This window comes from Pseudomonas sp. GM24 (assembly GCF_000282235.1).
Classification (GTDB): Bacteria; Pseudomonadota; Gammaproteobacteria; order Pseudomonadales; family Pseudomonadaceae; genus Aquipseudomonas.
Genome location: NZ_AKJR01000069.1, coordinates 1 through 41410, shown reverse-complemented (window position 1 = coordinate 41410; position 41410 = coordinate 1). Strand labels below are relative to the sequence as shown.

Below are 41410 nucleotides of genomic sequence, written 5' to 3'. Positions count from 1 at the left end.
ATCCCGTGACGCTCTGCGTCACACCGCAATGGACGCGGAGCGTCCGGGGCGGCATTCCCACGCAGAGCGTGGGAACGATCCCCGAGCGCGGGGCCGGAATCAGCCTTCGAGCTTGCTTTTAAGCAGTTCGTTCACTTGCTGCGGGTTGGCTTTGCCTTTCGACGCTTTCATCGCCTGGCCGACGAAGAAGCCGAACATCTTGCCGCGTTTGGCTTCATCCGCCGCACGATACTGTTCAACCTGCTCGGCGTTAGCCGCGAGCATTTCGTCCAGTACCGCCGAGATCGCGCCGCTGTCGGTCACTTGCTTCAGGCCGCGTTTTTCGATGATCTCGTCCGCGCTGCCTTCGCCGTTGGCCATCGCTTCGAACACCACTTTGGCAATCTTGCCGGAGATGGTGTTGTCCTTGATGCGTTGCAGCATGCCGCCCAACAGTTCAGCGGAAACCGGCGACTCGTCGATGTCCAGGCCTTGCTTGTTGAGCAGGCTGCCCAACTCGACCATCACCCAGTTCGCCGCCAGTTTGGCGTCGCCGCCGATGGCTGCGACTTTCTCGAAGTAGTCCGCTTGCTCACGGCTGGTGGCCAGCACGTTGGCGTCGTACGCCGACAGACCGAACTGGCTCTGGAAGCGCTCGCGTTTCTGCGGAGGCAGTTCCGGCAGGGTGGCGCGCACCTCGCCGAGGAACGACTCTTCGATGACCACCGGCAGCAGGTCCGGATCGGGGAAGTAACGGTAGTCGTTGGCTTCCTCTTTCGAACGCATCGGACGGGTCTCGTCCTTGTTCGGATCGTACAGACGGGTCTGCTGGATCACTTTGCCGCCGTCTTCGATCAGCTCGATCTGACGCTGGATCTCGGAGTTGATCGCCTTCTCGATGAAGCGGAACGAGTTGACGTTCTTGATCTCGCAGCGCGTGCCGAATTCAACCTGGCCTTTCGGACGGATCGACACGTTGCAGTCGCAACGCAGCGAGCCTTCGGCCATGTTGCCGTCGCAAATACCCAGATAACGTACCAGCGCGTGGATCGCCTTGACGTAAGCCACGGCTTCCTTGGCACTGCGCATGTCCGGCTCGGAAACGATTTCCAGCAGCGGCGTGCCAGCACGGTTCAGGTCGATGCCGGTGGCACCGTTGAACTCTTCGTGCAGGCTCTTGCCGGCGTCTTCTTCCAGGTGCGCGCGGGTGATGCCGACACGTTTGACCGTGCCGTCTTCGAGGGCGATGTCCAAGTGACCCTTGCCGACAATCGGCAATTCCATCTGGCTGATCTGGTAGCCCTTCGGCAGATCCGGGTAGAAATAGTTTTTACGGGCGAACACGTTGTGCTGACCGATCTCGGCGTCAATCGCCAGACCGAACATCACCGCCATACGCACCGCTTCCTGGTTCAGCACCGGCAGAACGCCGGGCATGCCCAGGTCGATCAGGCTGGCCTGGGTATTCGGCTCGGAACCGAATGTGGTGGAACTACCGGAAAAGATTTTCGACCGGGTAGTGAGCTGAGTGTGAATCTCCAGCCCGATCACGACTTCCCATTGCATGTGTGTCTCCTCAGAAGCCGGTTGGGGTGCGGGTGTGCCAGTCAGTGTTCAACTGATACTGGTGCGCAACATTGAGCAAACGGCCTTCCTGGAAATACGGCGCGAGCAATTGCACGCCAACCGGCAGACCGTCGACAAAACCGGCCGGCATCGACAGGCCCGGCAGGCCGGCGAGGTTGGCGGTGATGGTGTAGACGTCTTCCAGATAAGCAGCGACCGGGTCGCTGTTCTTAGCGCCAAGCTTCCAGGCCGGGTTCGGCGTGGTCGGGCCGAGGATGATGTCGACTTCATTAAAGGCAGCCATGAAATCGTTCTTCACCAGGCGACGGATCTTCTGCGCTTTCAGGTAGTAGGCGTCGTAGTAACCGGCGGACAGCGCGTAGGCACCGACCATGATCCGGCGCTGGACTTCCGCGCCGAAGCCTTCGCCACGGGAGCGCTTGTACAGGTCGATCAGGTCTTTCGGGTGCTCGCAGCGATGACCGAAACGCACGCCGTCAAAACGCGACAGGTTCGAGGAGGCTTCTGCCGGCGCGATCACGTAGTAGGCAGGAATCGCGTGCTGCATGTTCGGCAGGCTGATTTCCTTGATCACCGCACCGAGCTTCTGCAGCTCTTTGATGCTGTTCTGAATTAGCTCGGCGATGCGCGGGTCGAGACCGGCGCTGAAGTATTCCTTCGGTACGCCGATGCGCAGGCCTTGCAGCGATTCGTTGAGGCTTGCGGAGTAATCCGGCACCGGCTCATCGATGCTGGTGGAGTCGTTCTGATCGAAGCCGGCCATACCTTGCAACAAAATTGCGCAGTCTTCGGCCGTGCGCGCCAACGGGCCACCCTGATCGAGGCTGGAGGCGTAAGCGATCATGCCCCAGCGCGAAACGCGACCGTAGGTCGGTTTCAGGCCGGTGAGGTTGGTGAATGCCGCCGGCTGACGAATCGAACCGCCAGTGTCGGTGGCCGTCGCCGCTGGCAACAGACGAGCAGCAACCGCCGCCGCCGAACCGCCGGACGAACCGCCCGGTACGTGTTCCAGGTTCCACGGGTTTTTCACCGCGCCGTACCAGCTCGACTCGTTGGCCGAACCCATGGCGAATTCGTCCATGTTGGTCTTGCCCAGGGTCACGGCACCGGCAGCGGCCAGCTTCGCGACGACAGTAGCGTCGTACGGGGCTTTGAAATTGTCGAGCATCTTCGAGCCGCAGCTGGTGCGAATGCCCTGGGTGCAGAACAAGTCTTTGTGAGCGATCGGCGCACCGAGCAGGGCGCCGCTCTCACCGTTGGCGCGGCGGGCATCGGCGGCTTTCGCCTGCTCGATGGCCAGCTCTTCGGTGAGGCTGATGAAACTGTTGAGCTGCGGATCAAGCTGGGTAATGCGCGCCAGCAGGACTTTGGTCAGCTCTTCGGAGGAAAACTTTTTATCGGCGAGACCGCGGGCGATCTCGGCCAGAGTCATTTGATGCATTGCAGGCTCTTTCCCTTTAGTCGATGACTTTCGGAACCAGATACAGGCCGTTTTCGACCGCTGGTGCGATGGACTGGTAGGCCTCGCGGTGATTGCTCTCGGTCACGACGTCGGCGCGCAGGCGCTGACTGGCTTCCAGCGGGTGGGCCAGAGGCTCGATTCCGTCGGTATTAACAGCCTGCATTTCGTCGACCAGACCGAGAATGCTGTTGAGAGCGGAAGTAATGTGTGGAAGATCGGCATCATTGAGGCCAAGGCAGGCCAGATGAGCGATTTTTTCCACGTCGGAGCGTTCTAGCGCCATCGGGATTCTCCTGTGGAAAACAGAACGGACGGCGTCCGTGTGTTAGATTGTCGGAACACTACCGCACTTCTACGGTCATAAGGCCGCGATTGTGGGGCTTGGTGCACAGAAAAGCGGCCAATTTAACATATTGGCGCCTTGCCCAAAATCCCTGTCGTTGTTAGAGTTTGCCGCACTTTTTTACCCACGCGTTGCCTAGGGTCCCTTTCCCATGTTCAAGAAACTGCGTGGCATGTTTTCCAGCGATCTTTCCATTGACCTGGGCACTGCCAACACCCTTATTTACGTGCGCGAGCGCGGTATCGTCCTGAATGAGCCATCGGTTGTGGCCATTCGGACACACGGTAACCAGAAAAGTGTCGTTGCTGTCGGCACCGAGGCCAAGCGCATGCTCGGCCGTACGCCGGGCAACATTGCTGCCATTCGTCCGATGAAGGACGGCGTGATCGCCGACTTCAGCGTCTGCGAAAAGATGCTGCAATACTTTATTAACAAGGTTCACGAAAACAGCTTTCTGCAGCCTAGCCCTCGTGTGCTGATCTGCGTTCCATGCAAATCCACTCAAGTTGAGCGTCGTGCCATCCGTGAATCGGCCCTCGGTGCCGGTGCCCGTGAAGTGTTCCTGATCGAAGAGCCGATGGCTGCTGCGATCGGTGCCGGCCTGCCGGTCGAAGAAGCACGCGGTTCGATGGTCGTGGATATCGGTGGTGGTACCACTGAAATCGCGCTGATCTCCCTGAACGGTGTGGTCTATGCCGAATCCGTGCGCGTTGGCGGCGACCGCTTCGACGAAGCGATCATCACCTACGTGCGTCGTAACTACGGCAGCCTGATCGGTGAATCCACCGCTGAGCGCATCAAGCAGGAAATCGGCACGGCCTACCCGGGCGGCGAAGTTCGCGAAGTCGACGTTCGCGGTCGCAACCTGGCCGAAGGCGTTCCACGCGCATTCACCCTGAACTCCAACGAAGTGCTGGAAGCTCTGCAAGAGTCTCTGGCTACCATCGTTCAGGCCGTGAAAAGCGCGCTGGAGCAATCGCCGCCGGAACTGGCTTCCGACATCGCCGAGCGTGGCCTGGTGCTGACCGGTGGTGGCGCGCTGCTGCGTGATCTCGACAAGTTGCTGGCCCAGGAAACCGGTCTGCCAGTCATCGTTGCCGAAGATCCGCTGACCTGTGTTGCTCGCGGCGGTGGCCGTGCATTGGAAATGATGGATAAGCACACCATGGATCTGCTCTCGAGCGAATAAGTCGCCGAGTGCAATACGTGGGTGAGCGCGCAGGCAGCACTTTGCAGTGCTGCCTGTTGGCGTTTATCTTCTGTCAGTCTTCATCCAGGCCGGTTTGATGCCGTATGAATAAACAGAACATTTGCCTGGGAGGAGCGGCTTATTAAACCGCTTTTCGCCAAAGGCCCTTCGTTGGGTGTGCGCCTGTTGGTGCTGGCCGTGCTGTCGGTCGCGCTGATGGTGGTCGATGCCCGCTTCGACTTGCTCAAGCCCGCGCGCAAACAAGCGTCGCTGGTGTTGATGGACGCCTACTGGATTACCGACCTGCCCGGACGGCTCTGGGAAGGGATTGCCAGTCAATTCGGCAGTCGCACCGAACTGGTCGCCGAAAACGAAAAACTCAAGACCGAAAACCTGCTGTATCAGGGTCGCATGCAGAAGCTTGCCGCCCTTACCGAGCAGAACGTTCGGCTGCGCGAGTTGCTCAATTCCTCTGCGCTGGTCAATGAAAAGGTCGAAGTGGCCGAGTTGATCGGCATGGACCCCAACCCTTTCACTCATCGCATCATCATCAATAAAGGTGAGCGTGATGGCGTGGTGCTGGGGCAGCCGGTGCTCGATGCACGCGGTCTGATGGGGCAAGTGGTCGAGTTGATGCCTTACACCTCCCGTGTATTGTTGTTGACCGACACCACTCACAGCATTCCTGTGCAGGTGAACCGCAACGGTCTGCGGGCGATTGCCAGTGGCACCGGCAACCCGGAGCGTCTGGAGTTGCGTCACGTCGCTGACACGGCCGATATCAAAGAGGGCGATCTGCTGGTCAGCTCCGGCCTTGGCCAGCGCTTCCCGGCCGGTTACCCGGTCGCCACGGTGAAGGAAGTGATCCACGATTCCGGCCAGCCGTTCGCGATTGTCCGCGCCGTGCCGACTGCCGCACTCAACCGCAGCCGTTACCTGTTGTTGGTATTCAGCGACAACCGCACCGCCGAAGAGCGCGCCAACGATGCCGCGCAAGCGCAGGAAAATCTTGATGCCTTTGGCGGTGGTCCGATTATTCCGGCCACTGTGCCGAAGTCCGTGACTGTGCCTGCGGCGGCTGCTCCGACGCCCGCAACACCTGCCGCACCGACCGCTGCAGCCAGCGCCACACCGGCCAAACCCGCTGCCAGTAAACCGCCTGCGCCTGCTAAACCACCGGCAGCTACGCCGGCGGCAACCAAACCTCCAGCTGCCCAGCCTGCTGCGCGACCCGCGGTCAAACCGCCTGTCAGTGCACCGGCGACAACCGGGAGACAAGAATAATGGTCGGGGCTACCGCATCGCGAAACGGCTGGATTGTCTGGCTGACGTTTCTCATCGGCATGTTGCTCAGTGTCTCGCCGTTGCCGCAATTCATGGAAATTCTGCGTCCGCTGTGGCTGGCGCTGCTCCTGACATTCTGGGCACTGTACATGCCGCAAACGGTCGGCATGGTCACAGCGTTTTGCCTCGGACTGGCTGAAGATGTGCTCTACGGCACGCTGCTTGGGCAGAACGCATTGATCCTGACACTGATCACCTTCCTCGTGCTCTCATTGCAACAACGCCTGCGAATGTTCCCGATGTGGCAGCAATGCCTGGTAGTTCTGGTGATTTTCGGCCTCGCGCAGCTGGTCCAATTGTGGCTCAGCGCGTTGACCGGTAATCGTCAGCCGACCCTGGCGCTGGTACTTCCGGCGCTGGTCAGTGCCTTGCTCTGGCCTTGGGTCAGCTTTGCCCTACGCGGATTGCGCCGACGCTACAAAATCAATTGAGCCGGTGAAGCAGGGCACTGAACAGGGAGATGTTTTGATGAAGCCGCTTTACCTCGCCTCCGGATCGCCGCGTCGCCGTGAATTGCTCACGCAGATCGGCGTTCCGTTTTCCGCCATCAGTGCGGATATCGACGAAACCCCATTACCCGAAGAATCGCCGTCGGCCTATGTCGAGCGCTTGGCGCGCGGCAAGGCCGAGGCCGGGCGCCGTAGCGTCGTGTCTGCTCAGCCATTCTGCGTGCTGGGGGCCGACACCGCCGTGGTGCTGAACGGCAAAATTCTTGGCAAACCGGTGGACGAAGCCGACGCATGCGCCATGTTGATGATGTTGTCCGGCAAGGAGCATGAAGTGCTGACCGCCATCGCTGTGCTCGAAGACGAGCGCTGCGAGTCGCGGGTGGTGCGCAGTCTGGTGCGGTTTCGCCCGATCAGCAGTGAAGAAGCCGCCGCCTATTGGGCCAGTGGCGAGCCACGGGACAAGGCCGGCGGTTATGGCATTCAGGGGCTCGGCGCGGTGTTTGTCGCCGGCCTCAATGGCAGTTACTCGGCTGTGGTCGGGTTGCCTGTTTGCGAAACCGCAGAACTGTTAGGCCATTTCGGCATACCCTGTTGGCAAAACCTGAACGCGCAATGAGCGTCGTACGAATCCAGATGCGGCCATTATCGTGAACATGCCTGAACGAGATCCTGCCATGAGTGAAGAGATTCTGATCAACATCACGCCGATGGAATCGCGCGTGGCGGTGGTCGAAAACGGTGTGCTGCAAGAAGTCCACGTTGAGCGCACGCAAAAACGCGGGATCGTCGGCAACATCTATAAAGGCAAGATTGTTCGGGTATTGCCGGGCATGCAGGCCGCATTCGTCGACATCGGTCTGGATCGCGCGGCGTTCATTCACGCTGCCGAAATCTCCCTGCGCGAAGGCCCTGCGGTGGAAAGCATCAGCGCGTTGGTGCACGAGGGCCAAAGTCTTGTGGTGCAGGTCACCAAGGACCCGATTGGCTCCAAAGGCGCGCGCTTGACCACACAACTGTCGATCCCGTCGCGCTATCTGGTGTACATGCCGCGTACTGCCCACGTCGGCATTTCCCTGAAAATCGAAGACGAAGCCGAGCGTGAGCGCCTCAAACAGGTGGTCAGCGATTGCGTGGCCAAAGAAGGCATCAAAGAGGCGGGCGGTTTCATTCTGCGCACCGCCGCAGAAGGTGCTGGCGCCGATGAAATACTCATGGACATCCGATATCTGCGTCGCCTGTGGGATCAGATCAACGAGCAGATCAAAACCATCGCCGCACCGAGCGTAATTTACGAAGACCTCGGTCTGGCGTTGCGTACCCTGCGTGATCTGGTCAACCCGAAAATCGAGAAGATTCGCATCGATTCCCGGGAAACGTTCCAGAAAACCACGCAGTTCGTTGCCGAATTGATGCCGGAAATCGCCGATCGTCTGGAACATTACCCGGGTGAACGGCCGATTTTCGACCTGTACGGCGTCGAAGACGAAATCCAGAAAGCCCTCGAACGCAAGGTGCCGCTGAAATCCGGCGGCTATCTGGTGGTGGATCCGGCAGAAGCCATGACCACCATCGATGTAAACACTGGCGCTTTCGTCGGTCATCGCAACCTCGAAGAAACCATCTTCAAGACCAATCTCGAAGCGGCCACCGCCATTGCCCGGCAAATGCGCCTGCGCAATCTGGGCGGGATCATCATCATCGACTTCATCGACATGGAAGATGAAGAACACCAGCGCCAGGTGCTGCGCACGTTGGAAAAACAGCTGGAGCGTGACCACGCCAAGACCAACATCATCGGCATCACCGAGTTGGGTCTGGTGCAGATGACCCGCAAGCGCACCCGCGAAAGTCTCGAGCAAGTGCTATGCGAGCCGTGCAGCAGTTGTCAGGGGCGCGGCAAACTGAAAACCGCGGAAACCATCTGTTACGAGATTTTCCGCGAGATCCTCCGTGAAGCGCGGGCCTATCAGGCCGAGGGTTATCGGGTGCTGGCGAACCAGAAAGTGGTCGATCGCCTGCTTGACGAAGAATCCGGTAACGTCGCCGAACTTGAAGGGTTTATCGGGCGCACCATACGCTTCCAGGTGGAAACCATGTATTCCCAGGAACAATATGACGTGGTGTTGCTCTGATCCCCTGCGTCACGTTTATTCCACCGCGGCTGGCCTCAGCTTTTCGCAGTATTTTTGCCATGGGAGCCATCTGACATGGAGCGTCTGACACGCATTCTGGCCGCACTCACCCGCTGGGGGCTGGGCCTGTGCGCGTTGGTTCTGGTGTTGATGGCGTTGTACGTCAGTCTTGGCCGTGAGCTGACCCCGCTGGTGGCCGAATATCGCGCCGACATCGAGGACAAGGCCAGCGCCGCCCTTGGCATGCCGTTGCAGATTGGTGAACTGGAAGGGAACTGGAGCGGTTTTGCGCCGATCCTGCTGGCTCATGACGTGATGGTCGGGGCCGGTACCAATGCATTGCGTCTTGATCACGTGCGGGTAGTGCCGGATTTGTGGGCCAGTCTGTTGGCTCGCGAGGTGCGCATTGCCCACCTGGAACTCAATGGTCTGAAGATCAGCCTGAAAGAGGCCGAAGACGGCAGTTGGGCACTGGAAGGCTTGCCGGTGCAGAACGATCAGCCGCTCGATCCGCAGCAGTTGTTCAATCGCTCGCAGATGATTCAACAACTGTCGGTGCTCGACAGTCAGGTGACTTTGCAGCCGCAGGATCACGCGCCGCTGACGCTCACCTATGTCGGCCTCAATCTGAAAACCGGCGCCAGCCGCCAACGACTCGATGCCCGTCTGACCCTGCCGGACGGCCAGCCCGTTGCGCTGAGCCTGCGCACGCGAATTCGTCCTGATCAATGGCAGGACAGTGTGGTGGAGGGTTACGCCAGCCTGCCGCAGAGCGATTGGTCGAAGTGGCTGCCGGAGCGTCTGACCCAACAATGGAATTTTTCCGAGATCAAGGCCGGCGGTGAGCTCTGGGTCAATTGGGCCAAGGGCACGCTGCAAAGTGCAGCGCTCCGTTTGAACGCGCCGCAACTGACCGGCGCCTATGCCGATCGCAAGCCGATCCAGATCAATAATCTGGCGCTGAATGCCTACTACGAGAACAGTGCCGAGGGCGCGACTCTCACCCTCGATTCGCTGGCGATGAATTTCGCTGAAAAACGTTGGGAGTCGCATGTACAGCTCAAGCAGACGCGCGCGACCGACAAGGTGGACGAGCTCTGGCACTTGCAGGCGGATCGTCTCGATCTGACCCCGATCACGCCACTGCTGAATGCGTTGGGGCCGTTACCGCAAGGTTTCGCTACGGCCGTTGATCATTTGAAAGTCACCGGTGGTCTGCGCAATGTGTTGCTGGATTTTCGCCCCAACGCTACCGACGGCAACAAATTCAGTTTCGCCACCAACCTGGATAACGTCGGTTTCGACGCCTATCACGGCGCTCCGGCAGCACGAAACGTCAGCGGCAGCCTCAGCGGCAACCTCGACGGTGGCGAACTGCGCATGGACAGCAAGGATTTTGTCCTGCACCTCGACCCGATTTTCGCCAAGCCATGGCAGTACCTTCAGGCCAACGCCCGTCTGACCTGGAAACTCGATAAAGACGGTTTCACCCTGATCGCTCCGTACCTGAAGGTGCTCGGCGAAGAGGGCAAGATTGCCGGCGACTTCCTGATTCGCCTGCATTTCGACCATAGCCAGGAAGACTACATGGACCTGCGGGTCGGTCTGGTCGAGGGCGATGGTCGCTACACGGCCAAATACCTGCCCGAAGTCTTGAGCCCGGCGCTCGACGAGTGGCTGCGTACAGCAATCCTCAAAGGTGCAGTCGACCAGGGTTTCTTCCAGTATCAGGGCTCGCTGAGCAAGAATGCCGGTGAGGCCGACCGCAGCATCAGTCTGTTCTTCAAAGTGCATGACGCTGAACTGGCCTTCCAGCCGGGCTGGCCGCACGTGAGCAAGGTCAGTGGTGACGTGTTCATCGAAGACAGTGGCGTGCGGATCTGGGCTGACAAGGGGCAGTTGCTCGACACTCAGGTCAGCGATGTGTTCGTCAATATCCCGCATGTGCCGGCTGGACAACACACGCACATGTATCTCGATGGCGGCTTTGCCGGCGGCCTCGGTGATGGACTGAAAATTCTTCAGGACGCACCGATCGGCACAGGTGAAACCTTTGCCGGTTGGGAAGGGGCCGGGGATCTGCAAGGCAAGCTCAAGCTCGATATCCCGCTGGACAAGGGTGGCGACCAGCCGAAAATCCTCGTCGACTTCAAAACCGCCAATGGGCGCCTGAAGCTGGCTGAGCCGAAGCTGGAGCTGACTCAGCTCAAGGGCGATTTCCGCTTTGACAGCGCCAAAGGGCTGAGCGGGCAGAACATCGCCGCGCGCGCATTCGACAAACCGGTGACTGCGCAGATCTTCGCCGATGGCAGTCCCGGCAAGCTCAAGACTCGGGTGGCGGCATCCGGGCAGGTCGAAGTGAAGAAACTCACCGACTGGTTGGGTGTCACGCAGCCATTGCCAGTGTCGGGGGTGATTCCGTATCAACTGCAGTTGAATCTGGATGGCGCCGACAGTCAGTTGATGGTCAGCTCCAATCTCAAAGGCGTTGCCGTGGATCTGCCGGCACCGTTCGGCATGACGGCGGATGTCGGGCGCGATACCGTGTTCCGCATGACATTGCAGGGGCAGGAACGGCGTTATTGGGTCAATTACGACCAATTGGCCAACTTCACCTTTGCGGCACCACCGACCAATTTCGCCGAGGGCCGTGGTGAGCTGTTCCTCGGTGCCGGCGAAGCAGTGCTGCCGGGCGCCAAGGGTTTGCGGATTCGCGGTGTGCTCTCGGAACTGGACGTCGCACCGTGGCAGGACCTGGTCAACAAATATGCCGGGCAGGATCCGGGCGGCAGCGCCAAGCAATTACTCAACAGTGCTGATTTCAAGGTCGGCAAGTTCACCGCATTCGGGACCACGCTGGATCAGGCGTCGGTACAGCTCAACCGCAAGCCGGGCGCGTGGAATCTGGCGCTCGACAGCCAGCAGGCGAAAGGCTCGGCCAGTCTGCCGGACGCCAAGGGCGTGCCGATCGCGGTCAATCTGCAATACGTGAAACTGCCGGCGCCGGACCCGACGGTGCAGGCTGACGAGAATTCGCCGGACCCTTTGGTCTCTGTCGATCCGACGAAGATTCCGGCACTGGATATCACCATCAATCAACTGTTCCTCGGCCCGGATCTGGTCGGCGGCTGGTCGCTCAAGGTGCGTCCGACCGCCAAAGGCATCGCCCTGAACAACCTCGACATGGGTCTAAAAGGCATCCTGTTGCAGGGCAATGGTGGCTGGGAAGGTGCGCCGGGTGCGACCAACAGTTGGTTCAAAGGTCGCATTGGTGGCAAGAACCTCGCCGACGTCCTCAAGGGCTGGGGTTTTGCCCCGAGCGTAACCAGCGAAGAATTCCACATGGACGTCGATGGCCGTTGGCCGGGCTCGCCGGCGTGGCTGGCGACCAAGCGTTTCTCCGGCACACTCGATGCGTCGCTGAACAAAGGCCAGTTCGTTGAAGTGGAGGGCGGCGCGCAGGCGTTGCGGGTGTTCGGCCTGCTCAACTTCAACTCTATCGGCCGGCGTTTGCGTCTGGACTTCTCTGATCTGTTCGGCAAAGGCTTGAGCTACGACCGGGTCAAAGGTTTGCTGGTGGCAAACAACGGTGTGTATATCACCCGCGAGCCGATTCGCCTGACCGGTCCTTCCAGCAACCTTGAGCTGGACGGTACGCTGGATCTGGTCGGCGACAAGGTCGATGCCAAGTTGCTGGTAACGTTGCCGGTGACCAACAACCTGCCGATTGCTGCGCTGATCGTTGGCGCACCAGCGGTTGGCGGTGCGTTGTTCCTTATCGACAAGTTGATCGGTGACCGCGTGGCGCGCTTCGCCAGTGTGAAGTACACCGTCAAAGGCCCTTGGAAAGAGCCGAAAATCACCTTCGACAAGCCTTTTTAACTAGCAGACACTACGCCTTGGTAGGAGCTGCCGAAGGCTGCGATCTTTTGTTTTAAGAGTCAGATCAAAAGATCGCGGCTTCAATTCCGAGGAGCGGCCATGTCTTTAGCGGTAATTCAAATGGTCAGCCAAAGCGACGTGCTGGCCAATCTGGCTCAGGCCCGACGCCTGCTCGAACAGGCTGCTGCTGGCGGCGCGAAGCTGGCGGTGCTGCCGGAAAACTTCGCCGCCATGGGCCGTCGCGACATCGCTGACATCGGCCGCGCCGAAGCATTGGGCGAAGGACCGATCCTGCCATGGTTGAAACAGACCGCCCGCGACCTCAAGTTATGGATAGTGGCCGGCACCTTGCCGTTGCCGCCGATGGATCAACCGACGGCCAAGTCCAATGCCTGCTCGCTGCTGGTCGATGATCAGGGTGAAATCGTTGCACGCTATGACAAGTTGCATCTGTTCGACGTCGATGTGGCGGACAATCGCGGCCGTTACCGCGAATCCGATGACTATGCTTATGGCAGTGGCGTGGTGGTTGCCGACACGCCGGTAGGCCGACTTGGTCTGACCGTGTGTTACGACTTGCGCTTTCCCGAGCTTTACAGCGAGTTGCGCGCCGCCGGTGCCGAGTTGATTACCGCACCGTCGGCCTTTACTGCGGTAACCGGAGCAGCGCATTGGGATGTGCTGATTCGCGCCCGGGCCATCGAGACCCAGTGTTATGTGCTGGCCGCAGCGCAGGGCGGGAGCCATCCAGGACCGCGAGAAACCTTCGGTCATGCGGCGATTATCGATCCGTGGGGGCGCGTGCTGGCGAGTCAGGATCAAGGCGAAGCGGTGTTGTTGGCCGAACGCGACAGTATTGAACAAGCGTCCATCAGGGCGCGAATGCCGGTGGTGAGCCATCGGCGGTTTTTCTCGCAGGGCGCACAGCGGCCTGCTTCAGAACACGAATTTAAGGCGTAAACCTATGAGCGAGTTGTTGTCCTCAGTCAGTGATCACCTGTTGGCGCCCGGTGGCGTGACGATCGAGAGCCTGCAAGGCGTGCTCGGTGATCTGGCCGGTCCTGGTATCGATGCGGCCGACCTGTATTTCCAGGGCCAGATCTCCGAGTCGTGGGCGCTGGAAGACGGCATCGTCAAGGAAGGCAGCTTCAACCTAGACCAGGGTGTGGGCGTGCGTGCGCAGTCCGGTGAGAAAACCGGTTTTGCCTACAGCAACGCGATCACCCTCGAAGCGCTCGGCGCAGCGGCCCGTGCCGCGCGTTCGATCTCCCGGGCCGGGCAGAACGGCACGGTGCAGGCGTTCACCACGCAGGATGTCGCACAGTTATACGCGCCGGATAACCCGTTGGAAGTGCTGACTCGTGCCGAGAAAGTCGAGCTGCTCAAGCGCATCGATGTGGCTACCCGTGCCCTCGACCCGCGTATCCAGCAAGTCAGCGTCAGCATGGCCGGTGTCTGGGAACGCATTCTGGTGGCATCCACCGACGGCGGCCTGGCGGCGGATGTGCGGCCACTGGTGCGTTTCAACGTCAGCGTCATCGTTGAGCAGAATGGTCGTCGCGAGCGCGGCGGGCATGGCGGCGGCGGGCGTACCGACTATCGTTATTTCCTCGCCGAAGACCGCGCCATGGGCTATGCCCGTGAAGCGCTGCGCCAGGCGCTGGTAAATCTGGAAGCGATTCCGGCGCCGGCCGGCACCTTGCCGGTTGTGTTGGGTTCGGGCTGGTCTGGCGTGCTGCTGCACGAAGCGGTCGGCCACGGTCTGGAGGGTGACTTCAACCGCAAGGGCAGCTCGGCGTACAGCGGTCGCATGGGTGAAATGGTTGCCTCGAAGCTTTGCACCATCGTCGATGACGGCACCTTGAGCGGCCGTCGCGGTTCGCTGAGCGTCGACGACGAAGGCACGCCGACCGAGTGCACCACGCTGATCGAAAATGGCGTACTGAAAGGCTACATGCAGGACAAACTCAATGCGCGCCTGATGGGCGTTGCTCGCACCGGTAACGGTCGTCGGGAGTCCTATGCGCATCTGCCGATGCCGCGCATGACCAACACGTACATGCTCGGCGGCGAAAGCGATCCGGCAGAAATCATCGCCTCTGTGAAGAAGGGCATCTACTGCGCCAACCTTGGCGGTGGTCAGGTCGACATCACCAGCGGCAAGTTCGTGTTCTCCACCAGCGAGGCGTACCTGATCGAAGACGGCAAGATCACCGCGCCAGTCAAAGGCGCGACGTTGATCGGCAACGGCCCCGAGGCGATGAGCCGGGTGTCGATGGTCGGTAACGATCTGGCGCTGGACAGCGGTGTGGGCACGTGCGGCAAGGATGGGCAATCGGTGCCGGTAGGTGTGGGTCAGCCGACGCTGAAAATCGATGCGATCACCGTGGGTGGCACGGGCGCATAAAAAGAGGTGGAGCTTCGGGTGGCGCGCAGGGCGGCCACCCGGTGGCGAATATCAACGCAGGCCGCGTTGAGTCTCGTCCAGCTCACGGATGTACTTGAAGATCTTGCGGCTGGAAGCAGGAGGTTTGTTTTGCGCAACCTCATGCTGAGCCTGACGGATCAGGGAACGCAGTTGCTGGCGATCGGCGTCCGGGTACTCGACGACGAATTTCTCCAGCACGGCATCGTCGCCTGCAATCAGGCGATCACGCCAGCGTTCCAGGTTATGGAAACGCTCGTTGTACTGACGAGTCGAGGCATCGAGTTGATCGAGCAAGGTCAGAATCGCGTCAGTGTCCTGATCGCGCATCAGTTTGCCGATGAACTGCAAGTGCCGTTTACGCGCGATGTTCGCGGTGTGCTTGGGCGCATCGGCCAGAGCCCGGCGCATAGCGTCGGTCAGCGGCAGTTTTGCGATCAAGTCTGGCTTGAGTGTTGTCAGGCGCTCGCCGAGGTCAACCAGAGCATGCAGCTCGCGTTTGACCTGAGATTTGCTTTTTTCTCCCGTATCGAGGGAGTCGTCGTAAGAATCAACCATGGTGGCAGTCCGCAAAGAAACGCCGCCATGATAACCAGTCGGGGGCCGCTTGTCCGGCCCGGTCGCTCGATGACCCCAGCCGAAAGCAGAATTTGAGTGGAGATGAGCATGAGTGCAGTTGAAAGCGTCGGCCCGCAGGCATTGCCGGCACTGCAAGAACAAGTCGAGCAGATCATCGCCGAAGCCAAGCGTCAGGGCGCCAGTGCCTGTGAAGTAGCGGTGTCGCTGGAGCAGGGCCTGTCGACGTCGGTGCGCCAGCGCGAAGTCGAAACCGTTGAATTCAACCGCGATCAGGGCTTTGGCATCACGCTGTACGTGGGCCAGCGCAAAGGCTCGGCCAGCACCTCGGCAACCGGCCCGGATGCGATTCGCGAGACCGTCGCAGCGGCACTGGCCATCGCTAAACACACCTCCGAAGACGAAGCCTCGGGTCTCGCCGATGCGGCGTTGATGGCCAAGGAGCAGCACGATTTCGATTTGTTCCACGAATGGGACATCACCCCGGAGCAGGCCATCGAGAAGGCCCTGCTCTGTGAAGCAGCGGCCTTCGACGCCGATGCGCGGATCAAGAACGCAGACGGCACTACCCTGAGCACCCATCAGGGCTGCCGCGTTTACGGCAACAGCCACGGCTTTATCGGCGGTTATGCGTCGACCCGACACAGCCTGAGCTGCGTGATGATCGCTGAGGCCGACGGCCAGATGCAGCGTGATTACTGGTACGACGTGAACCGTCAGGGCAGTCTTCTGGCCGATCCGGTGAGCATCGGCCAGCGTGCCGCGCAACGGGCGGCGAGCCGCTTGGGCGCGCGCCCGGTACCGACGTGCGAGGTGCCGGTGCTGTTTTCCGCAGAGCTGGCGGGCGGTTTGTTCGGCAGTTTCCTCTCGGCGGTGTCGGGCGGCAGTCTGTATCGCAAGTCGTCGTTCCTTGAAGGCACCCTAGGGCAGAAGTTGTTTCCGGAGTGGCTGACCATCGACGAGCGTCCGCACCTGATGCGCGCAATGGGCAGTGCTTCGTACGACGGTGATGGTCTGGCGACGTATGCCAAACCGTTCGTCGAAAAGGGCGAGTTGGTGTCGTACATCCTCGGCACGTACTCCGGGCGCAAACTCGGCATGCCAAGCACGGCGAACGCTGGTGGGGTGCATAACCTGTTCGTTACCCATGGTGATGAAGACCAGGCGGCGCTGCTGAAGCGTATGGGGCGTGGCTTGTTGGTTACTGAATTGATGGGCCATGGCCTGAACATGGTCACCGGCGACTATTCGCGCGGGGCGGCAGGCTTCTGGGTCGAGAACGGTGAAATCCAGTTCGCCGTGCAGGAAGTGACGATCGCCGGCAACATGCGTGACATGTTCAAGCAGATCGTTGCGGTGGGTAATGACCTGGAACTGCGTAGCAACATCCGCACCGGCTGTGTGTTGATCGAGCGGATGACGGTGGCGGGCAGCTAAACCTCATTCGTCAAAACTAAAAGGGCGCGCCACCCCATCGGGTGGCGCGCCTTTTTTATTGTCTCCACACAAAACCCTGTGGGAGCGAGCCTGCTCGCGAAAGCGATTTAACAGCCGACCGCAGCGGTGACTGACGGGACGCCTTCGCGAGCAGGCTCGCTCCCACAATAAACTCTGCGTAAATCGGAGCTCTTGTTTTGGTTCTCATTATCATCTAATAATAAATCTCATTATCGGATGAGCCCGGATCATGAGTTCTGCCTTGCACGAGCAGCCGTATCTCGAAAGCTGGCGCTGGATGAGTCGCCAGATCCGTTGCGCGATGGATCCTGACGAGCCGCGCGTGATCGAACATTACTTGGCCGAAGGCCGGTATCTGGCCTGTTGTACGGCCACTTCTCCCTGGACCATCGCTGAAACCTCCTTCCGCCTTCTGCTCGACACGGCCACCGACATCGCCTTGCCGTGGCACTGGCGTAGCCTCTGTCTCGATCAAGCCTGGCGCCCATTGCGTGAAATGGAACGCCTGTCCCTGTGCAAATGCCGGCTCAAACGTTGGCAACGCTATACCTGGCAGCTCGCCACTTGCGAACTGCTTCCCTCGATTCCTCTTATTGAACTGGTGCAAGGATTTTCAGATGACCAAGACACGTATTGAGCGCGACAGCATGGGCGAACTGCAGGTGCCGGTGGACGCTCTCTACGGTGCGCAAACCCAGCGCGCAGTGGATAACTTCCCGATCAGCGGCAAACCTATGCCGACGCAATTCATTCGCGCACTGATCCTCGCCAAAGCCGCCGCCGCGCGCGCCAACGTTGAACTCAACCAGATCACAGCCGCGCAGGGCAAAGCCATCAGCGACGCCGCGCAAGGCCTGCTCGAAGGCGATTTCATGCGGCATTTCCCGGTGGATATCTTCCAGACCGGTTCCGGCACCAGTTCCAACATGAACGCCAATGAAGTGATTGCCACTCTCGCCAGTCGCCTGCTCGATGAGCCAGTGAATGCCAATGATCACGTCAACTGCGGCCAGAGCAGCAACGACATCATCCCGACCACCATCCACGTCAGCGCCGCGCTGGCCCTGCACGAACAATTGCTGCCGGCGCTGCTGCACCTGGTGCAAGTGATCGAGCGCAAAGCCGGGCAAGTGCATCATCACGTCAAAACCGGCCGCACGCATTTGATGGACGCCATGCCGGTGCGCATGAGCCAGGTGCTCAACGGCTGGGCGCAGCAAATCAAAGCCAACATCGCTCACCTGCAGGATTTGCTGCCAAGCCTGCAATCCCTGGCGCAGGGTGGCACGGCGGTCGGCACTGGGATCAACGCACATCCTGAATTCGCCGCGCGTTTCAGTCGTCAGCTCAGCCAACTGACCGACGTGCAATTCACCTCGGGCAAGGATCTGTTCGCGCTGATTGGCTCGCAGGACACCGCCGTCGCCGTCTCCGGTCAGCTAAAAGCCACCGCTGTGTCGTTGATGAAAATCGCCAACGACCTGCGCTGGATGAATTCCGGCCCGCTCGCCGGTCTCGGCGAAATCGAACTGGAAGCCCTGCAACCGGGCTCGTCGATCATGCCGGGCAAGGTCAATCCGGTGATCCCGGAAGCCACCGCCATGGTCGCCGCGCAAGTCATCGGTAACGATTCGGTGATCACTGTCGCCGGCCAGTCGGGCAATTTCGAACTCAACGTGATGCTGCCGATCATCGCGCAAAACCTGTTGAGCAGCATCGAACTGCTGGCCAACTCCAGCCGTCTGCTCGGCGACAAGGCCATCGCCACCTTCAAGGTCAACGAGTCGCGCCTGAAAGAGGCGCTATCACGCAACCCGATTCTGGTCACCGCGCTCAACCCGATTATCGGTTACCAGAAAGCCGCCGAGATCGCCAAGCAGGCCTACAAGGAAGGCCGCGCGGTGATCGACGTCGCACTGGAACACACCGACCTGTCGCGCAGCCAACTGGAAGAGTTGCTCAACCCCGAGAAACTCACCGCCGGCGGCGTGTAAACCCTGCAACCGCTTTGGAGGCTCACCATGGAGCACTGGAAACGCACGATCGAACGGGCCAATCGCTGCTTCATGCTGGGCGAATTGATCGACGCCCGTGAGGCTTATCTGCAAGCCCTGGCCCTGGCGCAAGTGTTATTCGAACGCTGGGCCGATGCCGACGAAGCGGTGGCGGCCTGCGTCATCTCCCATCACAACCTGGCGGATCTGCACTTGCGCCTGAACCAGCCGGAGGAGAGTGCCGAATACCTCTGCGCCATCCACCAACGGCTGTTGCAGACCATGCAGGACGAACGTCAGCGCCTTGCATTACGTGAAGCGGCGCTGCGCCAGAGCAGCAAGACCTACGTCGAGCTGCTGAATTTCATCAGTGAACACGGCGAATACCCGCGCACCCAGCGCCTGCTGCACCCGGATACCGGCAATGCGCGCCGCGCGCCTGTCCCACATCACCATGGAGTCCATTGAAATGGCTTTTACCTTGCCTGCCTTGCCTTACGCCTACGACGCCCTCGAGCCGCATATCGATGCGCAGACCATGGAGATTCACTACACCAAACATCACCAGACCTACATCAACAACCTCAACGCCGCCGTAGAAGGCACTGAATATGCGGAGTGGCCGGTAGAAAAACTGGTCGCCAGCGTTAAGGATCTGCCGGAAAAACTCCGTGCGGCCGTGATCAATCAGGGCGGCGGTCACGCCAACCACTCGCTGTTCTGGGAAGTGATGGTGCCGAGCGGCGGCGGTAAACCGGATGGCGCGCTGGCCAAGGCGATTGATGAGCAACTGGGTGGTCTCGACAGCTTCAAGGAAGCCTTCACCAAAGCCGCACTGACCCGATTCGGCAGCGGCTGGGCCTGGCTCAGTGTGACGCCCGAGAAAAAGCTGATCGTGGAGAGCAGCGGCAATCAGGACAGTCCGCTGATGAACGGCAACACGCCGATTCTCGGTCTCGACGTGTGGGAGCACGCCTATTACCTGCGTTATCAGAACCGTCGTCCGGAATACATCAGCGCGTTCTACAACGTGATCAATTGGCCTGAAGTTGCTGCGCGCTATCACGCCGCACTGGTTTAAGTCTTTTATAAAAACAATCCAAGGCTGACTATGGGCACTGAAACACTGGCGATCGGAAGTGGGCGTATGTTTCGCTACGCAGTGGGCTCGCTATTGCTGTTGGCGGGCATGACCTTGCTGGTTGCCCACGGACTGGAATGGCTGAATCTGGAACCGCGACTGTCACGGGCGCTTCAGGGCGGCGCGATCTGCGCCCTCGGCACGGCGCTTGGCGCTGTTCCGGTGCTGGTGATTCGGCGCATGCCGCAGGCACTCAGTGACACCTTGCTGGGATTTGGCGCGGGGGTGATGCTGGCGGCGACGGCGTTTTCGCTGATCGTGCCGGGCATTGCCGCCGCCGAAAATCTGGGTCTGACACCTTGGTCATCCAGCGGCCTGATTTGCTTCGGCATCATGCTCGGTGCATTCGGTCTGTATTTGGTTGATCGTCAGTTATCCGGAGCTTCGCCGGAAATGTTGGTCGGCACACCTGAGCATCCGGTAATTGCGCCGCGTATCTGGCTGTTCGTGTTCGCCATCATTGCCCATAACATACCGGAAGGTATGGCCGTCGGCGTTTCCGCCGGCGGCGGCATGCCGGATGCGGACAGTCTGGCCATGGGCATCGCTTTGCAGGATGTACCGGAAGGTCTGGTGATTGCCTTGGTGCTGGCCGGGGCGGGGATGTCGCGGATCAAGGCGTTCCTGATCGGCGCGGCGTCTGGTCTGGTTGAACCGGTGTTTGCACTGTTGTGTGCCTGGCTGGTCAGTCTGGCGCAGGTGTTGTTGCCGTTAGGTCTGGCGCTCGCGGCAGGGGCGATGTTGCTGGTAGTGACCCACGAAGTGATTCCCGAGTCGCGACGCAATGGTCATGACAAGCTGGCCAGTCTTGGTTTGCTGATCGGGTTTTGTCTGATGATGGTGATGGATACGGCGTTGGGTTGAAGCAGAGCAAAAGATCGCAGGCTGCGGCAGTTCCTGCAGGGAACGCATTCCAGTGTAGGAGCTGCCGCAGGCTGCGATCTTTTGACTTTGGCTGTCAGCCGCCTTCGTCGAAGTAGTTGTTGATCAACGCCACCAGCGCATCCAGGGCTTCCTGTTCCTGATGCCCTTCAGTACTCAGATAGATTTTGGTGCCCTTGCCAGCCGCCAGCATCATCATCGCCATGATGCTTTTGCCATCAATCGTGGTCTCTGGTGTACGACCCACTCTGATCGTGCAATCCGGATACTGCCCGGCCACTCCAACAAACTTGGCCGATGCGCGGGCATGCAGGCCCAGCTTGTTGATGATTTCGATTTCCAGAGCAGGCATCGCGGTGTGAATCCTTTAAGTGAGGTCGCGGTGGCGAACCTGGACGTTCTTCAGGGTTTTCTGCAGGGCCTGACCCAGGCGTTCGGTCAGGTAGACGGAGCGGTGATGCCCGCCGGTGCAGCCAATGGCAATGGTGACGTAGGCGCGGTTGCTCGCAGCGAAGCGCGGCAGCCACTTGTGCAGGTAAGTGAAAATGTCCTGGAACATTTCTTCGACCTCTGGCTGCGCCGCAAGGTACTCAGCCACCGGCGCATCGAGACCTGATTGCGCGCGCAGTTCCGGCTTCCAGTACGGATTGGGCAGGCAGCGCACATCGAATACCAGATCCGCGTCGACCGGCATGCCGCGCTTGAAGCCGAAGGACTCGACCAGAAATGCGGTCCCCGGCTCCGGCTGGTTCAGCAGGCGCAGCTTGATGCTGTCGCGCAGCTGATACAGGTTCAGATTGGTGGTGTTGATCTTCAGGTCCGCGAGGTCGGCAATCGGGCCGAGCAGGGCGGTTTCATCCTGGATCGCCTCGGCCAGCGAGCGGTTGGCGTTGCTCAGTGGATGGCGACGGCGAGTCTCGGAGAAACGCTTGAGCAGGGTTTCTTCGTCGGCGTCCAGATACAGAACGTCGCACTGGATGTGCTTTCCCCGGACATCTTCAAGCAGCTCCGGAAAGCGCGTCAGGTGGCTCGGCAGGTTGCGCGCATCGATGGACACGGCCACCAGCGGTTGCGCCAGCTCAGTGTGAATCAGCGCGCGTTCGGCCAGTTCCGGCAGCAAGCCTGCAGGAAGGTTGTCGATGCAGTAATAGCCGTTGTCCTCAAGGACATCCAGAGCCGTACTTTTACCCGAGCCGGAACGGCCGCTGACGATGATCAAGCGCATGATTAATGCCCGTTCTGCTCGTCCAGGACAACCTGATACAAGGCTTCGTTGCTCGCGGCGCTACGCAGTTTATCGCGCACGTCCTTGCGGTCGAGCATGCTGGCGATCTGACGCAGCAACTCCAGGTGCGCATCGGTGGCGGCTTCCGGGACCAGCAGTACGAACAGCAGGTCAACCGGAGCGCCATCAATGGCGTCGAAATCGATTGGCGTATCAAGGTGCATCAAGGCGCTGATAGGCGACTGGCAACCCTTGAGACGGCAGTGAGGAATGGCGATGCCGTTACCAAAACCGGTGGAGCCGAGTTTTTCACGGGCAATCAACGCCTCGAAGACATCTTGCATCTCCAGATCCGGCACTTCGCGGGCGATCAGGTTGGCAATTTGTTCGAGGGCTTTCTTTTTACTGCCGCCCGGCACGTTCACGAGGGAACGGCCGGGGGTCAGGATGGTTTCAAGTCGGATCATGGATTAGGGATGTTAACGACCGGTAGCGCCCTGAAGGAGGCTCTGGGTCTTTTCCTTATGCTTTTTGAGTTGGCGATCCAGCTTGTCGGTCAGTGAGTCGATCGCAGCATACATATCAGTATCTTCTGCGTTAGCGACCACTTCGCTGCCGGGTATATGCAAGGTGGCTTCAATTTTCTGCTTCAGCTTTTCGACGCACATCGTGACTTGCACGTTGGTGATCTTGTCGAAATGTCGCTCCAGTCGTTGGAGTTTTTCCTCGATGTAGGAACGCAGAGGTTGGGTCACTTCCAGTTGGTGTCCACTGATGTTGACTTGCATACAGCTTCTCCTTCGTTGCCAGTGCATAAAGCGGCAGGCCGAAAAGCCTGCCACTGGAACGCTGTAACGTGGCTTACATCAACCGCTTGCGTTCGCTCGAAGGCGCGATCCCGAGGGATTCGCGGTACTTGGCGACGGTGCGGCGAGCCACCTGAATGCCTTGTGCCTCCAGTAAACCAGCGATCTTGCTGTCACTCAACGGCTTTTTCTGATTTTCCGCTGCAACCAGTTTTTTGATGATCGCGCGGATCGCTGTGGACGAGCATTCGCCGCCTTCGGAGGTGCTGACGTGGCTGGAGAAAAAGTATTTCAACTCATAAATACCGCGCGGGGTATGCATGAATTTCTGTGTGGTCACCCGTGAAATCGTTGATTCGTGCATGCCGACCGCTTCGGCGATGTCATGCAGGACCAGCGGCTTCATGGCTTCGTCGCCGTACTCCAGAAAACCGCGCTGATGCTCGACGATCTGGGTGGCAACTTTCATCAGGGTTTCGTTGCGGCTCTGCAGGCTCTTGATGAACCAGCGGGCTTCCTGCAACTGATTGCGCATGAAGGTGTTGTCGGCGCTGGTGTCGGCGCGACGCACGAAACCGGCGTACTGGGCATTGACGCGCAGGCGTGGCACCGACTCCTGATTGAGCTCGACCAGCCAGCGCTCGTTGTCCTTGCGCACGATAACGTCAGGGACAACATATTCGGCTTCAGTCGACTCGATTTGCGAGCCTGGGCGCGGATTCAGGCTCTGCACCAGTTCGATGACCTGACGCAGTTCGTCTTCCTTGAGCTTCATGCGACGCATCAACTGGCTGTAGTCGCGGCCGCCGAGCAGGTCGATGTAATCGCTGACCAGACGCTTGGCTTCAGCCAGCCAAGGCGTCTTGGCTGGCAGCTGGCGCAATTGCAGCAGCAGGCATTCGCCGAGGTTGCGGGCGCCGATGCCGGCTGGTTCAAATTGTTGAATGCGGTGCAGGACGGCTTCGATTTCGTCCAGTTCGATGTCCAGTTCCGGATCGAACGCCTCGAGGATCTCTTCGAGGGTTTCATCCAGGTAGCCCTGATTGTTGATGCAATCGATCAGGGTGACGGCGATCAGGCGATCGGTGTCGGACATCGGTGCAAGGTTCAGTTGCCACAGCAGATGGCTTTGCAGGCTCTCGCCGACGGAGGTGCGTGTGGTGAAGTCCCACTCGTCATCGTCGCTGCTCGGCAGGCTGCTGGCACTGGTCTGGTAGACGTCTTCCCAGGCGGTGTCGACCGGAAGCTCGTTGGGGATGCGCTCGTTCCATTCGCCCTCCTCGAGGTTGTCCACCGTCGGGGCAGTTTCCTGATAGGACGGTTCCTGGATTTCGGTGGCGGGCTTCTGTTCGGCGTTGTCGGCCATGGGGTCGGAATTGTCGAAGTCGTCGCCTTCTTCCTGGCGTTCGAGCATCGGATTGGATTCCAGAGCCTCCTGGATTTCCTGTTGCAGATCCAGGGTCGACAATTGGAGCAGACGGATGGCCTGTTGCAGCTGCGGTGTCATCGTCAGCTGCTGGCCCATTCTCAAGACTAGCGATGGTTTCATGGCAGGGGCTTAACACCTTATTCGCCGGCGCTATGCGCCATCCACTACAGGGCGCCGAAGCGCCAAACTTAAGCAAATTATATGCCTGAAACTGAAGTGTTTGCCTAGAGCGCTGTAACAATTAAAGCGTATTAAATCCTGCTTGAATCGATACAGCGCCCGGGCGGCGCACCGGGCACTGTTGCGCTTACAGGCGGAACTCGTGGCCCAGATACACTTCCTTGACCAGATCGTTGGCCAGGATGGTTTCTGCATCGCCCTCGGCAATCAACTGACCGTCGTTGACGATGTAAGCAGTTTCGCAGATGTCCAGCGTCTCACGGACGTTGTGGTCGGTGATCAGTACACCAATGCCCTTGGCCTTGAGGTGGTGGATGATCTGCTTGATGTCGCCGACCGAAATCGGGTCGACACCGGCGAACGGTTCGTCGAGCAGGATGAATTTCGGTGCCGTTGCCAGCGCGCGAGCGATTTCCACACGGCGGCGTTCACCACCGGACAGGCTCATGCCGAGGTTGTCGCGGATGTGACTGATGTGGAATTCCTGCAGCAGGTTTTCCAGCTCTTTGCGACGGCCGGCCTTGTCGAGCTCCTGGCGGGTCTCGAGGATGGCCATGATGTTGTCGGCCACCGACAGTTTGCGGAAGATCGACGCTTCTTGCGGCAGATAGCCGATACCGGCCTTGGCACGACCGTGCATCGGCTGGTGGCTGACGTCCAGATCATCGATCAGCACGCGACCCTGATCGGCCTGTACCAGGCCGACGATCATGTAGAAGCAGGTCGTCTTGCCGGCGCCGTTCGGGCCGAGCAGGCCGACGATCTGGCCGCTGTCGATCGACAGGCTGACATCACGCACGACCTGGCGGCTTTTATAGGCCTTGGCCAGGTGCTGAGCTTTCAGAGTTGCCATTACTGGGTTTTCTCGTCGGTTTTCTTCTTCGGCTGGATCACCATGTCGATGCGCGGACGCGCCTCGGTGACCTTGCTGCCGGTAGCGCGACCGGCGCTGGCCAGTTTCTTCACGGTGTCATAGACGATTTTCTCGCCTTGCGTCGTGTTGTTGTCCTTATCGACAACCTTGGCCTTGTCGATCAGTACAACGCGGTTTTGCGCGGCGTGGTACTGGATCGTTACGCCCCAGCCCTGTACAGGCTTGGCATCACCTTGAGTCTGCAACTGTTCGAAGTAGGCGAGGTTGCCCACCGACGTCACGACATCGATATCGCCAGCCGGCGTACGGGTGATGGTCACCGTGTTGCCTTTAACGATCATCGAGCCTTGGGTGATGATCACATCACCTTTGTAGGTGGCGATGCCGTTCTTGTCATCCAGTTGGGCGTCGTCGGCCTGAATGCGGATAGGTTGCTGCTGATCGTTCGGCAGAGCCCAGGCGCTCACGCTTCCCAGTGCTGCGCCCAGACTGAGCAAAATAGGGAGGGTTTTAACGAGCCTCATACTGTCCTCTTACGTTCGATTGCAGGTGTATCCTGCTTTCCTTCAGGTACGCTTTCATTCCGACGCCAGTCGATACACCGCCAGCACCCTCGATTCTAACGGGTTGCTCGGTCTGCGCATATTCTTGCTGCGGGAACACGGTCATGCGGGTGCTGGTGATCAGAGTGCCGCGTTTTTTCTCATCGGTGCGCTGTACGCGTACCGAATCGATCAGTTCAACTTCGGTACCGCCCGAGTTCACTTCGCCGCGTTCGCTGGTCACGTGCCAAGGGAAGTCGGTGCCGCGATACATGTTCAGGTCCGGCTTTGTGACCAGGGTGACATCGGTAGCCTTGACGTGCTCGGCCTTGTCGGAGGTCATTTCATACTGCACTTTGCCGTCCGGCAGGTATTGCAGGGTGTGCGTGTTGGTTGCATACCAGTCGATAGGCGTTTCGACCGACGTCACCGGTGGCTTGTCGAGGAAGCGTTCCGGACTGATGTTCCAGTAGCCCACCGCGGCAAATATCGCCGCGATACAGCCGAACAGCAGGAAGTTGCGAAATTTTTTGCTAAACATGGTTTGGCTCACAGGTACGCGGCGTTGGCCGCATCGAGGCGGCCCTGGGCGCGCAGGATCAATTCGCAGAATTCGCGGGCGGCCCCTTCGCCACCACGGGCGCGGGTTACGCCATGGGCGTGTTCGCGGACGAAATCGGCGGCGTTGGCTACGGCCATGCCCAGACCAACACGGCGAATCACCGGCAGATCGGGCAGATCGTCACCGAGGTAAGCGACTTCTTCATAGCTTAGGCCCAGTTGCTCAAGCAGACCGTCGAGAACAACCAATTTGTCTTCGCGGCCCTGAAACAGGTGGGGAATCCCCAGGTTTTTCGCTCGACGTTCAACGACGGGTGTCTTGCGGCCGCTGATGATAGCGGTCTGCACGCCGGCGTTCATCAGCATTTTGATGCCTTGACCGTCGAGGGTGTTGAAGGTCTTGAACTCGCTGCCGTCTTCAAGGAAGTACAGGCGACCGTCGGTAAGAACGCCGTCGACGTCGAAAACCGCCAGTTTGATCGCTTTGCCGCGTTGCAGCAGATCGTTGCTCATTACATGACTCCTGCGCGCAGCAGATCGGAGAGGTTGAAGGCGCCGACCGGGCGATCTTCCTCGTCTACGACTACCAATGCGTTGATTCGGTGATCTTCCATGATTTTCAGGGCTTCGGCGGCCAGCATTTCCGGGCGGGCAGTCTTGCCGTGGGCCGTCATTACCTGGTCGATGGTGGCGCTGCGGATGTCGATGCTGCGATCCAGCGTGCGGCGCAAGTCGCCGTCGGTGAAGATCCCGGCGAGTTTACCGTCCGTTTCAAGGATAACGGTCATGCCCAGACCTTTACGGGTCATTTCCATCAATGCGTCTTTGAGCAGCGTGCCGCGTTGGACTTGCGGCAACTCTTGTCCGGCGTGCATGACGTTTTCCACTTTCAGCAGCAGGCGACGGCCGAGGGCGCCACCCGGGTGCGAGAAAGCGAAATCTTCGGCGGTGAAGCCGCGTGCTTCCAGCAGTGCCACGGCCAGCGCATCGCCCATGACCAGTGCTGCGGTCGTCGACGAGGTCGGTGCCAGGTTCAGCGGGCAGGCTTCGTGTTCGACGTGAACGTTGAGATTGACTTCGGCCGCCTTGGCCAGCGGCGATTGCGGGTTGCCGGTGACGCTGATCAACTGGATGCCCAGACGTTTGATCAATGGCAGCAAAGTCACGATTTCATTGGTCGAGCCGGAATTCGACAGGGCCAGGATCACGTCGTCGCGGGTGATCATGCCCATGTCGCCATGGCTGGCCTCGGCCGGGTGCACGAAAAATGCAGGGGTGCCGGTGCTGGCCAGGGTCGCGGCAATCTTGTTGCCGATGTGCCCGGATTTGCCCATGCCAACCACGACCACACGGCCTTTACTGGCCAGAATCATCTCGCAAGCACGTACGAAATCGGCGTCGATATGGGGCAGCAAGCCTTGTACGGCTTCCACTTCGAGTTGGATGGTGCGTTGTGCCGATTGAATCAGGTCGCTGGATTGGCTCATGTCAGAAATCGTATAGCCCGATGAAAAGGCGGCGATTATAGCGGTTATGTTGCAAAGGCTCACGCAAGTTCGTCGTGCTTTGTCATTCCTCGTTACCAAAAGCCGGCAAAAGAGCCTGCGCACCTGTCATATCGCCGAACACAGGCTGGTACAAGCCTTGGGCGCTTAGCCTTTGCAGTGATATAGTTCGCCGCCAGTTCGGCCTGCCCGGGATGTACGTGCTTTTTAAGTAAAGACAGGCGTCCGAGTGAGAGGCTGCATCGCAAGGAGTTTAGATGAGTGCCGATAACGCCTACGCGGTCGAGCTGAAGGGAGTCTCCTTCAAGCGCGGTGCGCGCAGCATTTTCAATAACGTCGATATTCGCATCCCGCGCGGCAAGGTCACCGGCATCATGGGACCTTCCGGGTGTGGCAAGACCACGCTGCTGCGATTGATGGGTGCACAATTGCGCCCTGCCAGCGGCGAAGTCTGGGTCAACGGCCAGAACCTGCCTGCGCTTTCGCGCAGCGATCTGTTCGATGCGCGAAAGCACATGGGTGTGCTGTTTCAAAGCGGCGCGCTGTTCACCGATCTCGATGTGTTCGAGAACGTCGCTTTCCCACTGCGTGTTCATACCGATTTGCCGGAAGAAATGATCCGCGACATCGTCCTGCTCAAATTGCAGGCGGTCGGTCTGCGCGGTGCCATCGAATTGATGCCGGATGAGCTGTCCGGTGGCATGAAGCGCCGTGTCGCACTGGCGCGGGCGATTGCGCTCGATCCGCAGATCCTCATGTACGACGAACCGTTCGTCGGGCAGGATCCGATCGCCATGGGCGTGTTGGTCCGTCTGATCCGTCTGCTCAATGATGCTCTGGGGATCACCAGTATCGTGGTGTCCCACGATCTGGCTGAAACCGCGAGCATCGCTGACTATATCTATGTCGTCGGTGATGGTCAGGTGCTGGGTCAGGGTACGCCGGACGAGTTGATGAACTCGGACGAGCCGCGGATCCGCCAGTTCATGACCGGCGATCCCGATGGCCCGGTGCCGTACCATTTTCCAGCGACGGATTACCGCGCAGATCTTCTGGGGAAGCGCTGATGCGCAGAATTTCATTAATAGAACGCGTGCGCCGGTTCGGCGAGGCGGCGATCGACGCCGTCGCGGTGTTCGGTCGTGCGACGCTGTTTCTGTTTCATGCCTTGCTGGGGCGTGGCGGGATCAGCGGTGGCTTCAGCCTTCTGGTCAAGCAACTGCATTCAGTCGGCGTGATGTCGCTGGTGATCATCGTCGTTTCCGGGATCTTCATCGGCATGGTGCTGGCGCTGCAGGGCTTCAGCATTCTATCGAGCTACGGTTCGGAACAGGCCGTGGGGCAGATGGTTGCGCTGACCCTGTTGCGTGAGCTCGGCCCGGTGGTGACAGCGCTGTTGTTCGCCGGTCGTGCCGGTTCGGCGTTGACGGCAGAGATCGGCAACATGAAGTCCACCGAACAGCTTTCCAGCCTGGAAATGATAGGCGTCGATCCGCTCAAGTACATCATTGCCCCGCGCCTGTGGGCCGGCTTCATTTCCCTGCCAGTGCTGGCGATGATTTTCAGCGTGGTGGGCATCTGGGGCGGTTCGTGGGTGGCTGTCGACTGGCTGGGTGTGTATGAAGGCTCTTATTGGGCAAACATGCAGAACAGCGTGAATTTCACCAGTGACGTGCTCAATGGCGTGATCAAAAGTATTGTTTTCGCCTTTGTAGTGACCTGGATCGCCGTATTCCAAGGCTACGACTGTGAGCCCACTTCCGAGGGGATCAGCCGTGCCACCACCAAGACCGTGGTGTTTGCCTCGCTGGCAGTGCTCGGCCTGGACTTTATTCTGACCGCTTTGATGTTTGGAGATTTCTGATGCAAAACCGCACCCTGGAAATCGGTGTCGGCCTGTTCCTGCTGGCAGGGATCCTGGCTTTGTTGCTGCTTGCTTTGCGGGTCAGTGGTCTGTCTCCGACGTCGACCACCGACACCTATAAACTGTATGCCTACTTTGACAATATCGCCGGTTTGACGGTCAGAGCGAAAGTGACCATGGCCGGTGTGACCATCGGCAAGGTCACGGCAATCGATCTGGATCGCGACAGCTTCACCGGTCGGGTCACCCTGCAAGTGGATAAAAAGGTCGACAACCTGCCGACCGACTCCACAGCGTCTATCCTGACCGCTGGTCTGCTGGGCGAGAAGTACATCGGTATCAGCGTAGGTGGTGAAGACAAGCCGCTGAAGGATGGCGGAACCATCCACGACACCCAGTCGTCACTGGTACTGGAAGACCTGATCGGTAAATTCCTGCTCAATACCGTTAGCAAAGACGCCAAATGAGGAGCTTTTGAATGATCTCTATCTTGCGACGCAGCCTGTTGGTGCTGTTGGCGGCCTTGCCGTTGATGGGTAACGCCGTGGCTGCTGCGACTTCGGCACATGATCTGGTTCAGGACACGACCACCCGGTTGCTGGCCGACCTGGCTGCCAACAAAGAGAAATACAAGCAGGACCCGACCGATTTCTACACGGCGCTTAACAACATCGTCGGGCCGGTAGTGGATGCCGAAGGCATTTCCAAGAGCATCATGACGGTCAAGTATTCGCGCAAGGCCACGCCGGCGCAGATGCAGACCTTCCAGGAAAACTTCAAGAAAGGCCTGTTTCAGTTCTACGGCAACGCCTTGCTTGAGTACAACAATCAGGGCATCACCGTTGATCCTGCCAAGGACGAATCGGGCGATCGCACCAGCGTCAACATGACCGTCAAGGGCAGCAGCGGCGCGATCTATCCTGTGCAGTACACGCTCGAGAAGATCAACGGCGAGTGGAAACTGCGCAACGTGATCATCAACGGCATCAACATCGGCAAGCTGTTCCGTGATCAGTTCGCCGACGCGATGCAGCGCAATGGCAACGATCTGGACAAGACCATCAATGGTTGGGCCGGGGAAGTGGCCAAGGCCAAGGAAGCCACCGAAAAGAACCCCGCGCAATGAATGAGGCCGCAGTTCGTATGAGTGATGTCGACGAGCTTCTGCTCAGTGGCGTGCTGGACTATCGCACCGGTGCCGACCTGCGCAAGGAAGGCCAGGCGCTGATCAAGTCCAGCAAGGCTGCTTCGCTGGTGATCGATTGCTCGGCGGTGAAGAAGTCCAGCAGCGTCGGTTTGTCGTTGCTGCTGTGCTTCATGCGCGATGCGAATGCGGCCGGCAAGGCTGTCAGCATCCGTGCGATGCCCGAAGACATGCGCGAAATTGCTCAGGTCAGTGAACTGACCGAACTGTTGGCGCACCCCTGAACCCACATCGATAAAGAAGCCCCCCGTCAGAGTCCTGCCATGCGGGGTTCGCAGGCGCGGGGCTTTTTTGTATGATGTCCGACCCGTGCGCACAGGGCGCCGATTGAGGTTGAGCATGCAGGCCGTAGAAGTGAAGAGCTTCCTTGAAGGAAAGCTGCCCGGAACGTTGGTAGAAGTTGAGGGCGAAGGCTGCAATTTCCAGCTGAACGTGATTAGCGATGAACTGGCGGCGTTGAGCCCGGTGAAGCGTCAGCAGCAGATCTATGCCCATTTGAACCCATGGATCACCGATGGCAGCATCCATGCGGTCACTATGAAATTTTTCAGCAGCGCGGCCTGGGCCGAGCGCACCTGAGCCTAAGGGCGTCGAGATTCTTATGGATAAATTGATTATTACCGGTGGCGCTCGTCTTGATGGCGAGATCCGCATTTCCGGCGCAAAAAACTCTGCCCTGCCGATCCTGGCTGCTACCCTGCTGTGCGATGGCCCGGTGACCGTTGGCAACCTGCCGCACCTGCACGACATCACCACCATGATCGAGCTGTTCGGTCGCATGGGCATTGAGCCGGTGATCGACGAGAAGCTCAGCGTCGAAATCGACCCGCGCACCATCAAGACCCTGATCGCGCCGTACGAACTGGTGAAAACCATGCGTGCCTCGATCCTGGTACTGGGCCCGATGGTTGCCCGTTTCGGTGAAGCCGAAGTGGCACTGCCTGGCGGTTGCGCCATCGGTTCGCGTCCGGTCGACCTGCACATCCGTGGCCTCGAAGCCATGGGCGCGGTCATCGACGTCGAAGGCGGCTACATCAAGGCCAAGGCCCCTGAAGGTGGCCTGCGCGGTGCGCACTTCTTCTTCGACACCGTCAGCGTGACCGGTACCGAGAACATCATGATGGCCGCTGCTCTGGCCAAGGGCCGCAGCGTGTTGCAGAACGCCGCACGTGAACCTGAAGTGGTTGACCTGGCGAACTTCCTCAACGCCATGGGCGCCAAGGTTTCCGGCGCCGGTACCGACACCATCACCATTGATGGCGTCGAGCGTCTGGGTTCGGCTTTCTATAAAGTCATGCCTGACCGTATCGAAACCGGTACCTACCTGGTCGCAGCTGCCGTTACCGGTGGCCGCGTCAAGGTCAAGGACACCGATCCGACCATCCTTGAAGCCGTTCTGGAAAAACTCCGTGAAGCCGGTGCAGAAATCACCTGCGGTGAAGACTGGATCGAGCTGAACATGCACGGCAAGCGTCCGAAAGCAGTCAACGTGCGCACCGCGCCGTACCCTGCATTCCCGACCGACATGCAGGCGCAGTTCATCTCGCTCAACGCCATTGCCGAAGGCACCGGTGCGGTAATCGAGACGATCTTCGAAAACCGTTTCATGCACGTGTACGAGTTGCACCGCATGGGCGCCAAGATTCAGGTCGAAGGCAACACTGCCATCGTTACCGGTACTGAAGTCCTCAAGGGCGCGCCAGTAATGGCCACCGACCTGCGTGCTTCGGCCAGCCTGGTGATCTCGGCACTGGTTGCCGAAGGTGACACGCTGATCGACCGCATCTACCACATCGACCGTGGTTACGAGTGCATCGAAGAAAAACTGCAGATGCTGGGCGCCAAGATCCGTCGCGTTCCGGGCTGATTGCTGGATTGGGACACAGGGACGTGTCCACTGATTTTAAGAGTCGAGCCGGTTTCCGGCTCGATGTGTGTCCGGCGCCGATTGCGACCGGACATGAGTACCTTGATAAGGACTGACGTTTCCCATGTTGACCATCGCACTGTCCAAGGGCCGCATCCTTGACGACACCCTGCCGCTTCTCGCCGAAGCGGGCATCGTGCCGACCGAGAATCCGGACAAGAGCCGCAAGCTGATCATCCCCACGACGCAAGACGACGTTCGTCTGCTGATCGTGCGTGCCACCGATGTGCCGACTTACGTCGAGCATGGCGCGGCTGACCTCGGCGTTGCCGGTAAAGACGTGTTGATGGAATACACCGGCCAGGGCCTCTACGAGCCACTGGATCTGCAGATCGCCCAGTGCAAGCTGATGACCGCCGGCAAGATCGGCGCGCCTGAGCCCAAGGGCCGTCTGCGCGTGGCGACCAAGTTCGTCAACGTCGCCAAGCGCTACTACGCCGAGCAGGGCCGTCAGGTCGACATCATCAAGCTGTACGGCTCGATGGAGCTGGCACCGCTGATCGGTCTCGCTGACAAGATCATCGACGTGGTCGACACCGGCAACACCCTGCGCGCCAACGGCCTGGAACCTCAGGAACTGATCGCCACGATCAGCTCGCGCCTGGTGGTCAACAAGGCTTCGATGAAAATGCAACACGCCCGAATCCAGGCGTTGATCGATACCCTGCGCAACGCAGTGGAATCGCGACACCGCGGCTGATTTACCTGCGCGACCCCAAGTCGCGCCGTCTATCCGCCTCATAGCCAGAATTCTCAGGTGCCCAAGCGGATCGAATGATAGTTTCGGGCGCCTGAGTTTTTGCCATTCCTATGAGGCTCTCGCTATGACCGCACCGACTGCAATTCGCCGACTCAACGCTGCTGACCCGGATTTCGCGCATCATCTGGATCATCTGCTGAGCTGGGAAAGTGTGTCTGACGACTCGGTCAATCAGCGCGTGCTGGACATCATCAAGGCTGTGCGCGAACGCGGTGACGCGGCGCTGGTCGAGTTCACCCAGAAGTTCGACGGCCTCGAAGTCGCTTCGATGGCCGATCTGATTCTGCCGCGTGAGCGCCTGGAACTGGCGCTGACGCGCATCACCGTGGCACAGCGCGAAGCACTCGAAAAAGCTGCGGCTCGCGTGCGCAGCTACCACGAAAAACAGAAGCAGGATTCGTGGAGCTACACCGAAGCTGACGGCACTGTGCTGGGCCAGAAGGTCACGCCGCTGGATCGCGCCGGTCTGTACGTGCCGGGTGGCAAGGCGTCGTATCCGTCGTCGGTATTGATGAACGCGATTCCGGCCAAGGTCGCCGGCGTGACCGAAGTGGTCATGGTGGTGCCGACGCCACGCGGTGAAATCAATGAGCTGGTGCTGGCGGCTGCGTGCATCGCCGGCGTCGACCGGGTGTTCACCATCGGCGGCGCGCAAGCCGTTGCGGCGCTGGCCTATGGCACCGAAAGCGTGCCGCAAGTCGACAAAGTCGTTGGCCCGGGCAACATCTATGTCGCCACGGCCAAGCGTCACGTATTCGGTCAGGTCGGCATCGACATGATCGCCGGCCCTTCGGAAATTCTCGTGGTCTGCGACGGCCAGACCGATCCGGACTGGATCGCCATGGACCTGTTCTCGCAAGCCGAGCACGACGAAGACGCCCAGGCGATTCTGGTCAGCCCGGACGCCGAGTTCCTCGACAAGGTCGCCGCGAGCATCGATAAACTGCTGCCGACCATGGACCGCGCGACCATCATCGAAACCTCGATCAATGGCCGCGGTGCGCTGATTCACGTGAAGGACATGGCGCAAGCGATCGAAGTCGCCAACCGTATTGCCCCGGAACACTTGGAGCTTTCGGTCGCTGACCCGCAAGCCTGGCTGCCGCAGATCCGCCATGCTGGCGCGATCTTCATGGGCCGTCACACCTCCGAAGCGCTGGGCGACTACTGCGCTGGCCCGAACCACGTGCTGCCGACCTCCGGCACCGCGCGCTTCTCCTCGCCGCTGGGTGTGTATGACTTCCAGAAGCGTTCGTCGATCATTTTCTGCTCCGAGGCCGGCGCTTCCGAGCTGGGTAAAACGGCATCGGTATTGGCCCGTGGAGAATCGCTGAGCGCCCACGCACGCAGTGCCGAATACCGCATCAAAGACGAAGACTTTCTAAAAGGGCAGGGGAACTGAGCGATGAGTAAATTCTGGAGCCCGTTCGTCAAGGATCTGGTGCCCTACGTGCCGGGCGAACAACCGAAGCTGACCAAACTGGTCAAGCTCAACACCAATGAAAACCCGTACGGCCCGTCGCCAAAAGCCTTGGCAGCGATGCAGACCGAACTGAATGACAACCTGCGTCTGTACCCGGACCCGAACAGCGACCTGCTGAAAACCGCCGTCGCCCAGTATTACGGTGTGCAGAGCAATCAGGTGTTCCTCGGCAACGGTTCGGATGAAGTGCTCGCGCACATTTTTCACGGCTTGCTGCAACACGATAAGCCGCTGTTGTTCCCCGACATCAGCTACAGCTTCTATCCGGTGTATTGCGGTTTGTACGGCATCGAGTTTGATGCGGTCCCGCTGGATGCGCAGTTCCAGATCGACCCGGCAGACTATGCCAAGCCGAATGGCGGGATCATTTTCCCGAATCCGAATGCGCCAACCGGATGCCTGCTGGCGCTGGACGCGGTCGAGCAGATCCTCAAGGCCAGCGCGGATTCGGTCGTGGTGGTTGACGAGGCCTATATCGACTTCGGCGGCGAGACGGCGATCACTCTGGTGGACCGTTATCCGAACCTGCTGGTGACGCAGACGTTGTCCAAGTCGCGTTCGCTGGCGGGTTTGCGCGTTGGTCTGGCGGTTGGGCATCCGGATTTGATCGAGGCGTTAGAGCGGATCAAGAACAGCTTCAACTCTTATCCGCTGGATCGTCTGGCGATTGTCGGTGCGGCGGCGGCGTTCGAAGATCGCGAGCATTTCGGCAAGACTTGCCGTCTGGTGATCGAAAGCCGTGAGTGGGTGATTGCACAGTTGCAGGCCAAGGGTTTTGAAGTACTGCCGTCGGCGGCCAACTTCATCTTCGCCCGGCACCCGCAGCATGATGCGGCGGGGCTGGCGGCTAAATTGCGCGAGCAGGGTGTGATTGTGCGGCACTTCAAGCAGGAGCGGATTGCGCAGTTCCTGCGGATTTCGATTGGCACGCCGGAGCAGAATCAGGCGCTGATCGATGGGCTTGGCGATCTATAAAAGCAAGAGCCCCTCACCCTAGCCCTCTCCCGGAGGGAGAGGGGACTGAATGGGGGATGCTGTTGAACTGCACCGACCTGATGCTGCTTTACCGAATCCATAATCGACTCGGTCTTCCAGGTCGATGCATGACGCCCTGCACATCGGTCGGCTCCCTCTCCCTCTGGGAGAGGGCTGGGGTGAGGGTGTGCTTTTATTCGTGATGCGGCTCGCCGAGGAATGTCAGCGAACTGAACAACCCACGACTATTCACATCCACACTGTTCTTCACCGGCACCTCAACCTGCGCCGCAATCACATTCAACCCTTCATTCCTCACCAACACCTGCGCCCGACCATCCTTGTCAGTCGCGGTGCTCAATGTGTTCGGCGCACTGCGATAATCGCCAATCAACTTCACCCCAGCCGCCGGTTTGCCATCGAGCAACACCCGCACCGGTAATGACTTGCCCGGCCCAACCGTCAGCGGATCAACCTCCGGCAGAATCAGCAGTTTGATCTGATCGAGTTTCGGCAACTTCGCCCCCGGCTGATAAATCGCCAGGCTGTACTTGAACGTCTCGGTTGCCTCAATGGCGCCCGGCACTTTGCTGCGGCCTTCGTTGACCCACTTCTTGTCGGCCGTTTGCGACCACATGCCATTGTTCAATGCCACGGCCATCACCGCCGGCGACTTCAAAGGTTTCAGGCGAGCATGATCCGCCAGGCGCTCGACGCTCACCGGAATCATCTTGCCGGCAACGTCGTAAGCCCAGGCACCTCTGATCTTCTGCGCTTTGAACGCGTTGTCCTCGGCACCATGACCGTAGACCACTTCGATATTGCCGCGACGCTCTTCGGTCCATAGGCCATGAGCCGAGACTTCGCCTGCGAACAGCGCGGCGATGAGCACAAGGGTTTTGTCGTATTGCATGGTGACGTCCTTTTACAGATTGAGTGTCAGGCTGACAGTGAAATTGCGCGGCTCGCCGGGGTTGACCCAGTAGTTGCTGTAGGAGCGCTCGTAATACTTTTCGTCGAAAAGGTTGTTCAGATTGAGGCCGACGGTGACCTTGTCGCTGGCCTTGTAATGCGCGAGCAGGTCGACGGTGTGATACGCCGGAAGTTCGAAGTCGCTGCCGGACTCTCCCGAGCGGTCGCCGACATAGGTAAACGCTGCGCCGACGTCCGAGCCGCGCAAATGGCCATCCTGAAACTCGTAAACCCCGAGCAGGCTGCCGCTGCGCTTGGCCACGCCGAGGATGCGGCTGCCGGTGGGAATTGCCGCGTCACCCTGGGTCACTTCGGCGTCGATGTAAGCGAACGCGCCGATCACCCGCACTGCGTCAGTCACTTGCCCGGTGATTTGCAGATCGAAGCCGCGACTGCGCGCCTTGCCCATCGCGCGGCTGGTGTCGCTGGCCGGGTCGAGGGCGAGGACGTTTTCCTTGTCGATGTGGAAGAAGGCGAGGGTGCTGCTCAGGCGCTCGTCAAACAGCTCGTTCTTGATCCCGACTTCGTAACCGACGCCTTCTTCCGGATCGAAGGATTTGCCGGAGGCATCTAGGCCATTGTTCGGTTTGAACGAGGTCGAGGCGTTGGCGAACAGGCCGGTGTTCGGCGTCAGTTGATAGAGCAGGCCGGCGCGCTGGGTGAGGGCGTCATGGCGCTGACTGCTCTTGGCGTTACGGCTGTGATCGTCGATGTGCTGGTCGAAATGTTCGAAACGTGCGCCGATCATTCCGCGCAATTTGTCGGTGAAGACGATCTGATCCTGCAGGTTCAGCGCATGACTTTCGACCTGTTCGAAGAAGTCAGTGCCCGAGCGTGCGCCATTGGGTTTTGGCTGGCCGTAGATCGGCTTATAGATGTCGATGGCGTAAGGGCCGCCGGCAATGGTGGTGACGCGTTCGTTCTTGCGGAAGTTTTCATACTCGGTGCCGATCAGCAGTTCATGCTGCCAAGGACCGAGGTCGAACAGACCGCGCAATTCCAGTTGGGTGATGCTGTCGTGCCAACTTGTATCGCGTTCGCGCAAGCGACGGTTGACCGTGTGGCCGTCGGCGTTCAGTGCCCGTTGTTCCGAGGCGTCGCCCCAGAGTTTGCCTTCCTTGTAGTGGCTGGCCAGGCGCAGTTTCCAGCTGTCGTTGAGGTGATGCTCCAGCGTGGCTTGAAGAAGATTGTTGTGATTGTCGATGTTGCCGTCATTGGGTTCGCCGAGGAAAGTCGAACGCGAAACACCGCTCCATTTGTTGTTGGGCGCGACGATGCCGCGATCGAACGTCGAGCTGTGACGGACGATTTCGCTTTCCACCAATAGCGACGTGTCCGGGTTCAATTGCCAACTGATCGAGGGCGCAACGAACACGCGTTTGCTGTCGACGTGATCGCGAAAGCTATTGTTATCTTCGACCGCGAGATTGATCCGCGACAGCACATCACCCTGATCATCCAGCGGCGTGTTGACGTCCAGTGCGGTGCGATAACGGTCCCAACTGCCGGCGCTGGTTTGCAGGGTGGTGAACGCTTCGGGCTGCGGTTTCTTGGTGACGATGTTTACCGTGCCGCCGGGATCGCCTCGGCCATACAGACTGGCGGCGGGGCCTTTGAGCACTTCGATGCGCTCGATGCTGGCCGCGTCGGGTGTGCTCGGATAACCGCGATTGGCGCTGAAACCGTCCTTGTAGAACTCCGAAGTGGTGAAGCCGCGCACGCTGTATTCGTATAGCGTCAGGCCACCGAAGTTGTTCTGCTTCGATACACCGCCGGCAAAATCCAGTGCGCGCTCGACACTGGTGCTGCCCAGATCCTTGAGCACGCTGGCGGGCACCACGCTGATCGCCTGCGGGATATCGCGGATCGCGGTGTCGGTCTTGGTCGCGCTGGATGAGCGCGTAGCGCGGTATCCCTTGACCGGTCCGGTCGGCGATTCATAGTCGGAAATGACGCTGATGGCGTCGAGTTCAATCGGTTCGGGTTCTTCGGCGAAGGCGGGATCGACCAGCAAGCCGAGGCTCAGGCCGAGCAGGGAAACCTTTGTTCGAGACGACATGTTATGTTGTTCCAATTCTTAGAATTGAAACAATATAACATGCCTGTTGAGAATGTCTTTTATCCGCGCATTCCGCGCGAGCAAAGTTTTATTCTTCTTTTTCTTTCACCGGTGCCGGTGGCGGACGCAGGCCGATTTCAGCGGTGAGCTTGATCTCTTTGCCGTTGCGCATCACCTGAATCGTCACTTTGTCGGTCGGCTTGATCCGCGCGACCTGGTTCATCGAACGGCGACCATCGCCGGCCGGCTCGCCATCGATACTCAGAATCACGTCACCCAACTGCAGGCCTGCCTTCTGCGCCGGGCCATCGCGGAAGATCCCCGCGACGACAATCCCCGGGCGCCCGGACAAACCGAACGACTCGGCCAGTTCCTGCGTCAGCGGTTGAACTTCAATCCCCAGCCAGCCACGAATCACCTGACCGTGCTCAATGATCGACTTCATCACTTCCATCGCCAGTTTCACCGGGATCGCAAAGCCAATGCCTTGCGAGCCGCCGGACTTGGAGAAAATCGCCGTGTTGATGCCGGTGAGGTTGCCGTTGGCATCGACCAGTGCGCCGCCGGAGTTGCCCGGGTTGATCGCCGCGTCGGTCTGGATAAAGTCTTCGTAGTTGTTCAGGCCCAACTGATTACGCCCGGTGGCGCTGATGATGCCCATGGTCACGGTCTGGCCGACGCCAAACGGGTTACCGATGGCCAGCGCGACGTCGCCGATGCGGATGTTGTCGGAACGGCCGACCGTGATCGCCGGCAGGGTTTTCAGGTCGATCTTCAACACCGCGAGGTCGGTTTCCGGATCACTGCCGATCACGCGGGCGAGAGTTTCACGGCCGTCCTTCAGGGCGACCACAATCTGATCGGCGCCGCTGGTCACGTGGTTGTTGGTGAGGATGTAGCCTTCCGGGCTCATGATCACGCCGGAGCCGAGGCTCGATTCCATGCGTTTCTGCTTTGGCGAGTTATCACCAAAGAAGCGGCGGAACTGGGGATCTTCAAACAGCGGATGCGCCGGTTTGTTGATGACTTTGGTGGTGTACAGATTGACCACCGAGGGCGCTGCGATAGTTACCGCATCGGCATAGGACACCGGCCCCTGCTGCACGCTGGTGGTTTGCGGGGCCTGTTGCAGGTTGACGTCGAGGCTCGGCAGCCCGACCCACTGCGGGTAACGCTGAATAATCAACAGAGCGATAAGCACGCCGGCCAACAGTGGCCAGCCCATAAAACGCAGCGCCTTGAGCATTAAGCACGTCCTGGAAGAGTTGCAGGCGGGGTCAGACCGCCCATAATGTCGCGCATTATACGAGGCCGCGCGCGCCTCTGAACGGGATATTTAGGAGTCTTTCATGGCCGTTGCCCTCAGCACCCTCGTCGAAGAAGCCGACCGTTACCTCGGCAGTGCGAAAATTGCCGATTATTGCCCGAATGGATTGCAGGTCGAGGGCCGTCCGCAAGTGATGCGCATCGTCAGTGGCGTCACGGCCAGTCAGGCCTTGCTGGATGCCGCCGTCGAGGCCGGGGCCGATCTGGTGCTGGTGCACCACGGTTACTTCTGGAAGGGCGAGAACCCTTGCATCACTGGCATGAAGCAGCGTCGACTGAAGACCTTGCTCAAGCACGACATCAGTCTGCTCGCTTACCACTTGCCGCTGGATTTGCATCCTGATGTCGGCAATAACGTGCAGCTTGCTCGGCAATTGGACATCACTGTTGAAGGCCCGCTGGATCCGGATAATCTTAAAATCGTTGGTCTGGTCGGGTCTTTGAAAGAGCCGATGACCGCGCGCGATTTCGCCCGCAAGGTGCAAGAAGTCATGGGCCGCGAACCGTTGCTGATTGAAGGTAATCCGATGATCCGCCGGGTCGGCTGGTGCACCGGCGGCGGTCAGGGCTATATCGATCAAGCCGTCGCCGCAGGCGTCGATCTCTATCTGAGCGGTGAGGCTTCCGAACAGACCTTCCACAGCGCCCGCGAGAACGACATCAGCTTCATTGCCGCCGGCCACCACGCCACCGAGCGCTATGGCGTACAGGCGCTGGGCGAATACCTGGCAAAACGCTTTGCCGTCGAACACATCTTCATCGACTGCCCCAACCCGATCTGATTTCACGCCGTTCCGTGTGTAGGAGCTGCCGAAGGCTGCGATCTTTTGATCTTGTTTTTTAACAGACCAGATCAAAAAGATCGCAGCCTTCGG

At 59.5% G+C, this 41410-nt stretch carries 42 protein-coding genes; 25 read left to right on the top strand and 17 right to left on the bottom strand.

The window, feature by feature from the left end; all coding sequences use genetic code 11:
- Nucleotides 1-99: 99 nt before the first annotated feature.
- From gatB to gatC, 3 genes are read right to left on the bottom strand one after another with little or no spacing between them, the layout of a single operon-like run.
- Complete coding sequence (gene gatB, locus PMI23_RS10860) at nt 100-1545, bottom strand: Asp-tRNA(Asn)/Glu-tRNA(Gln) amidotransferase subunit GatB (RefSeq protein ID WP_007915352.1); 1446 nt, start codon at nt 1543-1545, stop codon at nt 100-102.
- Nucleotides 1546-1555: 10 nt separating this feature from the next.
- Nucleotides 1556-3007 carry an Asp-tRNA(Asn)/Glu-tRNA(Gln) amidotransferase subunit GatA gene (gene gatA, locus PMI23_RS10855; protein ID WP_007915354.1) on the bottom strand — a complete coding sequence of 484 codons (1452 nt, stop codon included), beginning with the start codon at nt 3005-3007 and terminating at the stop codon, nt 1556-1558.
- A 16-nt stretch (nt 3008-3023) separates the two neighbouring features.
- Nucleotides 3024-3311, bottom strand: a complete 288-nt coding sequence (gene gatC / locus PMI23_RS10850; RefSeq protein WP_007915356.1) for an Asp-tRNA(Asn)/Glu-tRNA(Gln) amidotransferase subunit GatC — start codon at nt 3309-3311, stop codon at nt 3024-3026.
- 211 nt (nt 3312-3522) lie between these two features.
- Here gatC and mreB point away from each other — a divergent pair, with 211 nt between their 5' ends.
- From mreB to tldD, 8 genes are all read left to right on the top strand, one after another.
- A complete protein-coding gene (gene mreB / locus PMI23_RS10845; protein WP_002555108.1) occupies nt 3523-4560 on the top strand; it encodes a rod shape-determining protein MreB in 1038 nt (345 codons plus the stop codon).
- 141 nt (nt 4561-4701) lie between these two features.
- Nucleotides 4702-5844 carry a rod shape-determining protein MreC gene (gene mreC / locus PMI23_RS10840; RefSeq protein ID WP_081498748.1) on the top strand — a complete coding sequence of 381 codons (1143 nt, stop codon included), beginning with the start codon at nt 4702-4704 and terminating at the stop codon, nt 5842-5844.
- Nucleotides 5844-6335, top strand: coding sequence for a rod shape-determining protein MreD (mreD, locus tag PMI23_RS10835; protein ID WP_007915360.1), 492 nt, complete (start codon nt 5844-5846; stop codon nt 6333-6335). The genes mreC and mreD overlap by 1 nt, the downstream gene beginning before the upstream one ends.
- Before the next feature lie 37 nt (nt 6336-6372).
- On the top strand, nt 6373-6969 hold the full coding sequence (locus PMI23_RS10830; RefSeq protein WP_007915365.1) for a Maf family protein: 597 nt from the start codon (nt 6373-6375) through the stop codon (nt 6967-6969).
- A 58-nt stretch (nt 6970-7027) separates the two neighbouring features.
- Nucleotides 7028-8485, top strand: a complete 1458-nt coding sequence (gene rng / locus PMI23_RS10825; protein ID WP_007915369.1) for a ribonuclease G — start codon at nt 7028-7030, stop codon at nt 8483-8485.
- A 75-nt stretch (nt 8486-8560) separates the two neighbouring features.
- On the top strand, nt 8561-12367 hold the full coding sequence (locus PMI23_RS10820; RefSeq protein WP_007915371.1) for a YhdP family protein: 3807 nt from the start codon (nt 8561-8563) through the stop codon (nt 12365-12367).
- Between the two features lie 99 nt (nt 12368-12466).
- Nucleotides 12467-13327 (top strand): carbon-nitrogen hydrolase family protein, encoded by an 861-nt coding sequence (locus PMI23_RS10815; RefSeq protein ID WP_007915372.1) that lies wholly within the window; start codon nt 12467-12469, stop codon nt 13325-13327.
- A gap of 4 nt (nt 13328-13331) precedes the next feature.
- Nucleotides 13332-14774: a metalloprotease TldD gene (gene tldD, locus PMI23_RS10810; RefSeq protein WP_007915374.1), complete on the top strand. Its 1443-nt coding sequence runs from the start codon at nt 13332-13334 to the stop codon at nt 14772-14774.
- 51 nt (nt 14775-14825) lie between these two features.
- Here the strand turns inward: tldD and yjgA are convergent, their stop codons facing one another.
- A complete protein-coding gene (gene yjgA, locus PMI23_RS10805; protein WP_007915377.1) occupies nt 14826-15350 on the bottom strand; it encodes a ribosome biogenesis factor YjgA in 525 nt (174 codons plus the stop codon).
- Nucleotides 15351-15458: 108 nt separating this feature from the next.
- Here yjgA and pmbA point away from each other — a divergent pair, with 108 nt between their 5' ends.
- From pmbA to PMI23_RS10775, 6 genes are all read left to right on the top strand, one after another.
- Nucleotides 15459-16805 (top strand): metalloprotease PmbA, encoded by a 1347-nt coding sequence (pmbA, locus tag PMI23_RS10800; protein ID WP_007915379.1) that lies wholly within the window; start codon nt 15459-15461, stop codon nt 16803-16805.
- Between the two features lie 250 nt (nt 16806-17055).
- Entirely contained in the window at nt 17056-17463 is a 408-nt protein-coding gene (locus PMI23_RS10795) for a hypothetical protein (RefSeq protein ID WP_007912436.1), read from the top strand.
- Nucleotides 17444-18820, top strand: a complete 1377-nt coding sequence (locus tag PMI23_RS10790) for a class II fumarate hydratase (protein WP_007912434.1) — start codon at nt 17444-17446, stop codon at nt 18818-18820. The genes PMI23_RS10795 and PMI23_RS10790 overlap by 20 nt, the downstream gene beginning before the upstream one ends.
- Nucleotides 18821-18847: 27 nt before the next feature.
- On the top strand, nt 18848-19288 hold the full coding sequence (locus PMI23_RS10785; RefSeq protein ID WP_007912432.1) for a hypothetical protein: 441 nt from the start codon (nt 18848-18850) through the stop codon (nt 19286-19288).
- 1 nt (nt 19289) lies between these two features.
- Nucleotides 19290-19901, top strand: a complete 612-nt coding sequence (locus PMI23_RS10780; protein ID WP_042704935.1) for a superoxide dismutase — start codon at nt 19290-19292, stop codon at nt 19899-19901.
- A 30-nt stretch (nt 19902-19931) separates the two neighbouring features.
- Nucleotides 19932-20825, top strand: coding sequence for a ZIP family metal transporter (locus PMI23_RS10775; RefSeq protein ID WP_007912429.1), 894 nt, complete (start codon nt 19932-19934; stop codon nt 20823-20825).
- A gap of 94 nt (nt 20826-20919) precedes the next feature.
- Here the strand turns inward: PMI23_RS10775 and PMI23_RS10770 are convergent, their stop codons facing one another.
- The 10 genes from PMI23_RS10770 to PMI23_RS10725 form a co-directional block, all read right to left on the bottom strand.
- The gene (locus tag PMI23_RS10770) at nt 20920-21195 is read right to left on the bottom strand and encodes an HPr family phosphocarrier protein (protein WP_007912428.1); all 276 of its coding nucleotides are present in this window, start codon (nt 21193-21195) and stop codon (nt 20920-20922) included.
- A 15-nt stretch (nt 21196-21210) separates the two neighbouring features.
- A complete protein-coding gene (gene rapZ / locus PMI23_RS10765; protein ID WP_007912427.1) occupies nt 21211-22068 on the bottom strand; it encodes an RNase adapter RapZ in 858 nt (285 codons plus the stop codon).
- A 2-nt stretch (nt 22069-22070) separates the two neighbouring features.
- The gene (gene ptsN, locus PMI23_RS10760) at nt 22071-22535 is read right to left on the bottom strand and encodes a PTS IIA-like nitrogen regulatory protein PtsN (protein ID WP_007912426.1); all 465 of its coding nucleotides are present in this window, start codon (nt 22533-22535) and stop codon (nt 22071-22073) included.
- Between the two features lie 12 nt (nt 22536-22547).
- Nucleotides 22548-22856: a ribosome hibernation-promoting factor, HPF/YfiA family gene (gene hpf, locus PMI23_RS10755; RefSeq protein ID WP_007912419.1), complete on the bottom strand. Its 309-nt coding sequence runs from the start codon at nt 22854-22856 to the stop codon at nt 22548-22550.
- Nucleotides 22857-22929: 73 nt separating this feature from the next.
- A complete protein-coding gene (locus tag PMI23_RS10750; RefSeq protein ID WP_042704934.1) occupies nt 22930-24423 on the bottom strand; it encodes an RNA polymerase factor sigma-54 in 1494 nt (497 codons plus the stop codon).
- A 187-nt stretch (nt 24424-24610) separates the two neighbouring features.
- Nucleotides 24611-25336 (bottom strand): LPS export ABC transporter ATP-binding protein, encoded by a 726-nt coding sequence (gene lptB, locus PMI23_RS10745; RefSeq protein ID WP_007912415.1) that lies wholly within the window; start codon nt 25334-25336, stop codon nt 24611-24613.
- Entirely contained in the window at nt 25336-25881 is a 546-nt protein-coding gene (gene lptA, locus PMI23_RS10740; RefSeq protein ID WP_007912414.1) for a lipopolysaccharide transport periplasmic protein LptA, read from the bottom strand. The genes lptB and lptA overlap by 1 nt, the downstream gene beginning before the upstream one ends.
- Nucleotides 25868-26440, bottom strand: coding sequence for an LPS export ABC transporter periplasmic protein LptC (lptC, locus tag PMI23_RS10735; protein ID WP_007912413.1), 573 nt, complete (start codon nt 26438-26440; stop codon nt 25868-25870). The genes lptA and lptC overlap by 14 nt, the downstream gene beginning before the upstream one ends.
- An 8-nt stretch (nt 26441-26448) precedes the next feature.
- Nucleotides 26449-26973, bottom strand: coding sequence for a KdsC family phosphatase (locus PMI23_RS10730; protein ID WP_007912407.1), 525 nt, complete (start codon nt 26971-26973; stop codon nt 26449-26451).
- Entirely contained in the window at nt 26973-27947 is a 975-nt protein-coding gene (locus PMI23_RS10725; protein ID WP_007912405.1) for a KpsF/GutQ family sugar-phosphate isomerase, read from the bottom strand. The genes PMI23_RS10730 and PMI23_RS10725 overlap by 1 nt, the downstream gene beginning before the upstream one ends.
- A gap of 275 nt (nt 27948-28222) precedes the next feature.
- Here PMI23_RS10725 and PMI23_RS10720 point away from each other — a divergent pair, with 275 nt between their 5' ends.
- From PMI23_RS10720 to hisC, 10 genes are all read left to right on the top strand, one after another.
- A complete protein-coding gene (locus PMI23_RS10720; protein ID WP_007912403.1) occupies nt 28223-29032 on the top strand; it encodes an ATP-binding cassette domain-containing protein in 810 nt (269 codons plus the stop codon).
- Nucleotides 29032-29829, top strand: coding sequence for a lipid asymmetry maintenance ABC transporter permease subunit MlaE (gene mlaE, locus PMI23_RS10715; protein WP_007912402.1), 798 nt, complete (start codon nt 29032-29034; stop codon nt 29827-29829). The genes PMI23_RS10720 and mlaE overlap by 1 nt, the downstream gene beginning before the upstream one ends.
- Nucleotides 29829-30296: an outer membrane lipid asymmetry maintenance protein MlaD gene (mlaD, locus tag PMI23_RS10710; protein WP_007912400.1), complete on the top strand. Its 468-nt coding sequence runs from the start codon at nt 29829-29831 to the stop codon at nt 30294-30296. The genes mlaE and mlaD overlap by 1 nt, the downstream gene beginning before the upstream one ends.
- Nucleotides 30297-30307: 11 nt before the next feature.
- Nucleotides 30308-30955 (top strand): MlaC/ttg2D family ABC transporter substrate-binding protein, encoded by a 648-nt coding sequence (locus tag PMI23_RS10705; RefSeq protein ID WP_007912390.1) that lies wholly within the window; start codon nt 30308-30310, stop codon nt 30953-30955.
- Entirely contained in the window at nt 30952-31257 is a 306-nt protein-coding gene (locus tag PMI23_RS10700; RefSeq protein ID WP_042704933.1) for an STAS domain-containing protein, read from the top strand. The genes PMI23_RS10705 and PMI23_RS10700 overlap by 4 nt, the downstream gene beginning before the upstream one ends.
- Before the next feature lie 115 nt (nt 31258-31372).
- Nucleotides 31373-31612: a BolA family protein gene (locus PMI23_RS10695; RefSeq protein WP_007912386.1), complete on the top strand. Its 240-nt coding sequence runs from the start codon at nt 31373-31375 to the stop codon at nt 31610-31612.
- Between the two features lie 22 nt (nt 31613-31634).
- Complete coding sequence (murA, locus tag PMI23_RS10690; RefSeq protein ID WP_007912385.1) at nt 31635-32900, top strand: UDP-N-acetylglucosamine 1-carboxyvinyltransferase; 1266 nt, start codon at nt 31635-31637, stop codon at nt 32898-32900.
- 124 nt (nt 32901-33024) lie between these two features.
- Nucleotides 33025-33660 (top strand): ATP phosphoribosyltransferase, encoded by a 636-nt coding sequence (hisG, locus tag PMI23_RS10685; RefSeq protein WP_007912384.1) that lies wholly within the window; start codon nt 33025-33027, stop codon nt 33658-33660.
- 124 nt (nt 33661-33784) lie between these two features.
- Nucleotides 33785-35122, top strand: a complete 1338-nt coding sequence (gene hisD, locus PMI23_RS10680; protein WP_007912383.1) for a histidinol dehydrogenase — start codon at nt 33785-33787, stop codon at nt 35120-35122.
- Nucleotides 35123-35125: 3 nt separating this feature from the next.
- Nucleotides 35126-36178, top strand: coding sequence for a histidinol-phosphate transaminase (hisC, locus tag PMI23_RS10675; RefSeq protein WP_007912382.1), 1053 nt, complete (start codon nt 35126-35128; stop codon nt 36176-36178).
- A 193-nt stretch (nt 36179-36371) separates the two neighbouring features.
- Here the strand turns inward: hisC and PMI23_RS10670 are convergent, their stop codons facing one another.
- The 3 genes from PMI23_RS10670 to algW all read right to left on the bottom strand — a co-directional run bounded on the left by PMI23_RS10670 (nt 36372) and on the right by algW (nt 40455).
- Nucleotides 36372-37091, bottom strand: a complete 720-nt coding sequence (locus PMI23_RS10670) for a DUF4198 domain-containing protein (RefSeq protein WP_007912381.1) — start codon at nt 37089-37091, stop codon at nt 36372-36374.
- Nucleotides 37092-37103: 12 nt separating this feature from the next.
- Nucleotides 37104-39209, bottom strand: a complete 2106-nt coding sequence (locus PMI23_RS10665) for a TonB-dependent siderophore receptor (RefSeq protein WP_007912379.1) — start codon at nt 39207-39209, stop codon at nt 37104-37106.
- Nucleotides 39210-39297: 88 nt separating this feature from the next.
- Nucleotides 39298-40455 (bottom strand): Do family serine endopeptidase AlgW, encoded by a 1158-nt coding sequence (gene algW / locus PMI23_RS10660; protein WP_007912377.1) that lies wholly within the window; start codon nt 40453-40455, stop codon nt 39298-39300.
- A gap of 103 nt (nt 40456-40558) precedes the next feature.
- Here algW and PMI23_RS10655 point away from each other — a divergent pair, with 103 nt between their 5' ends.
- A complete protein-coding gene (locus PMI23_RS10655) occupies nt 40559-41317 on the top strand; it encodes a Nif3-like dinuclear metal center hexameric protein (protein WP_007912375.1) in 759 nt (252 codons plus the stop codon).
- Nucleotides 41318-41410: the final 93 nt, after the last annotated feature.

Bases quoted from the DNA above. Each gene is read 5' to 3' on its own strand.
- PMI23_RS10665 (WP_007912379.1), bottom strand. From the start codon at position 39,209: ATGTCGTCTCGAACAAAGGTTTCCCTGCTCGGCCTGAGCCTCGGCTTG.
- hisC (WP_007912382.1), top strand. From the start codon at position 35,126: ATGAGTAAATTCTGGAGCCCGTTCGTCAAGGATCTGGTGCCCTACGTG.
- hisD (WP_007912383.1), top strand. From the start codon at position 33,785: ATGACCGCACCGACTGCAATTCGCCGACTCAACGCTGCTGACCCGGAT.
- PMI23_RS10785 (WP_007912432.1), top strand. From the start codon at position 18,848: ATGGAGCACTGGAAACGCACGATCGAACGGGCCAATCGCTGCTTCATG.
- PMI23_RS10695 (WP_007912386.1), top strand. From the start codon at position 31,373: ATGCAGGCCGTAGAAGTGAAGAGCTTCCTTGAAGGAAAGCTGCCCGGA.
- PMI23_RS10705 (WP_007912390.1), top strand. From the start codon at position 30,308: ATGATCTCTATCTTGCGACGCAGCCTGTTGGTGCTGTTGGCGGCCTTG.
- PMI23_RS10750 (WP_042704934.1), bottom strand. From the start codon at position 24,423: ATGAAACCATCGCTAGTCTTGAGAATGGGCCAGCAGCTGACGATGACA.
- PMI23_RS10815 (WP_007915372.1), top strand. From the start codon at position 12,467: ATGTCTTTAGCGGTAATTCAAATGGTCAGCCAAAGCGACGTGCTGGCC.
- gatA (WP_007915354.1), bottom strand. From the start codon at position 3,007: ATGCATCAAATGACTCTGGCCGAGATCGCCCGCGGTCTCGCCGATAAA.
- PMI23_RS10790 (WP_007912434.1), top strand. From the start codon at position 17,444: ATGACCAAGACACGTATTGAGCGCGACAGCATGGGCGAACTGCAGGTG.
- PMI23_RS10700 (WP_042704933.1), top strand. From the start codon at position 30,952: ATGAATGAGGCCGCAGTTCGTATGAGTGATGTCGACGAGCTTCTGCTC.
- mreB (WP_002555108.1), top strand. From the start codon at position 3,523: ATGTTCAAGAAACTGCGTGGCATGTTTTCCAGCGATCTTTCCATTGAC.
- PMI23_RS10720 (WP_007912403.1), top strand. From the start codon at position 28,223: ATGAGTGCCGATAACGCCTACGCGGTCGAGCTGAAGGGAGTCTCCTTC.
- mlaD (WP_007912400.1), top strand. From the start codon at position 29,829: ATGCAAAACCGCACCCTGGAAATCGGTGTCGGCCTGTTCCTGCTGGCA.
- mreD (WP_007915360.1), top strand. From the start codon at position 5,844: ATGGTCGGGGCTACCGCATCGCGAAACGGCTGGATTGTCTGGCTGACG.
- PMI23_RS10795 (WP_007912436.1), top strand. From the start codon at position 17,056: ATGAGTTCTGCCTTGCACGAGCAGCCGTATCTCGAAAGCTGGCGCTGG.
- PMI23_RS10830 (WP_007915365.1), top strand. From the start codon at position 6,373: ATGAAGCCGCTTTACCTCGCCTCCGGATCGCCGCGTCGCCGTGAATTG.
- PMI23_RS10655 (WP_007912375.1), top strand. From the start codon at position 40,559: ATGGCCGTTGCCCTCAGCACCCTCGTCGAAGAAGCCGACCGTTACCTC.
- ptsN (WP_007912426.1), bottom strand. From the start codon at position 22,535: ATGATCCGACTTGAAACCATCCTGACCCCCGGCCGTTCCCTCGTGAAC.
- pmbA (WP_007915379.1), top strand. From the start codon at position 15,459: ATGAGTGCAGTTGAAAGCGTCGGCCCGCAGGCATTGCCGGCACTGCAA.
- PMI23_RS10820 (WP_007915371.1), top strand. From the start codon at position 8,561: ATGGAGCGTCTGACACGCATTCTGGCCGCACTCACCCGCTGGGGGCTG.
- lptA (WP_007912414.1), bottom strand. From the start codon at position 25,881: ATGAGGCTCGTTAAAACCCTCCCTATTTTGCTCAGTCTGGGCGCAGCA.
- yjgA (WP_007915377.1), bottom strand. From the start codon at position 15,350: ATGGTTGATTCTTACGACGACTCCCTCGATACGGGAGAAAAAAGCAAA.
- tldD (WP_007915374.1), top strand. From the start codon at position 13,332: ATGAGCGAGTTGTTGTCCTCAGTCAGTGATCACCTGTTGGCGCCCGGT.
- lptB (WP_007912415.1), bottom strand. From the start codon at position 25,336: ATGGCAACTCTGAAAGCTCAGCACCTGGCCAAGGCCTATAAAAGCCGC.
- PMI23_RS10670 (WP_007912381.1), bottom strand. From the start codon at position 37,091: ATGCAATACGACAAAACCCTTGTGCTCATCGCCGCGCTGTTCGCAGGC.
- gatB (WP_007915352.1), bottom strand. From the start codon at position 1,545: ATGCAATGGGAAGTCGTGATCGGGCTGGAGATTCACACTCAGCTCACT.
- murA (WP_007912385.1), top strand. From the start codon at position 31,635: ATGGATAAATTGATTATTACCGGTGGCGCTCGTCTTGATGGCGAGATC.
- PMI23_RS10725 (WP_007912405.1), bottom strand. From the start codon at position 27,947: ATGAGCCAATCCAGCGACCTGATTCAATCGGCACAACGCACCATCCAA.
- PMI23_RS10780 (WP_042704935.1), top strand. From the start codon at position 19,290: ATGGCTTTTACCTTGCCTGCCTTGCCTTACGCCTACGACGCCCTCGAG.
- gatC (WP_007915356.1), bottom strand. From the start codon at position 3,311: ATGGCGCTAGAACGCTCCGACGTGGAAAAAATCGCTCATCTGGCCTGC.
- mlaE (WP_007912402.1), top strand. From the start codon at position 29,032: ATGCGCAGAATTTCATTAATAGAACGCGTGCGCCGGTTCGGCGAGGCG.
- PMI23_RS10775 (WP_007912429.1), top strand. From the start codon at position 19,932: ATGGGCACTGAAACACTGGCGATCGGAAGTGGGCGTATGTTTCGCTAC.
- PMI23_RS10770 (WP_007912428.1), bottom strand. From the start codon at position 21,195: ATGCCTGCTCTGGAAATCGAAATCATCAACAAGCTGGGCCTGCATGCC.
- rapZ (WP_007912427.1), bottom strand. From the start codon at position 22,068: ATGCGCTTGATCATCGTCAGCGGCCGTTCCGGCTCGGGTAAAAGTACG.
- rng (WP_007915369.1), top strand. From the start codon at position 7,028: ATGAGTGAAGAGATTCTGATCAACATCACGCCGATGGAATCGCGCGTG.
- hpf (WP_007912419.1), bottom strand. From the start codon at position 22,856: ATGCAAGTCAACATCAGTGGACACCAACTGGAAGTGACCCAACCTCTG.
- hisG (WP_007912384.1), top strand. From the start codon at position 33,025: ATGTTGACCATCGCACTGTCCAAGGGCCGCATCCTTGACGACACCCTG.
- algW (WP_007912377.1), bottom strand. From the start codon at position 40,455: ATGCTCAAGGCGCTGCGTTTTATGGGCTGGCCACTGTTGGCCGGCGTG.
- PMI23_RS10730 (WP_007912407.1), bottom strand. From the start codon at position 26,973: ATGAGCAACGATCTGCTGCAACGCGGCAAAGCGATCAAACTGGCGGTT.
- lptC (WP_007912413.1), bottom strand. From the start codon at position 26,440: ATGTTTAGCAAAAAATTTCGCAACTTCCTGCTGTTCGGCTGTATCGCG.